54 protein-coding genes and 1 pseudogene (2 of these 55 cut by a window edge) are annotated in these 57671 nt (G+C 47.6%); 7 read left to right on the forward strand and 48 right to left on the reverse strand.

Annotated features, from left to right (window positions below; genetic code table 11):
* On the forward strand, positions 1-753 hold the 3' portion of the coding sequence (locus AC1VOR_RS19200; protein ID WP_482620211.1) for an aldehyde dehydrogenase. 639 nt of this gene lie to the left of the window's left edge; 753 of the gene's 1392 nt are visible here — the last part of the coding sequence; the start codon falls outside the window, past its left edge; the stop codon is at positions 751-753.
* A gap of 13 nt (positions 754-766) precedes the next feature.
* Here AC1VOR_RS19200 and AC1VOR_RS19205 read toward each other — a convergent pair whose 3' ends face one another.
* From AC1VOR_RS19205 to AC1VOR_RS19220, 4 genes are read right to left on the reverse strand one after another with little or no spacing between them, the layout of a single operon-like run.
* A complete protein-coding gene (locus AC1VOR_RS19205) occupies positions 767-1843 on the reverse strand; it encodes an ankyrin repeat domain-containing protein (RefSeq protein ID WP_482620212.1) in 1077 nt (358 codons plus the stop codon).
* A gap of 29 nt (positions 1844-1872) precedes the next feature.
* A complete protein-coding gene (locus AC1VOR_RS19210; protein WP_482620214.1) occupies positions 1873-2619 on the reverse strand; it encodes a hypothetical protein in 747 nt (248 codons plus the stop codon).
* Between the two features lie 17 nt (positions 2620-2636).
* Positions 2637-2873: a DUF6953 family protein gene (locus tag AC1VOR_RS19215; protein ID WP_482620216.1), complete on the reverse strand. Its 237-nt coding sequence runs from the start codon at positions 2871-2873 to the stop codon at positions 2637-2639.
* Positions 2874-2892: 19 nt separating this feature from the next.
* Positions 2893-3459: a TetR/AcrR family transcriptional regulator gene (locus AC1VOR_RS19220; RefSeq protein ID WP_482620218.1), complete on the reverse strand. Its 567-nt coding sequence runs from the start codon at positions 3457-3459 to the stop codon at positions 2893-2895.
* A gap of 165 nt (positions 3460-3624) precedes the next feature.
* Here AC1VOR_RS19220 and AC1VOR_RS19225 point away from each other — a divergent pair, with 165 nt between their 5' ends.
* Complete coding sequence (locus AC1VOR_RS19225; protein WP_482620220.1) at positions 3625-5100, forward strand: DHA2 family efflux MFS transporter permease subunit; 1476 nt, start codon at positions 3625-3627, stop codon at positions 5098-5100.
* A 9-nt stretch (positions 5101-5109) separates the two neighbouring features.
* Here the strand turns inward: AC1VOR_RS19225 and AC1VOR_RS19230 are convergent, their stop codons facing one another.
* From AC1VOR_RS19230 to AC1VOR_RS19255, 6 genes and pseudogenes are all read right to left on the reverse strand, one after another.
* Positions 5110-5658, reverse strand: coding sequence for a cupin domain-containing protein (locus AC1VOR_RS19230; RefSeq protein WP_482620221.1), 549 nt, complete (start codon positions 5656-5658; stop codon positions 5110-5112).
* A gap of 131 nt (positions 5659-5789) precedes the next feature.
* Positions 5790-6266, reverse strand: coding sequence for a transcription elongation factor GreA (gene greA / locus AC1VOR_RS19235; RefSeq protein ID WP_482620223.1), 477 nt, complete (start codon positions 6264-6266; stop codon positions 5790-5792).
* A 36-nt stretch (positions 6267-6302) separates the two neighbouring features.
* A complete protein-coding gene (locus tag AC1VOR_RS19240; protein ID WP_482620225.1) occupies positions 6303-7751 on the reverse strand; it encodes a DEAD/DEAH box helicase in 1449 nt (482 codons plus the stop codon).
* A gap of 65 nt (positions 7752-7816) precedes the next feature.
* The gene (locus AC1VOR_RS19245) at positions 7817-9556 is read right to left on the reverse strand and encodes an ABC-F family ATP-binding cassette domain-containing protein (protein WP_482620226.1); all 1740 of its coding nucleotides are present in this window, start codon (positions 9554-9556) and stop codon (positions 7817-7819) included.
* 61 nt (positions 9557-9617) lie between these two features.
* The gene (locus tag AC1VOR_RS19250; protein ID WP_482620228.1) at positions 9618-9926 is read right to left on the reverse strand and encodes a type II toxin-antitoxin system PemK/MazF family toxin; all 309 of its coding nucleotides are present in this window, start codon (positions 9924-9926) and stop codon (positions 9618-9620) included.
* A pseudogene (locus tag AC1VOR_RS19255) lies at positions 9927-10201 on the reverse strand (AbrB/MazE/SpoVT family DNA-binding domain-containing protein).
* 326 nt (positions 10202-10527) lie between these two features.
* On the opposite strand from AC1VOR_RS19255, the gene AC1VOR_RS19260 reads away from it, so the two are divergent.
* Positions 10528-10980, forward strand: coding sequence for a HEAT repeat domain-containing protein (locus AC1VOR_RS19260; protein WP_482620229.1), 453 nt, complete (start codon positions 10528-10530; stop codon positions 10978-10980).
* A 14-nt stretch (positions 10981-10994) separates the two neighbouring features.
* Here the strand turns inward: AC1VOR_RS19260 and AC1VOR_RS19265 are convergent, their stop codons facing one another.
* Genes AC1VOR_RS19265 through AC1VOR_RS19275 form a run of 3 tightly spaced genes read right to left on the reverse strand, consistent with a single transcriptional unit; the run spans position 10995 to position 13109 of the window.
* Positions 10995-11117 carry a hypothetical protein gene (locus AC1VOR_RS19265; RefSeq protein WP_482620231.1) on the reverse strand — a complete coding sequence of 41 codons (123 nt, stop codon included), beginning with the start codon at positions 11115-11117 and terminating at the stop codon, positions 10995-10997.
* 35 nt (positions 11118-11152) lie between these two features.
* Positions 11153-12709 (reverse strand): tetratricopeptide repeat protein, encoded by a 1557-nt coding sequence (locus tag AC1VOR_RS19270; RefSeq protein WP_482620233.1) that lies wholly within the window; start codon positions 12707-12709, stop codon positions 11153-11155.
* A gap of 46 nt (positions 12710-12755) precedes the next feature.
* A complete protein-coding gene (locus AC1VOR_RS19275; protein WP_482620235.1) occupies positions 12756-13109 on the reverse strand; it encodes a cupin domain-containing protein in 354 nt (117 codons plus the stop codon).
* An 82-nt stretch (positions 13110-13191) separates the two neighbouring features.
* Here AC1VOR_RS19275 and AC1VOR_RS19280 point away from each other — a divergent pair, with 82 nt between their 5' ends.
* On the forward strand, positions 13192-13527 hold the full coding sequence (locus tag AC1VOR_RS19280) for a DUF4190 domain-containing protein (RefSeq protein ID WP_482620237.1): 336 nt from the start codon (positions 13192-13194) through the stop codon (positions 13525-13527).
* Between the two features lie 77 nt (positions 13528-13604).
* Here the strand turns inward: AC1VOR_RS19280 and AC1VOR_RS19285 are convergent, their stop codons facing one another.
* From AC1VOR_RS19285 to rlmH, 8 genes are all read right to left on the reverse strand, one after another.
* Entirely contained in the window at positions 13605-14528 is a 924-nt protein-coding gene (locus AC1VOR_RS19285) for a GNAT family N-acetyltransferase (protein ID WP_482620239.1), read from the reverse strand.
* Between the two features lie 169 nt (positions 14529-14697).
* Positions 14698-15060: a nucleotide excision repair endonuclease gene (locus AC1VOR_RS19290; protein ID WP_482620241.1), complete on the reverse strand. Its 363-nt coding sequence runs from the start codon at positions 15058-15060 to the stop codon at positions 14698-14700.
* Positions 15061-15179: 119 nt separating this feature from the next.
* Positions 15180-15749 carry an SF0329 family protein gene (locus AC1VOR_RS19295; protein WP_482620242.1) on the reverse strand — a complete coding sequence of 190 codons (570 nt, stop codon included), beginning with the start codon at positions 15747-15749 and terminating at the stop codon, positions 15180-15182.
* Between the two features lie 102 nt (positions 15750-15851).
* The gene (locus tag AC1VOR_RS19300) at positions 15852-17636 is read right to left on the reverse strand and encodes a M3 family oligoendopeptidase (protein ID WP_482620244.1); all 1785 of its coding nucleotides are present in this window, start codon (positions 17634-17636) and stop codon (positions 15852-15854) included.
* Positions 17637-17833: 197 nt separating this feature from the next.
* A complete protein-coding gene (locus AC1VOR_RS19305; RefSeq protein ID WP_482620246.1) occupies positions 17834-17983 on the reverse strand; it encodes a hypothetical protein in 150 nt (49 codons plus the stop codon).
* A gap of 75 nt (positions 17984-18058) precedes the next feature.
* Positions 18059-20302, reverse strand: coding sequence for a U32 family peptidase (locus tag AC1VOR_RS19310; protein WP_482620248.1), 2244 nt, complete (start codon positions 20300-20302; stop codon positions 18059-18061).
* Positions 20303-20657: 355 nt separating this feature from the next.
* Positions 20658-23759 carry a DEAD/DEAH box helicase gene (locus AC1VOR_RS19315; protein WP_482620249.1) on the reverse strand — a complete coding sequence of 1034 codons (3102 nt, stop codon included), beginning with the start codon at positions 23757-23759 and terminating at the stop codon, positions 20658-20660.
* A 168-nt stretch (positions 23760-23927) separates the two neighbouring features.
* Positions 23928-24407 (reverse strand): 23S rRNA (pseudouridine(1915)-N(3))-methyltransferase RlmH, encoded by a 480-nt coding sequence (rlmH, locus tag AC1VOR_RS19320; protein ID WP_482620250.1) that lies wholly within the window; start codon positions 24405-24407, stop codon positions 23928-23930.
* 262 nt (positions 24408-24669) lie between these two features.
* Here rlmH and AC1VOR_RS19325 point away from each other — a divergent pair, with 262 nt between their 5' ends.
* A complete protein-coding gene (locus AC1VOR_RS19325) occupies positions 24670-25215 on the forward strand; it encodes a hypothetical protein (protein ID WP_482620251.1) in 546 nt (181 codons plus the stop codon).
* A gap of 130 nt (positions 25216-25345) precedes the next feature.
* Here AC1VOR_RS19325 and AC1VOR_RS19330 read toward each other — a convergent pair whose 3' ends face one another.
* From AC1VOR_RS19330 to AC1VOR_RS19340, 3 genes are all read right to left on the reverse strand, one after another.
* Complete coding sequence (locus AC1VOR_RS19330) at positions 25346-27091, reverse strand: Imm51 family immunity protein (RefSeq protein ID WP_482620253.1); 1746 nt, start codon at positions 27089-27091, stop codon at positions 25346-25348.
* Positions 27092-27369: 278 nt separating this feature from the next.
* Positions 27370-27783, reverse strand: coding sequence for a GNAT family N-acetyltransferase (locus AC1VOR_RS19335; protein WP_482620255.1), 414 nt, complete (start codon positions 27781-27783; stop codon positions 27370-27372).
* Positions 27784-27840: 57 nt separating this feature from the next.
* A complete protein-coding gene (locus AC1VOR_RS19340) occupies positions 27841-28200 on the reverse strand; it encodes a MerR family transcriptional regulator (RefSeq protein WP_482620256.1) in 360 nt (119 codons plus the stop codon).
* Between the two features lie 102 nt (positions 28201-28302).
* On the opposite strand from AC1VOR_RS19340, the gene AC1VOR_RS19345 reads away from it, so the two are divergent.
* Positions 28303-29013, forward strand: a complete 711-nt coding sequence (locus AC1VOR_RS19345; RefSeq protein ID WP_482620257.1) for an SDR family NAD(P)-dependent oxidoreductase — start codon at positions 28303-28305, stop codon at positions 29011-29013.
* Between the two features lie 111 nt (positions 29014-29124).
* Here the strand turns inward: AC1VOR_RS19345 and AC1VOR_RS19350 are convergent, their stop codons facing one another.
* Positions 29125-29292, reverse strand: a complete 168-nt coding sequence (locus tag AC1VOR_RS19350) for a CxxH/CxxC protein (protein ID WP_082673002.1) — start codon at positions 29290-29292, stop codon at positions 29125-29127.
* A gap of 70 nt (positions 29293-29362) precedes the next feature.
* Positions 29363-30631: a S1C family serine protease gene (locus AC1VOR_RS19355; protein ID WP_482620259.1), complete on the reverse strand. Its 1269-nt coding sequence runs from the start codon at positions 30629-30631 to the stop codon at positions 29363-29365.
* 368 nt (positions 30632-30999) lie between these two features.
* Between AC1VOR_RS19355 and AC1VOR_RS19360 the strand changes: the two genes are divergently transcribed.
* The gene (locus tag AC1VOR_RS19360; RefSeq protein ID WP_059050410.1) at positions 31000-31206 is read left to right on the forward strand and encodes a hypothetical protein; all 207 of its coding nucleotides are present in this window, start codon (positions 31000-31002) and stop codon (positions 31204-31206) included.
* A 1-nt stretch (position 31207) separates the two neighbouring features.
* On the opposite strand, the gene AC1VOR_RS19365 is transcribed toward AC1VOR_RS19360, so the two are convergent.
* The 22 genes from AC1VOR_RS19365 to AC1VOR_RS19470 form a co-directional block, all read right to left on the reverse strand.
* Complete coding sequence (locus tag AC1VOR_RS19365) at positions 31208-32014, reverse strand: MBL fold metallo-hydrolase (RefSeq protein WP_059050411.1); 807 nt, start codon at positions 32012-32014, stop codon at positions 31208-31210.
* A 9-nt stretch (positions 32015-32023) separates the two neighbouring features.
* Positions 32024-32773, reverse strand: coding sequence for a two-component system regulatory protein YycI (gene yycI, locus AC1VOR_RS19370; protein ID WP_482620261.1), 750 nt, complete (start codon positions 32771-32773; stop codon positions 32024-32026).
* A 27-nt stretch (positions 32774-32800) separates the two neighbouring features.
* A complete protein-coding gene (locus AC1VOR_RS19375) occupies positions 32801-34114 on the reverse strand; it encodes a YycH family regulatory protein (RefSeq protein ID WP_482620262.1) in 1314 nt (437 codons plus the stop codon).
* Entirely contained in the window at positions 34111-35937 is a 1827-nt protein-coding gene (walK, locus tag AC1VOR_RS19380) for a cell wall metabolism sensor histidine kinase WalK (protein WP_482620264.1), read from the reverse strand. The genes AC1VOR_RS19375 and walK overlap by 4 nt, the downstream gene beginning before the upstream one ends.
* 1 nt (position 35938) lies before the next feature.
* On the reverse strand, positions 35939-36655 hold the full coding sequence (gene yycF, locus AC1VOR_RS19385; RefSeq protein ID WP_018750404.1) for a response regulator YycF: 717 nt from the start codon (positions 36653-36655) through the stop codon (positions 35939-35941).
* Positions 36656-36818: 163 nt separating this feature from the next.
* Positions 36819-38372 (reverse strand): peptidoglycan DD-metalloendopeptidase family protein, encoded by a 1554-nt coding sequence (locus tag AC1VOR_RS19390; RefSeq protein WP_482620266.1) that lies wholly within the window; start codon positions 38370-38372, stop codon positions 36819-36821.
* Between the two features lie 209 nt (positions 38373-38581).
* Positions 38582-39238, reverse strand: coding sequence for a hypothetical protein (locus AC1VOR_RS19395; RefSeq protein ID WP_482620268.1), 657 nt, complete (start codon positions 39236-39238; stop codon positions 38582-38584).
* Between the two features lie 397 nt (positions 39239-39635).
* Positions 39636-40922 (reverse strand): adenylosuccinate synthase, encoded by a 1287-nt coding sequence (locus AC1VOR_RS19400; RefSeq protein WP_482620270.1) that lies wholly within the window; start codon positions 40920-40922, stop codon positions 39636-39638.
* 377 nt (positions 40923-41299) lie between these two features.
* Complete coding sequence (locus AC1VOR_RS19405; RefSeq protein ID WP_482620272.1) at positions 41300-43018, reverse strand: methyl-accepting chemotaxis protein; 1719 nt, start codon at positions 43016-43018, stop codon at positions 41300-41302.
* A 38-nt stretch (positions 43019-43056) separates the two neighbouring features.
* The gene (locus AC1VOR_RS19410) at positions 43057-44718 is read right to left on the reverse strand and encodes a pyridoxal phosphate-dependent decarboxylase family protein (protein ID WP_482620274.1); all 1662 of its coding nucleotides are present in this window, start codon (positions 44716-44718) and stop codon (positions 43057-43059) included.
* A 322-nt stretch (positions 44719-45040) separates the two neighbouring features.
* A complete protein-coding gene (gene dnaB, locus AC1VOR_RS19415) occupies positions 45041-46405 on the reverse strand; it encodes a replicative DNA helicase (RefSeq protein ID WP_059050420.1) in 1365 nt (454 codons plus the stop codon).
* A 1-nt stretch (position 46406) separates the two neighbouring features.
* A complete protein-coding gene (gene rplI, locus AC1VOR_RS19420; RefSeq protein ID WP_482620276.1) occupies positions 46407-46850 on the reverse strand; it encodes a 50S ribosomal protein L9 in 444 nt (147 codons plus the stop codon).
* Entirely contained in the window at positions 46847-48823 is a 1977-nt protein-coding gene (locus AC1VOR_RS19425; RefSeq protein ID WP_482620278.1) for a DHH family phosphoesterase, read from the reverse strand. The genes rplI and AC1VOR_RS19425 overlap by 4 nt, the downstream gene beginning before the upstream one ends.
* A gap of 11 nt (positions 48824-48834) precedes the next feature.
* Positions 48835-49752, reverse strand: a complete 918-nt coding sequence (locus AC1VOR_RS19430; protein ID WP_482620280.1) for a DUF2232 domain-containing protein — start codon at positions 49750-49752, stop codon at positions 48835-48837.
* Between the two features lie 6 nt (positions 49753-49758).
* The gene (locus AC1VOR_RS19435; RefSeq protein WP_059050424.1) at positions 49759-50061 is read right to left on the reverse strand and encodes a MazG-like family protein; all 303 of its coding nucleotides are present in this window, start codon (positions 50059-50061) and stop codon (positions 49759-49761) included.
* A gap of 56 nt (positions 50062-50117) precedes the next feature.
* Entirely contained in the window at positions 50118-50543 is a 426-nt protein-coding gene (locus tag AC1VOR_RS19440) for a CBS domain-containing protein (RefSeq protein ID WP_482620282.1), read from the reverse strand.
* 148 nt (positions 50544-50691) lie between these two features.
* Positions 50692-51786, reverse strand: a complete 1095-nt coding sequence (locus AC1VOR_RS19445) for an LCP family protein (protein WP_482620284.1) — start codon at positions 51784-51786, stop codon at positions 50692-50694.
* Positions 51787-51996: 210 nt separating this feature from the next.
* Positions 51997-52959: an ABC transporter ATP-binding protein gene (locus AC1VOR_RS19450; protein WP_482620286.1), complete on the reverse strand. Its 963-nt coding sequence runs from the start codon at positions 52957-52959 to the stop codon at positions 51997-51999.
* Positions 52956-53945 (reverse strand): ABC transporter ATP-binding protein, encoded by a 990-nt coding sequence (locus tag AC1VOR_RS19455; protein ID WP_482620288.1) that lies wholly within the window; start codon positions 53943-53945, stop codon positions 52956-52958. The genes AC1VOR_RS19450 and AC1VOR_RS19455 overlap by 4 nt, the downstream gene beginning before the upstream one ends.
* Before the next feature lie 29 nt (positions 53946-53974).
* A complete protein-coding gene (gene opp4C / locus AC1VOR_RS19460; protein ID WP_482620290.1) occupies positions 53975-54898 on the reverse strand; it encodes an oligopeptide ABC transporter permease in 924 nt (307 codons plus the stop codon).
* Between the two features lie 12 nt (positions 54899-54910).
* Positions 54911-55873 (reverse strand): ABC transporter permease, encoded by a 963-nt coding sequence (locus AC1VOR_RS19465; protein ID WP_482620292.1) that lies wholly within the window; start codon positions 55871-55873, stop codon positions 54911-54913.
* 81 nt (positions 55874-55954) lie between these two features.
* Positions 55955-57671, reverse strand: partial view of an ABC transporter substrate-binding protein gene (locus AC1VOR_RS19470; RefSeq protein WP_482620293.1) — the 3' portion only. Its footprint extends 44 nt past the window's final position; the window shows 1717 of its 1761 coding nt (coding positions 45-1761); its start codon lies off the right edge, out of view — the gene reads right to left on this strand; its stop codon occupies positions 55955-55957.

Genomic DNA, 57671 nt, shown 5'->3' on the forward strand with positions numbered 1-57671 from the left:
CTTGAACTGGGAGGCAAGAGCCCGGCTATTGTGGATCGAACGGCCAATCTGGAGGTTGCTGCCAAACGGATTATCTGGGGAAAGATGTTGAATGCAGGCCAGACTTGTATTGCTCCGGACTATGTATTGGCTCATGAGGAAGTTCAAGAGCCGTTGCTTGAGAAGATGAAGTTGGTCCTCGCCGATTTTTTCGGAACCGATGCCAGGTTGAGCAGCGACTATGGACGAATCGTTAATGAACGTCAGTTCGATCGGCTAGCAGGCATCTTGCAAGCGGATCAGGCCAAAGTGCGAGTTGGGGGTCACGCCCTCAAGAAGGAGCTCTACATTGAGCCAACGCTACTCGCCCCTGCCTCTTGGTCAGATGCTGCCATGCAGGATGAGCTTTTTGGACCTATTCTGCCGATTGTGAGCTATCGTAGGCTGAATGAAGCCATTGAAAAGGTGAATTTTCGGCCAAAGCCGCTTGCGCTCTATCTGTTCACAGAGGATTCCGTGGTTGAACAGGAAGTGCTCAGTCGCATCTCCTTTGGCGGGGGCTGCGTGAATGATACGATCAGCCATGTGGCCAACCCTGAGTTGCCCTTTGGTGGAGTAGGCCATGCCGGCATCGGTGCCTATCATGGCAAACACAGCTTCGAGCTGTTCTCCCACACGAAGAGTGTGCTGCGCAAAAGTACAAGGCTTGACATCCCGTTCTTGTTCCCGCCTTATGGCGACAAGGTGAAGTGGGTCCGTAAAATCATGCGATAATAGGGACTATTTCTTATAGCTCTCCCTCAAGGAACCTAATCAGGTAGGAGTCTGGCTCGGCAAGGAAGTCTATAAAGCTACACAGGTCAGCGTAAGTCTGGTGCTCCACGTCATAACAGCCCACCCGCTTGGACTTTGGATTCCAGACAAGCTGTAGGTCGGAGTAATTATCGATATCGGCCGATAGCCGTAGCAGCTTCTGCCTGCCCACTTTCATTTCAACCGTGTCGATCCAGGTCAGGAAGTCGATATAGCGAATTTCATAGTCATTTTGTGCCAACTCAAGCCGCAGCGTATCCCCGCTAAGAAAGCCGACCAGTTCCATGGGTAATTTGTATTTTTTAAGCGCAAGCTTCTTATTCTCCGCACTATGAAAGTCTGCGGGTTCCAGCGATTTTAAATACTCAGCCATCTCGATATGTTTATTGGCTACCGCAATCGTGTAAGGCCGGTCGCCGTCCTTCTCCGCTATCGTCACGTCCGCACCGCGTTCTACCAGAAATTTGACCATGTTCATATTCCCCATCCGGGCAGCTACGGTTAACGGAGTTGCTTGATAAGGATAGACCATATCCGGCCGATTATAGTCAATGTCCACGCCTTGATCGAGTAAGTACGTGAGTGTCTTCAGATCATGATCAGATACGGCCTGACGTAATACTGGACCGCCATGCTGCTTGATATCCAACCCCAGTTCCTGAATCAACGGAATATTGCCTTTGTTACCGTAGTAGGCCTGCGAATAGGCTCCCGAGCCCGTCTGGTTCGACTTGTCCAACTCGGCTCCATGCGTTACCAGGTAGCGTATGAGGTCTTCCTTACCGTACCGGACAGCTGATAAGAAGGCCGGGTTATGAGGAACGTTCAAATTGACGCCGTGCTCAACCAATAGCTTGATAACTTTCATTTGCTGTGACACGATCGCCAGATCGAGCGGACTTAGCGTAATGTGCTTGCTCAGAACGATCCCCTCTTCTATATCCCAGCCCGCTGCCAGAGCCTCTTGCAATGCTTGGATATTTCCTTGGTTAATATGCATGGCAATGTCCGGCAGCTCGGCAAACTTTCCGATATCCTTCAGAACGATCATTGTACCCCTCCACTCTTCTGTTCCCATTCTTAAGCCATGATTTTGCAGCCTTTGGATACAAGCCATTGATGCATAACGTGAAATGCCTGCTCCATATCCGGCTCGTAGAAGACAGCTACTTCTTTCTTATAGGCATAGTTAAAACGTATATAGCCTTCCAGTTGTCGATAGAACAGGAGGCAAACATAGGGAGTCTCTATGGAAAAGTCGGGCGGATAAGCTGCTTGGCACTCCCCGGCCAATTCGGGTAGCGTAAGCTGGCCTTCCCCTGTCTGCAAATGCAAAAAGACATGACTCCGTGTGCCTGTCCACGGCTCATAATAAGCGCCTTCCTCCGGACTGCGTTCGTACACCTGGCGGTAGATATCATCAAGCACTAAGGAATACGTATCGTCGTCCCACGCCTTTTCTACAGCCTGTTCCTGTTCTATCGTAATTGTCTTAACCTGATCTGCATGACGAGGCAGCCAGAGCAGTCCCGCCCTGGGATGGACGGCCAGAAAGTCACCATCTACCGTGCTACCTATCGAGATACACTCGCTAATTTGCTGCTCTTGAATGGGACTATCCTCATCAAACTCCCATAACCCATAATCGGCGAAGGGCTTCAGTACCTCCGTATCAGGCAATTGGACATTCATCCAGCCTCTGTAGGTCCCTTCACCCCATCTCCGTACAAACTCAACGTAGCCTGGCGGGTACAGAGCCAAGTCCTCACTCGTGAGCAGTTGGCTCTGGCTCTCCGACAGCGATTGTGACCGAGATACGATATACATTCATCCAGCCTCCCAGCTTAGGTCCAAGCCCAAAAGAATCCGTCGCGGTCCCAGGCAATTCGGCCGCCATGCTGCTTGCGGAAAGCCTTCTTCACCTCTTTGGACAGTGAGGCATTTCCGTTCTCATTGATGTACACAAAGGATTCGCCAAAATGTACCTTCACATATTGGATCGCATCCGCCTGATATAACGTCCCTCGAAACCTGATTTCCTTGACCATCCATTCCGCTACTTCCTCCGCGGTTACTTCCATGGGTGTTGCTCCTCTCTGCTTATAAATATCTTCGTTTATATAACAAAGTTATTTGACTGGCTATGTACTCCGCACTATATTCGCTACCATCCTTAATCCACCACATCATAATTCCCATCAGGGACGATGTCATAACATCAATAGAGACTAATTGCTTGGTCGGTTGCTTGGTCGGGTCTGGCTTCCCCGCCATTCTCCGTTTTTCAATCGTATTCTTCAATAGGTTGGATAGGTGGCTTGCAAAGCTCTTATGCTCCACTATTACCGTAAAGACCTTCCGGTGCTCTTGGAAATAACTCAATAAGGTAGCAATATGTTCCGGTTCGTTGCTCCCTCCCATGTTTAATAATGGCTCAACTTTCTTAGACAGGTCATCAAAAATTTCATGCAGCAACTGGCGCAGTAAATCGTTAATATCTTCGTAGTGCAGGTAAAACGTTGCCCGATTCAACCCCGCACGACTGGTGATTTTTTGAACCGTTAATTGGGAAATCTCCACATGATCCGCCAATAATGAAAAAACGGCTTCCTTTAGCATCTTTTTTGTACGAATCGTGCGTGGATCTACCCTTTTTTGCGTATCCATGTTTATCCCTCTACATTCTTTATTGATATTTCATCAACGAATCCACTCATTCTGTCAATTAGTCGACAGTTTTAGGAAAATTGCAAATAGGATTAACGTTTTGGGGCTGATATAATTCATTTTATCGACACCGTGTTGAAAAAGCAATGAAGAGAGGCTCCGCTAATGCAAGAAGAAACGAAGGAAGTAAACAAAGGGATTCTACTAACCATCTTAATCCTGGGTTGTTTCTTATCCATGCTTAACCAAACGCTAATGAACGTGGCCTTAAGTAGCCTAATGGATATATTTGATGTTACAGCCACTACCGTTCAGTGGCTCTCAACAGGCTATATGCTGATTAACGGGATATTGATTCCCGTTACTGCCTATTTAATGCAACGTTTCACCACACGCCAATTATTTCTAAGTTCTATGTTATTTTTGTTAGCCGGGTCTATCATCTGTGCTGCAGCTCCCAGCTTTAGCGTACTCTTAGCCGGACGAATGATTCAGGCCGTGGGTGCCGGCATTATCATACCACTCCTGATGAGTGTTGTGCTCGCCATCTTCCCTGTGGAGAAACGCGGCGGTGCGATGGGGCTGCTTGGACTGGCTGTAATATTCGCCCCTGCCATCGGGCCGACCCTCTCGGGATTTATTGTGGAATATCATTCCTGGCGCTGGTTATTTATTGGCCTCATTCCTTTTGTCGTCATTGTTATCCTGCTGGCCTTCAAGTTCTTAGTGAACGTATCCGAAACTTCCAGATCCAAGCTTGATATGCTAAGTGTTCTCTTATCAACGGTGGGCTTCGGCTTGATTCTCTATGGCTTTAGTAATGCGGGGAGTAAGGGTTGGGGGAACGCCATGGTCATTGCTACCTTGGCCGTTGGAGCTCTTGTAACAGCCTTGTTCTGTATCCGTCAGCTCAAATCGCGTGACCCTTTGCTGAACCTGTCGGTTTTTAACCATAAAATCTTTACCTTAACGTCCCTGATTAATCTGCTAATTACCATGATGATGTACGCGGATATGATTCTATTGCCTATTTATCTACAGAAGGGCCGTGGCTTCACAGCATTGGAAGCCGGACTTCTACTTCTGCCAGGTGCGCTAGTGAATGCATTCATGTCACCCATCACTGGCAAATTATATGACCGATTCGGGGCAAAGCCGATATTTATCACAGGCTTACTGTTCATTATACCCGCCATGTGGGCCGTAACCGATTTATCGTCATCCACCACCTATATGTATCTGGTGATTCGAACCATCTTCCTCCGACTAGGCTTAAGCTTTATTACTATGCCGCTCAATACGGCTGGGCTTAATGCCTTACCGAAAGAGTTGGGTACGCATGGCACCGCAGTCAGTAATACCATACGGCAAATTGCCGGGGCCATCGGGACGGCTGTCGTCATTACAATTTATACTAATCAGGCGACAAGTCATGGGGCTTCTCTGATGCAAAATAACGCCTCAACTACGACCGAGCAGCTCACAGCCCTGGCATCCATCTTAGGGGCGAGCGACGCCTACTACTTCATGATGATTTTATCCATTGCCGCGCTTGCAATCACCTTATTTATACCGATGAAGCACAAAATTTCCGTGGAGCAACCAGCCAACTCAGCCAACAAGGAAGATTCCGTATTGTAGCCTCATAGATTACATCTGCTCTCCCGTATACTTTTCCAGGGCCATATAAGCTCCCTTTTTACGGGCACGTTTGACAATGACTGCAAAGAGATAGCGCTGAATCCAGAGGGGAATGCCCACAATCAGGGTGTTCTGTAGGGTTAAGACCAAGGCAGTATGAGCTAGTGAACGAGGATTACCCTTCTCATCCGTCAGCCCATCGTCCATAAGTCCGTAATGAATACGCACCGATTGCTCGAACTTGCTCGGCGGCGTAAGCCGAACACGGAATATGACGGGCTGCTCATGTTCATTGGTGAAGGTATGAGGTGTTTTGAGGGGAGCCATGCAGCGATCCCCCCTAAGTAATACATGCTCTGCTTTATTTAAGGTTACAGTGAGCGTACCTGTAAGGACTTCGAATTCCTCTTCAAACTGGTCATGAATATGAAGCGGCGGTCCCTTTCCGAACGGAGGCAACGCCACTTCAATTAATAAGTATTTCCCCTTCGTATCCCGTGCTGTTTCTAAAAACGTAATCTGTTCACCTGTGGCTTGATTGATAACAGTTTGTTTCATCCCTATTCGCCCCTCCATGGTTATTTCATGCCATTTGCTCTCCACATCATAGTAGAATCCCGGGAAATTGAGGTCCTACTAAAGTAGTAGCCAGCAAAAAAAGAGGGACTTATCTTATAAGAGGGCTAGAACTACCAACCCTTAATTTCCAACAGCTCGTATCGAATGATGCCCATCGGTGCATCTACGTTAATATTATCGCCGACGGCTTTACCCATCAGGACTTTACCAAGCGGGCTTTCATAAGAGATCTTACCGTTCACCACATCTGCTTCAGCAGGTCCAACAACTTGATACTCCAAGGTGTCGCCGAATTCGATATCTTTTAATACAATATTGGAGCCCACGTGAACTGTGCTTGAACTCGTATGAGTCGTATCTACAATCTGGGCATTGTTCAGCATTTTCTCCAAAATGATAATGCGTGTCTCCATAAAAGCCTGGTCGTCCTTGGCTGAATGGTACTCGCTATTCTCCTTCAAATCGCCATAGCTAATCGCCAGCTTGATACGCGCAGCTAGCTCTTTGCGCTTCACATATTTGAGGTCGTCGAGTTCCGCCTGTAATTTGTCAAATCCATCCTGTGTTAATATTACTTCTTCTGCCATGCCTTTGCCCCCATTTAAATGACTTTTCTGATTTGTTTATTTCCGGTTCGCCTCGTGTACTTTCAACAGCTTGCCTTTGACGGTGGTGTCCTTCATCTTACCCAGAACGAGGTGCCCCTTGCCGTTGAGGATATCCACATAAGATGCGTTTTCCTCTATCGTGATAATCCCGATGTCATCGGCCGATACCCCATCAATCTTCGCAATTGTGCCAACGAAGTCTACCGCTCTGATCTTCTTTTTCTTTCCTCCGTTAAAATATAGCTTCAGAACTTCTTGATTCACACGAGATCTCTGGTCCTTCCGGGCTGGTGGACGTTGCTTCATCTTCGCTTCAAACACAGGAGTGTTATGTGCGATTTCTTCTTTGGATGGCTGGCTTCTTGTTGGAATCTCAAATCCTATATATTGCTCGACGCCAGCAACAAATTTCCCTTCAGTTGGTGTGGCAAAGGAGATGGCTGTCCCCGATTGTCCAGCTCTTCCCGTTCGCCCGGTTCGATGGACATAGCTCTCGTTCTCTTGCGGAAAATCGTAGTTGATCACATGGCTGATGCTCTCAATATCGATCCCTCTCGCGGCAACATCAGTCGCGATCAGATAGCGGAAATCACCTTGTTTGAACGCGTTCATGATCGCCGTACGATCATTCTGCTCCATTCCCCCATGAATTCTTCCGCAAGGGTATCCGTGCTTGTGCAACTCTTTATACACAACTTCAACCCGGATCTGTGTACGGCAAAAGATAATGCAGCTTTCGGGATTCTCAACGATTGTGACGTCGCGGAGTAATTTAAGCTTGTTCTCATCCCTCACCGAATACATCGCATGCTCGATTTGGCTTGTCGTTCTGGCCTCGGTCTGTACCTCGATGTCTAATGGATGCTTCATATATTTATGGCACAACTGCTCCACGTCCCTCGGCAACGTTGCCGAGAACAGCATCGTCATCCGCTGCTCAGGCAGTTCACGAATAATCTTCTCTACATGCTCGATAAATCCCATGTTCAGCATCTCGTCGGCCTCATCAATGACTAGAAACTTGACCTGCTCCAAGTCAATGGTCTGCTTCTCGATATGATCAATCAACCGCCCAGGTGTGCCTACAATGACGTGGTTTCTCTGCTGTAGCTGCACCTTCTGTTTGGCGAAAGGCTGCTTCCCATACACCGCAGTTGCCTTGATTCGTTTGTATCTACCAATATTCATGATGTCCTGCGTAACCTGATCAGCAAGCTCACGAGTTGGCGTCAAGATCAGGGCCTGAGGTCGGTTCTCTTCCCAGGCGATCAGCTCGCAGATGGGAATGCCATAAGCCGCCGTCTTCCCACTTCCCGTGTGTGACTTGACGGTCATATCCTTTCTCTCCAGAGCGAAGGGGATCACCTTGCGTTGAACTTCCGTAGGTTGATGAAATCCCAAGCTATCCAAAGACCGGGTAATGTCCTTGCCTAATCTGTAATCTTTAAAGCCTTGCTCGCTCATAAGTAAACCCCTTCTAATAAAGTAACAACGATCATCGTTGCACTCAGTCACATTCATTTTGCCCTTTAAAGCAGCTTGATTAGATCTTCCAACTCATCCAGCAACCCTTTTGTAAGTTCAAAGTTAGCCTCTTTCAAAGCCAATTCTATTTTCATTTCAACTGACTTTTTATGTTGTTCCATTTCTAAATAGTCTTTATTAAAATGGCTGGCATAAATCATCTTTCTGAATTTCCGCATACTCATTTTTCTAATCTTCTTATCTTCAATGATTAGCACATAATCCATACCGTTTACAACGGAATAGAAATCATGAGAAATCATCAGAATCGCACCCTTGTAGTCTTGGATGGCTTTCTCCAGTGCAATCTGGGTATAGATGTCTAAGTGGCTTGTCGGTTCATCGAGTAGCAGTACGTTGGCTTGACTGGCCGCAACCTTAGCTAATTGCAGCATATTCTTTTCTCCGCCGGATAAAGATTCGATCTTTTGATCCAGGATTTCTCCTTCAAAGCCATAGTTGACAAGATACGATCGAATCTCATCATAAGATGTAAATCCGGCATCGATAAATTCATCCAGTAGGGTATTCGAATTTTTTAGCGTTTCACCTTGGTTTTGAGATAAATAAGCTACTTTCACATCAGCATTGATGTCAACTGAATCATGATTATTGTTAAAAATTTCGCGGAGTAACGTCGTTTTTCCGGTACCGTTCGGACCGATAATGGCTACTTTATCTGTAGATTTTATTTCAAAGGTAACATCCTGTAATAGCAACTCATCAAACGCAGCACTATAATGATTTACATTTATAACCACGGTGTCTTCCACTTCATGATCTATGCCAAAGCTAATATTCGGCTGCTTGATATCAACAAACGGGGCTTTAATTTTACGCGCTTCCAATCTTTCTTGAAATTTGACTCTGGCCTTTAACGCTCGACCTCTGGCTGGATCCGAATTATAAGTTGCAATTGCTCTAAGATTGTCAATAATTGTATCGTTTCTCTCAATCTCTTCCTGCTCAGCGACTGCAAGCTCCTGCAACTCAATCTTAGTCTGAAGTAAGGAGAAATTATACTCTATATATCGCCCATCAAACTCCTGAAGTTCCCTGTTTTCAAGATGGATTATTTTGTTGAAGCAATGATTCAATAGATAGCGGTTATGCGTAACAACCAGCAGCATTCCCTTGTGGGAATTAATGAGCTTCTTAAGCGCATTTAAATTTTCAAAGTCTAAAAATACATCAGGCTCGTCCATAATCATTAAGTCTGGACTACTAAGCATTTCCTTCATCACTTGAATAAGCTTGAGTTCTCCACCACTTAGATCGGATACCCTTTGATCTTTCAGCTTCATGAGGTTTGCTAGATTTAGCTGCTTATGAATACTGCTTTCAAAATCATCGCCACCCATGGATTGGAGTGTATCTAAAGCCAGTTGATACTTTTCCAGTAGTGGGTCCAAATCCAATGAGGTTTCCATTTCCGTACAAATTGATGTTATTTCATGTTGTAGCTGAATAAATGCTTCTCCTATATATTCAAAGACGGTTGTTTCTGGAGCTTGGTCTACTTGTGGGAACTGACTGACATGCCCGATTCTACAATTGGGATCGATCTCTAATTTGCCCTCAAATAAATGTCTTTCCGGGTCCATCAGGATATCGATCAGTGTACTTTTCCCACTGCCGCTTGTTCCTATAAAGGCGCAATGCTGTCCCTCTTCGAGCGTAAATGAAATGTCCTTGTACAGTTCTTTTTGCGGAAATGAGAAGGATAGGTGATCAACTTTTATCATCGTGTTACCTTTCTTTATAGCTAATTTTTAGCTTACCGTTTCTCAGAGTAACACGGATCCACTACAAAAATGTATGTATTTTATCCAAGCACTCGTTAACTACATCGTTCGGGACATTGCCAACGATTTCAATACGTCTAGCTCGCCAATCCAGATTTTTGACCTGGTCCGTTAATATGGCTCCGCTAAATACCAATCCTTCGGGAAGGAGTACTTCATATCCCCAGCCTCGGACCGTGTGAGTGACTGGGCACACTGAAGCAAAACCCGTCGTTTCATTAAAAGCCTTTGGAGAGAGCACGATGGCCGATCTTCTGCCCGCCTGGGGATTAAAGTTTATCCATACTAGGTCGCCTCGATCCGGACTCATTTAAAGTAATTCCTTCCCTTCTACACCAAATCTATTTCATCATGCCGATTTTCCACTTTACATTGGGCCAATAATTCTTCCAACGTCGGCTTTTTCTTTTTTGGTATTACGATGAGCGAATGATCATCACTCACAATGAGGTCGACTTCCGAGCCTTGACTAACCGCAATCCTTTCTGCTATCTGACTAGGAATACGAATACCTAAACTGTTTCCCCACTTTTGTACGGTGGTCGACATGGAGAGTCCCTCCTTTTTCCGAATCTTTTCTCTCATTTTATCACACCCTGGAAACCATGTATATACTGGTATATACATGGAAGTGGGAAATCATACTACTCAAAATGGCCTAACAATGCCAATGCCTGAGATGATCAGCAGCATGGACAGCAATCGATCGACTCGCATGATGGTGTGTGACGTTGGGTAACGTCTCCTCCTCCCCTATTATGGGACTAGATAAGTACACGTTTTGTCCTCAGTTCTTTCCGCATCGTTCCTTGCTTCATAGGAGTAGTTTAGTCAGGTTCGTGATATAATAGTTTTCACATAAATAACATTCATCATTCTGCCGAGATGGCAATGATTAAGGAGATTGAACTTTGACGAACAACCCTGATGTTGGAGAAATCAGCGAACTGCCGGAAAACTTTAAGGAGCTCAAGCGAGCGGTCCATCGGACGGCAGACTGGAGAGAAAGACTGAATGCAGTGAACGAATTGGGGAACTGGGATACAGCCCCCACCATAAAGTTGCTGCAACATGTTTTGACAAATGATCAAGTGTTTCAGGTACGCGAAGCTGCCTATTTCAAGCTGAAGCAGTTGGATGAAGCTGTACAACCCCCTACCAAAAATAAGGGCGAGCTGTTTAAGGGCCTTAACAAAATTTTGCTGCGGATCAAGAAAAGCCTTCCTGAAGGTCACACATTCGAGCAGTTTAAAGAAAAGCTGCAAAAGACACGTCTGGATATTTATGATACTTACGAGGGCGACAAAGCTACTGACTTCGACTCCTGGCTACATGAAATTTGGGAGAGTTTGGCTAGAAGATAGACGCTGCTTAAGCATTAATGCAATAGCTGCGGCGGATGGTCTCTCTTCCCTCTGGAATCGAAACTTCGCAAATCGATTCTGTTTGGCGTTCGTCCGTCCAGCCATACTTCTCTAAGTACACCCTTCAACTTGCTCAAAGCCTCCTGATGTGAACCACTCGTGATTATTTCAACTAATTCAACTCAAAATGATTTAACAAGGCCAACGCCTCTTCATGATCAGGCTCAAGCTCTATTAATTTCCGTAAGTATCGGAGAGCATCTTCGTCTAAGTCTAACTCGAAACAACAAATAGCCAGACAATAAAATACCGTCGATACGACCTCATCTTGTTCTTGCTCTATCGAAATTTCCAAGAAGTGCTTGGCGTCCTCGTACATTTCCGACTCAAACAGGATTAGTCCCGCATCCAATGCCAAATCATAGCGCTGCTCCATGACGTAGTGGGAGGACCACATCAGCCGTATACCTCTTAAAATATCCTGCTTCTCTCCATCGTCTGCATCCTGCAGTAGACTAGAGATTCGCTTCGTACTTTGAATGAAAAATTCAGCATCATATCCACCCAAACGCCAAAAACTTAAAATCTCTTGTAGTCCCATGTTATCGAGATTGCGATCTATCCCCATCTTCAAGCTGAAAAACTCATCCGGACCAAAGCGTATAATACCTTGACGATAAGATAATCGGGTATTGAAATAGTCCTGTGGTTCATCCACAGCAAGAATGCAGCCCACATTTATATTTTTATAATGATGCGGGGGAAATAACGCCATGCCTCCCCTTTGCTCAAAAACATGTTGAAATGCATGGTAGTTGGCCGTTAAAGAAAAGCTTCCGTGCAGGATCAACTCTGGCGGTTCAGCAAATTTCCAGTTATCCAGCAGGTGATCCCCCTTGTCTGCCGTTATCAATATAAATCCAGCCTGAGATAACCGATTCAAACGTTCTAAACAAGTGAGTCCAGCGACAGGAAACAAAATATGCGAATCTTCCAGTTGCTCCTGATAGACTGCGATGACATCACGATATGGGAAGGTGTCTTGCTCATACTCTGGGGCCTGCCTATGCTCATAATGCAGGGAGATTTGGCTTAATAAGTCAGACGGTTTAAGAGATGCGTGGTGCTCGGGGTACTCAACAAAAACATCCACCTCATAAATTCGACCCTCGCCCACATAAAGTAACTCCTGAGGAAGGCTATCAAAAAAGTAGTTGGCAATAAGGATTAAAGGTTGCTGCAAATCCCCCTCACTAATCGTTGTGCCCGAGACAACAAGGTTCAAAGCCGTATCATGAACCGCATCAAATTGTGCAAAATCGAGTAAACCTTCGGCAATATAGGATTGAAGCGCAGGATGCTCCCTCCAGGCTAGAACATTGTTGATCACCAAATCCGTCATAATATAACGGAACGGAGGTAATGAAATCCCGGCATAATCCCTTAACTGGCACAACTCATTTAACAAATGGAAGGCAAATCGCCCCGCCCCTGCCCCCAGCTCCACAATCGTAACCGGTTCCGAACTGTGTTCCTTATTCCCCCGGTCCCGAAGAAACCCGAATATCATTTCGGCATAAGAAGCAGCAATCATCGGATTACTCGTTATATATTGAGGAACCTGGTCATTGTTCCAGGCTTTTGTTCCTTTATCTTCGTAGTACTTCCGCTGAATGTTCCATATAGGTGCTTCACTAAAGCGGTAACGCTGTTTGTTTTCATTTATCATTACTAATGTTCCTACCCTCTAAGAATTTTAAGATATTTTACCTAATCTATTCGCTAACGTTAATCCGGTCACCACTGGTGTTCGGCTGAGAGATTACCATAAATTCCACTTCATCAGGAGATTTATTCAACATTTGATGGGGAACTAATGGCGGAATCTCCACGCCTTCCTTGGCTTCCAAGATAATTACCTCTTCATCTATAATCATTGTTGCCGTGCCGGACAAGATAAAGAAAAATTGTCTTGCCTTCTGGTGGTAATGCTTCACCTCAAAGGTACCCGGTGGCATGGTCTCATGAATTACACTCAAATCATCATTTTTCACTAACCGCCAACCGTTACAGTGATCTCCCCAAATAAAATGCTCTGCACTCTCTCTAGATATTTTCGCAATTTTCATATTAGAAAATCCCCCTAGACTTACAGTAATGGACTACGAGAAGTATAATAGAAATAATGACTCATTCATAGGAGGATCTTCCTTGTCTAACAATTACCAAGAGCCACAACACGGGTTTTCTCCGCTAGACCCATCTCAAGTTCCGCCAGAGGCAAAGGTGAGCAGTAAAGCAACTACCTCTTTGATCCTAGGTATCCTATCCTTAATTACTTTGCCGTTTGGAAGTATCCTATTCCTTGGGATCGTTGCGATTGTGTTATCTTCTTTATCTTTAAAAGAAATCAAGCGAACTCGACTACAGGGTCGCGGCATGGCAATTGCAGGATTAGTATGTGGAATCGTCGCCACGACTCTTAATGTGTTCGCCTTTGTTATCTCTTTTTTGATTAGCTTTATGTACGCTTTTAATCATGCGTAGACATGACAAGACCGCTCTCCGACACTGGAAAGCGGTCTGTGCAGGTATCCAGTAGCTTAACTTAGGAGGAATTGCATTTATGAATCCTTGCAGTCGTGTCCTTGTTCCACATTCCCATAGCTATAGGAATAAAGCGGTACAATCTCCACAGGCTTCAGGGATTGATATAACGCATTAGCGGCAACGGAGAACCCCGTAATATAGGCAGTTTTCACACCTTGTTCTTTCAGTTGCATCAAGCATGCTGTAACAACAGCTTTTCCAAATCCACGCTGCTGATAATCCGGATGAGTCCCAATGGTCTCAATAACAGAGACCCCATTCTCTCTATCCACAAATCCAAAACAGAAAGCTATAGGTTTCCCTTGGTCATCAACAACCGATAAATCAAGCTCTGCACAATACGACGGCAGATCTTTTCTCCAATAGACGGCTTTCCCTGAACGGGAATCCGGGAATATTTGCTGAATTAAATCAAGCTTCCCTTCATAGTCCCCTGCTTCCGTCATGCACTTAATGGAATATCCTTCTTCTAAGGATAGGGTATATTCGGTATGCTCAAGATCGTATTTTCTTGTATTTCCAATATGGGAATCTTTTTTAAAACCAGCTTCCAATAAAGCCGGAACCTCCAAACTATGATCATAACAGTCGGTGGTTAACCTCTTATTGTCCTTACCCCAAACATTTTTGGCCCATGATACCATGTCCTTGGCTATATGGGGATAGTCCGGGTGGATAATCAAACTAAAGAAATCACCACCATATTCGGAAATGAAAAGGCCAACCACCTCATCGGCTTCATTCTTCCACAAGTTGGCATGATTCTCCATAAAGTTGGGGTCTGAGCTTTTGACGGCTTCATTCCACTTCCAAAACTCTAATCTGACAAATTCCCAGGTTTGAAGTTTACCTGTTAACGTAATCATTTTCCTTAGGAACGCATGAACCTTGTTAAAATTTTCACATGTATCGACATATTTTTCACTAATTACTCCCATGTGTATCCCCTCCATGATTCTACTCAGTATCTATTATAGGGAGGATTCAATCCATTTCATAGGTAGAGATCTGCTTAATAAAAAAAAGACCTTGCTAAAGGGCTTTGAATAAATCAATGATGAAGCTGAAAGTAAAAAAGGCCGCCAGATGGCAGCCAGTCATTGCGAGTTATGCCTGCCTGAAAAATACTTTGTCCTCGTTATACTTGGCCTTGCCTTCATTAATAATAAATGTCTCGTAAATTTCTCTGTGGACAGGATCTTCAACGATGCAAACTTCAATTTTCGTTACTTCGTCTCTATGCATTCTGATCGGGGATACAGAATCCTCAAAATGCTTTTTTATTCTCGGTCTTAGCTTTCTAGCCTTTCCAATGAACAATAATTCATCTTTATCGTTATAAAACATAAAAATCCCACCTAGCTCTCTAGTGATCAGGTGAAATTGGGTGAAGCCGTAAATATTGCTTTCCTGAGGATCAACCTGTTTCGTAATGGTAACATCGGGGGTGGGAATGATGATATTGATCATAATAGTCTACTTCCTTTTCCTGTATTAGATTAGATTGTATAAGGTGCTCGTATCCCAAGCTTACTACATGATGTCATTATAACCAACTTGTTGCGATGCCTATATTTTCATCCGACCTCCTAGAACGTGCTCAGCCTCAGCTCATAAAAATATTGTACCGCGGGATGCTTGGCCTTGATTCTCACGGCCATATTCAGCAAGCGCTTTTTACCAACCCGTCTGTCCACGAGAGCCAGGACGTTCAGCAATATATCCCTGCTCTCCAGACTCTCTTCGATGGGGCAAGCTAGGAACTGGTTGGCTACAACGGTAAAATTGGACTTGCTGAGCGCTGTCTGGGCCGCTAAAAGCTCCTTTGCACACTTGGTTTTCCTTCGGTTCTCGGCCATGATTACCAGACGCTCCTCAGGCACCTTTCCCTGAGTCTCTTTCCTTAATGCATCCAGCTCTTCTTCCTTAACGACAACCCTGATATCAGGGTCATTCTTGATCTCCAGCTCCGTCTGATACCATTTGATGGGGCTGGTGGTCTCCTTCATATTAAAAATATTTCTCTTGTCCACCGTTATATGACAAAGCCCCGCTCGATCAGGCAAATACCGATAGCTTGTCGAACGGTATTCTACTCTTTCAGTTAATGAAGGACTCAGAAACTGATCCAAATTTTGCTTTAATTTACTCCAGCTCATGTGTTCCTCCTTTTAGTCTGCAATACCTCCAGGTCAGGGCCATCCTCAAATGGATGGCCCTGTTCTTAAAGATTTGTTATTGTACGTCCCTAGTTCAGGACGTTACGCCTCGTTGGCAAAGGCTTCAATCTCCTCGGCAAGCAAAGCCATTGCCTCCCGCCAGAAGGCGGGTGAATCCAGCTCAACGCCCATAAGCCTTGCAGCTTCCGCAACAGTAGTGCTTCCGCTGGCTTCAAGAAACGCACGGTACCGCTGCACGAATTCACCGCCTTGCTTCTTGTACTGGGCGTACAAGCCTTTGGAGAACAACAAACCAAAGGAGTACGGGAAATTCAAAAACTCATTCCCCGCCATGTAATAACCGGCTTTGCTGATCCACGGGTAAGGATGAATGCTTGCCGTATCCACGCCATTACCGTAGGCCTCCACCATCGCCTCATGCATCAAGCTGTTCAGCTCCTGAACAGACAACGCTCCGAGCTGTCTCCGCTCATATAGTCGACTCTCAAACAAATAACGAGCATAGAAATCAACGATATAATAACCGGCGTCAGACAGCGCCCGTTCCAGCAATGCCAATGACGCGCCCTTCGGCGCAAGTTCAAGCAGTTCCTGCTGAATAAGACTTTCGCAAAAAATCGACGCTGTCTCTGCAAGCGGCACAGGATAATCCGTATTCACCATCGGTCGTCCAATCAGGCAACTGCTGTGGTAGGCGTGTCCAAGCTCATGCGCCAGCACGCTGACATCGATATAATGGCCATTGAAGCTAGTCATGATCCGGCTTTCGCCAATCGGGAAAATATCGACGCACATCCCGAACCCGCCTTTGTCCGCACGTGGCTCTGCATCGATCCAGCGCCCCTGAAACGCACACTCAGCAAATCTGCCTAGCTCCCCACTAAACCGCTGGAATCCGGACACGATGATATCCTTCGCTGTGGAGTAAGATATTAGAGCGTAAGCTTCGCCTTCCAGCGGGGCAAATACGTCATGAAAGGGCAAAGCCCCGGAATGCCCCAGCAACCGCGCTTTAGTCCTGTAATAGCGGTGGAAGGCCGGCAGTCCTTCACGAATCGCCGTCATCATGGCCTCTAACGTGCCTCGCTCCATCCGGGAGGCCTCCAGCACCTTGTCCAGCGGAGAGGCGTAGCCCCGCAACCCATATATCGCAATGGCTTCCCCACACACGCCGTTAATACAAGCCGCACTCAGTTCTGCCACGCTCGCGCAGGCTTCCTGCTCCAAGGCGTATGCTTTTTTGCGCACAGCCATGTCACTGTCATAAGCCAGATTTTGCAGGTCCGACAGCCCCACACTCCGGGTCTTCCCGCGAACAACTATATCTTGGCGCAAGCCAGAGATGGTCCGCATGTACAGTCTCCCCCACGCCTTGGAGCCCGTGCTCTGCATCAAGGTTATCGCTGTCTCTGCCTCTTGCCCTAGTCGATGCTTGGACTGCTGCCGTAATCTCTGCAAATAGAAAAGCTGGCTACGCACATAAGCCGACTCTTCGGCCAGAGACTCCAAGTTATCCAGCTCCGCAAGCCACTTCCCGAAAGTGTTATGGGCTTGTTCAGCCACGGCCTCCACCTGCTCCAGTTCATCCATCGCATTCATGGCATCGTTATCACTACCATTTATACTGAATCGCAGCTCCGCATAACTGAAGAGGCAAAGATAAATACTCCGATATGCATCATAACGCGTTAAATAAGTCTCCAGCGTCCGCAATGCCTCTACACGGCTGCGTCCGCCTTCCTCCAGATGCTGCGCCGTCCATTCCTTTAAATCCTGCGCAAGCGCCGCCACCCGTGTCTGGTCTTCCTGATACTTCTCCGATCCGAAGGACGGATATAAGCTCTCCAGCTCCCATGTCATCTCCATGCTCAATCGCTCCTTAGCCCTTGGGCTTATTTAGTTAGTTATCTCAGTAGCGTTCAGCATGGATCTCACATGTTTGCACGTCCTCTTCCTTCGTTAAGGTTGGTATAAACTCAGCCGGTTATGACATGGGATGGAGATAACCGGTCCGTGGCAATATTTTTATTGTCAAAATTATAGCACATGGCGCTAGATTGGAGCTATGCCGGTTTGGGGGCCCGGTTAATTGTCTTCACAGGCTCCATCAGAGTCAAATGATACTCGTTCCCGCACCCGTCTGGCTTTTCATTACGGATATGTTCCTCCAGGCATATTCTTGAAAGCTTATTTATGGCAACAGATTTGTTCATCCTAAGACTCCCTTTCGAGCCCTAGGTTTGTTCTAGCACTTGACGCTGCGGTAAGATCAAGGGGTGACAGGCTGCCTAAACAATCTCTTTATTAAAATGTCCTCTTGTGTCTGTCTCCTGATTAAAGGCAGCCTGATTCATTGAGCCATTTAATTTACCTGACGCCATATGAATGACGTTCATAACCTGCTCTTTGGATTCAACGGTGAAGTTTAATCTGAGCGCCTCGATTCCTTTGAGGCTTGGTAACTCATCCAGAAGGTTAAGCGTCTTCCCATTAAGGAGAGTCGTTGTACAATCATCATGGGAAATGATCGGGAACGTTCCGTGCTCATCCCTTAACTCATAGCTCTTTGTTTTGCAAATTCTGCATTGATCCATTTTTTTCATCGGGCAATATTTTGTAAACATCAGAGGAGTCTTACCGTATACAATCATTTCCAGTGCGGGATAGCCTTCATTGGCTTCAACATAGGCATTTATTAAATCTTCAATTTGACTCTTATTCAATTCATAAGATAAAGTGACTCGTCGCGCGCCTAATTTATGTAATTCATAGCAACTGGTGGCATTAACAACATTTAGCGAATAGTCCGTAACAAACGGATTACTCCCTCTGTAGTGATAAATTCCACCGTACCCTCCGATGAGTAGCTGCCCTTCTTTTTCCTTATAATGATTCTGATTTCTTCTAACAACGTTATTAAAATAGATTTCCTTGATTCCACAGCTCACGCAAGCATCGTATTGCTCCTTCGTCGTCACAGAGGCCGTAAGGTATGGCTTTTCAGGGGCAAAGCTTATTTTTTCTTTTGCTTCCCAAGCCTTGGCCCTTTTCTCTTGGCTGTTAAGCTTTAGGTCATATAAGCCCAGTACAATATCCCGTCTTGCTGCATTTAACAGTTTAGCTGGAATAAACGCATGGCATTCTTCAAAATCCACCTGATGAAGCTGAAATATCGTATCATTTAATCTTGAGAATTGCTTGATTACCTGGTCCTTTGTGGTTGGATTATTAATGGCTTCGCTTAGTATTTCCTCGCTCTCATAGAAATAATGAAAGCCTAAGCCCTCCGCATCTATGCGAAGCTTTGAATCTGGACGTGCATATACTCTAATATCGAGGTCAAATCGCTTAAATTCCTTTTCCAGAGATGCTTCTAATTCTTTGTTATAGAAATAATCCTTCGTTTTATATACCAGATCGCCCACAGACAGCTTTTCTTTGATTTTGATGTAGCAGACATGATCGGCTTTGTTAATTAATTCGCCCTCTTTATCGTACAGCTTTGCAACCGTTAAATTAACATCTTCATGGTTGTGACTTATTCGGATCGTATCGTTCTGATTTAAAGGACGTGTAAGTGTGATTTCGTACATGTCTTTAATCATCTTGCTGATGGTTCCAATTTCATAGCCAAAGTTATTAGGTCTTAAGATATTCGTAATATCTCTTTTATCTTCGCGGAATAAATACCCTTTAGTAAATGTTCTATTGAATGTTTTTTTCAGATCTTCTTTATCCTCTTCGGTGATTGTATGATCTAAGGCCAGGCGATATTTGGATACAACATTAGCAACATATGTAGGCACTTTCATTCGACCTTCTATTTTTAAAGAATCGATTTCCCTTAAATCCTCGATATAGTCAATGGTGTTCAAGTCCTTAGTAGACAGAATATGGTTTTTCCCAAAAGAGATATCTGATGTCTTATCCACTAGTTCATATTCCTTACGGCATGAGCCCACACATCTTCCACGATTTGCGCTCCGATAGCCCATTAATCCTGACATTAGACAGTTTCCCGAATAAGATACACATAAAGCACCGTGAACGAAAATTTCTAAAGGGATTTCAGCTATTCTTTTGATCTCTTTTACTTTTTTCATCTCAACCTCACGGGACAGAACCACTCGCTTAGCACCAAGCTCTTTAAATAATAAAGTTCCGGCCAAATCGTCTATTCCCATTTGAGTTGAACAATGTGCCTCCATATCAAGGAAGTTGTTAACGATATAATCAAAAGCAGCCAGGTCCTGGACGATAATACCATCCACACCGACATCATTTAATTGGCGTATTTGCTCCTTCATTTCCTTAACCTCATTCTCAAAAACGATGGTATTCATGGTGATATAGATTTTAATATTTCTCAGGTGTGCATACGCAACAGCCTCTTCTAACGATTCCAAATCAAAATTAGATGAATATGCACGTGCACCAAATTTTTGCATGCCTAAGTACACTGCATCACAACCATTGGATATTGCAGCCTTTAAAGCTTCCATATTTCCTGCTGGAGCTAATAATTCAGTCATTTTGTCCTCCGTATGAACCCATAAATTTGCGGGAATCTAGGGTTGCTTGTGTATGGCTCTAGGTGCTCGCTGTAACGGCAAGTTTTCCTAGACTACCTTTTTACGAAACCTATCTTACACTCTAAACTGCAAAAAACATAAGCAGAAGATCACATATATCTATGGGGTTTCTTACTTTACCTGCCCCCCATGAAAATAGAGGTCAATCCATACAAAAGACCGTCCAAAAAGCAGCGAAAGCTGCCTTCTCGACGGTCCTTTGTGTCTTAAGTCTGCAATTGATTTATGAATACAATGCTTTTGTTTTTCTACAAGCGGGGTAGGTGCTAGTAATCAATCGCCTGCCGAAGCAATTTCAGACCTTATCATTGTTATATTCATCAATAATTGAAATCGTTTTATTTGCCACTTCACTACCAAGCGAAGCATACAATTTTTTATCACCAATAACATAAAACTCTTCTTTAGCACGTGTAGCTGCAACATTCATTATGTTTGGTTCAGAGACAGCCCATCTTGCAGCTCCACTGCTATCAAAATCAGCTCCAAGAATAAAGTAGACAATTCGGGCCTCTTTTCCTTGAAAAGTATGAACAGTTCCTATATTCGTTGGTTTTTCCTTTTCTCGCTTCGTGAAGTGAATTTCTTCTAAAGCTTGTGCAAGTTTATAGGCTACATTTTTAAATGGGGTAATAACATAAATATCATCCTTTAAATTCGGGTCTTCTTGCAAACGTCTGTCAATCATTCTTTTTAGGAATTCAGCCTGTTCTTTAACAAATTTATCATTTGCTTTTCCGGTTAAGTCGTACCACTGTGATTTTCCTTGCGATTCATGTTCTGATTTACCTTGTACCATCAATCCATCATACGATATTTTATTTGAAATCGTGAACATTGGATCGTCTGAACGTCTATGTACCCAAAGGGGGATGCCAATCCATTTATCTTCATTTTTTTGAAAACCGTACTGGCTTGTGGCATCCACAATAGTTTGAGTAGACGCTTCAGCAGAGACAAATTTTTCATTGACTTGATAGTGCCTCCCAATCAAGGTCAGAACATTTGAATCTAACGTCAACACTGGTTTTATTTGTGAAGGGTCCCCAACAACCATAACCTTCTTACTTCTAACAATTGCACCAACACTAGCTTGTGGTAATGCTTGACCAGCTTCGTCTATGAATAAATTGCCTATTGAATTTTCATTTAAATTTTTGAACATTCTTCCAAAACTAGCAAAGGTCGTGCTGACAACAGGGATAGTGAAATTTAACCATTGCCATGATTCCGATATTAATTCAGGCCCATTTTCTTTTCCAATGTACTGAGACTGGTTACTCCAAATATCCCTTGCTGCTTTCAAATTCTTCCTGTTTTCATACAAAAATTTCTTTTTAACTTTTAAGGCTGAAATAAACAACGCTGATTGTAACTGACGAAATTGTGTTGTAAACCACGGATTAGACTTCTGCAGCTCATCATAAGATAGTGAAAAATCTATTTGCTTAATGTCACTTTGAGATTTGATCTTTCCTAAAAGTGAGATTTCTTGTGCTATTTGTTTGAAATTATTTTGTTCATTGGTTACCCATTCATTAAAGTCAGCTTTTGTTTCCTCAATTTGTATTTGAATATGTTCACTTTTGTTAGCCTTTTCCCTTATCCCATATTCAAGTTGCCTTCGGTCATTCAACAGCTTTGTTCTTTGTTTTAATAAATCATTTAAATGATCATTTGCATAATTTAGATTTTTGAAGTATTGCTCAGCTTGGGGTCGATTAAATATTTTGTGAACCCACAACAAGCCAGGCTTCTGTGAAGTAACTACATCATAATTTCTTTTAGCTTGAGCTTGCAGATCATTTAGGCTTTCTATTTCAATAGAAATATTTGATAAATCATCATGAAGAATTCTACTTTCTTGCTTCAATCTTTCAATTTCACGAGTCACCTCCGCCTCCTGTGTAATTAAATTGGTTCGTTTCTTTTTCTCTTCATGTCCAAAAGCAATAATTTTCTCCTTGTGAATAGTTTCTAATTTTTGAAGATACTCCATTTTCTCACTATATTCTTGCATTTCTTCTCTTTTAAGTTTTATTTCATGATACAGCCGACTAAATTCTTGATATATACCTTCACCTGTATTGGCTTGATCAAAATCTTCTAAATTTTTTTCAATTGCTTCAATGTTTAAAAGTAAATTGTTTATATTTTTTAATGCGCCGCCCTCTAACGAGAATACTCCCCAATTTTCCTCGTGTATAAGCTCCTTTTTAATCTCCTGATTATTTCCAAATCCCTCACGGGTTAATTTAGAATTAGATATATCCTTGAAATAATCGATATCATCCAATTGCTTTTGAAAATCTTCAGCAATTGTTTCTTTCTTTGGCAGTTCCTTAACAATGTTCTGGACTGCCCCATTGTTTGAGCTTGCGACAACAATATTCTTATCGGAAATAGAGGACGGTAAAACATCCATTTCATCACTTTCATAATAAACTAGACTCTTTTTCATCGTATTATCAGAAAGCTGTACAATTTCCTTTGCTTGTTGTACCACTAAATCTGCAAAAATATCTTTCAACAGGGTCGTCTTCCCTGTTCCCGGCGGACCATTGACACTACGAATTTCATTTTTGTCGTTTAAAGCTAGATTGACCGCCACCTGTTGCATGAATGAAAGTGCGAAGCTTGGATTACTCGGAAACCTTCCTAAGGGATAGTATTTAGGTTGTAACATGTTTTCAAAAATTTGGGAATTAAATTGATCAGACTCTTTATTGCTATCTAAATTTTGTCTAGATCCTGAAAAACCATCAAAATATCGATCCAAGTTTTTATTAGTAATTATCTTTGCTTTGTTCAGGTCATCGATAAAGAAAGAATGTAAATTTACATCTCCATTCTCCAAATTTTTCACAAATGCATAGCGAAAATTATCCGTGGAAACATTATACTCCAGTAAGAGATCAGAAATAGTAATATTAAAGCCCTCATCAAATCTACTGTTTAACTCTTCTTTCAATGAATTCTCCACTTTAAAAAAGTTTTCTGGTAAATTACCATGTTTACGGATATAACCACTCATTGTGAGAAACAATTTATCTGATAAAAAACTTAATTGGTTATCAAAGTATATAGCGAAGGTGAATTTGTTAGAGGTATTAACTTCTTCGTAGGTTTTATCAATTTTGTACTTCACTCTTAATATATCAACAACTTCTTGAAAATCAAAAATATCAAAGTATAACACTAAACCCGACTTTTCAAAGAGCTTATCAGATACATTTTGTTGTTTTTTTTGTTTAATTAAAAAGTCTGTAAAAAACTTATGCCAATCCTCTTCAATTGTATGTAAAACCTTCAGCGGCTTTTCTTTTTTACTAATAGAACCTTCGGATAGTTGTTCTATTGTAATCCAAGCATTTAAAATATCTTCCCTTCTATTCATGTTCTCCCCCTAGTATGATCTACACATAAATATTATAAGGCTCGCACCCCATAATCAAAAAAAGCTCTCCAAGCCTAGAAATCTTAACCAGTGTATTTAATCATTCACTTACACACAATTAAAATTTTCTAATTTAAGTTAAAAAACCATGCCGTCAGCTACCTTACCCTACTTATGATACGGTTCCCCCCGCATAATCTTCACCACCCGATACACCTGCTCCACCAACACCAGCCGCAGGAGCTGGTGCGGATAAGTAAATCGGCCAAACGAGATCTTCAGGTTGGCGCGTTGAAGCACTTCATTCGCCAGCCCTAAGCTCCCGCCGATGACAAAGGCGATCTGGCTGCGGCCATAGGTGGCTAGTTCTTCGATATGCTGGGCCAGCTTGTCCGAGGTCCAGAGTTCGCCTTCAATGGCCGTTGCCACAACGTACGTGTCGGGCTTTAGGTAGGCGAGGATTCGCTCCCCCTCCCTACGTTTCACTTGCTCTTCCTCACTAGCGCTTAACTGCTCGGGTGCTTTTTCATCCGGAACTTCTATTAACGTCAGTTTGATATAAGGGGTGAGCCTTTTCGCGTATTCCGCAATCCCCTGGGTCAAATACTTCTCTTTCAGCTTGCCTACTGCAATAATTTGTATGTTCAATGATTTGCACCACCATCATGTTCTTTATGTATTCACACCACATATACCTCCAGCATATCACAAAAGACCCTGTTTTCTACATGGAGTATAGTCCACTATAACACCTCATGTTTAGTTTTTCCGCCTGGCGGTAAATAACATATACCGTCCCTTTTTCCTGATAGTCACCCGCTCCCATATTACGCCATATCAGGATACATCACTCTGCCATAGTCTTATCTTTATCTATGAATCACACCCGAATACAACTGGAGGAAACCACATGACGAAACACAAATCAATCCTATTAATGGCCGCTTTAAGCGCCGTACTACTAGTGAGTGCCTGCGGAAACAATTCGCAAGCAGACACAACGGACCCTGGGAATCAGTCTGACTCCAATGCAACGAACCGGAGCCAAGCAGGGAATAACAACACAGACTCATCCAACAACGAACTCACAGACCCTGTCGACTCTACCCCAGAGAATAATAACCCTAGTGAGGAAATTCTCATTGACATTGATCAGACACCCAAGCCGATTGAGAACAAGGGCAGCTTTGATTTTCAAGTGAAGCAGATTCCCGAGGGCTACCGACTTCAGGAGATGCAGTGGTCATCCGAGAGTAACAACACCGTCAATACGTTTGAACAAGCTATTGAGAATGGGCAATCTGGCGAGGACGGCTTCTATGTCAGCGGTGACGGGCAGTTTATGGGCTTCTTTTATCCCGAGGAAATGAAGGGGAAGGCAGGCAAGGTCACCTTCGTATTCGTGAACGAAGAGAATCAGCAACTGACCTGGGAGCAGGAAATTACGCTCCAATAGAGGGGTTATCTACAGCCCCCATCCCTCAGCCATCACAAAAAACAGCAAGCGTCAGAAGCCACCTCGGAGAATTTCTCCCGGCCCTGACGCTTGCTGTTTCATTTTTTTATTAAGCCACGCTATTAATCTATCAATCCAACTCCGCCCGCGAGAATAAATCCCGAATCAACGCCTCATTCTCACAAGCCTGCTTGAACCCAACCGCAAAGGCCTTAAGAGCCTCCCGATCGGAGGAATAGGCGCAGAACATCGACCCTTCCGGATCGAAGCGGACGATACCCTCGAGGTCCGGCATCTGCTCGGCCAGATACACAAAGGCTAGAGACGTCCAGTCATACCCGCTGCCCTCAAAGCCCTCGTCAGCCCGCAACGCAAACAGCTCCGTCAAATACGATCCAACCGGCAAAATGACGGACATTCCCCGCTCACCCTGATCCACCAGCTTGAACGGAGCTATATCCGTATGCTCATCTTCCACCGCATCCCCTCCGGCTTCCATCTCCAGCCGAGCAATGATCTCCTTACGCGCCTCCTCCGTCAAGCTCAGTGTTCCATGATCCTTCTTGATCCAGCCTGCTTGCATTCGTTTATCCAGCCAATCCGTTATCCAGGAAGGCGCGTAGCCACTTTGGCCAAATTCCCCACCAAACGCAATCATCTTCGGATAAATATCAAGGTATTCCTCCCGCGTAAGCCGTGGATTAGCATTCGTATACAGCCAGAACTGCACATCGTACATCAGCAGCGACAACTCATCGGCGTGGAAGGAGAAGTGTCCTTTCTCCTCCACAATGCGTGTACACACCGCCCGAATCTGCGATTCAAGCTGCTCGGCATCTACCACTTCCGCCTTGTTACACAGCTCCTCCAGCAGAGGCGAGAACTGCCCCTCAGCCACTTTACGCAAATCGTTGGCTTTATCCTCAGCAGCGGTATCGTATTCCTCCTCATTCACCAAGCCGCGAATAAAGGTCTCAAAATCCGGAGCCAGGAAAGTAATCTCATACTCCGACTCCTGATCCACATGGATTACCTCGGGTTCCCCATCCTTACCACAATGGCGGTAATCTAGCATAACCACGTCATGACCTGCCGAAGGACAGTCACAGATAACGATCCCGATGTCCGGGTATCCCCAGTCCTCAATCATAAATCGGCTACCCATGTCCCCGCACAGCGACTCATCCTTACCCCGCCCAATTCCCATGATCGACGAGATCGCAATATGGTCATCTGCCCAAGAGGTAGGTATTTGCGTAGGGAAGCAGGTATTCTGAGGAATACCCCCATTACGCTGTTTCATCAAAGCGATATAGGAGGCGGGCAGCTTGTAGCCTAACTCCTCCTCCACACTGGCAATCAACGCATCACTAGGTGGGTCCATCGTATATGTACTCTCGGCATAGCTGCCGTTATCCCAAAATTCAGACAAATCCAGACCCTCGAAGAACGGCTCCGCTGGAGTCTGTTCTTTTTGCCGCAAGGCCTGTTCACGAATCATGTTATTTTGCTGCTGACGATCAAGACGGCCCTGACACCACCCGAAGAGTTCTCGCGAGTGCTCATCTCCGGGATCGAGCTCCAGTGCTTTCGCAAATGCCTGCGCGCCCTCCTCAAATCTCCCCAGAAAATAATAAGAATACCCTGACCGGTAATGCCACGCTGAATCGTCTTTCCCTTCCTCAGCAACTTGGGCAAATTGTTCCAAGGCATCCTCGTAACGTCCTACATTGTTATAAGCCCTACCCAACTGGCCGACCATTTCATAATCTCTATTCGCAACAGGGATAGCTTCCAAAGCGTCTACAATATTCTGATGCTCATCTACCTCATACCACTGTTCCAATTGCTGCCGCAACGCTTGATCCACTTTCATCTACCTCCTGAATAAAGACATTTTCTCCATCTTACCAGACCTACCCTGCATAATACATCTATGAACCAGCGCAATCCCCCTACTCCCCTGCAAATTAAGTAATTTGATCTACTCCTGTACCCACCCGTAACCCCTTGGTCCTGCCAATCAGCAACAACAAGCAGTTATTATGGCCCACCGATCAAAACGTTTAGAAGAGTTACAAAAAAAGAAACAGCAGCACTCATGGACACGATAAGTAAAGTCCTGAATGCTGCTGTTTTATGGAACAGAGTCATCTATGAATCCAAGCTCTTGGTCAGGAGTATCTCCAAGGGTTGTGTATCAAGGATTAGGCAGCCTGCATCTTTATAGCCGAGTTTTCTATAAAAATGCTGGGCCTCTTCATCAGCTTGTGTGGATGTCATGACCAAATGGAAGCCCTCTTGCTTCATTTGTTCCTCCCAAAAATCAACTACCTGCTTCCCCATGCCCTTGCCTCGAAACGGTTCGTCTATCCAAATCAAGTTCATGAACGGAATATTGTCCCAGAAATACCCGTACCTCATCCAGCCAATCACACCTGTATGCTGATCTCGCATCATGTATATTTGATTTTGTTTGATTTTTGACCGAATCAAGTCCTCAGAAATATGGTGATCCCGTTCTCGGATATACTCCACATCTGAATCATTCGCCAACGCTATATTCATGATTATCCCTCATTCCAAAAAAGCTGGTATTTGCATTGAATGTAATCGCTGAAGCGTCTAGTAATTCTCCCCGCGATAATAACGTTCTAGCTTTTCCTCCAAATGAACAAGCTGAGCCTGCTTCTCCTTGATATCATCCTGCAATTTTTGCTTCTGTTGTTCGATTAACTGGATTCTTTCGGGGAGCGTTGAAGTACCTGCCTGAACCTTGTCATAATAGTTCTTGATATGCTCCACACTCATGCCCGTCTCACGAAGACACTTTATAAATACGAGCCAGTTCAGCTCATGCTCCGTGTAAAGACGGTTATTTTGTTTGCTTCGGGCCGCCGGCTCCAGCAATCCTTTCCTTTCATAAAAACGAATGGCTCCAATGTTCAATCCAACTTCTTTAGCTACTTCCCCAATGGTTAACATTCGAACTCCTCATCCATAGCAAAATTTAGTGTTGACCTATACTAAGTGTAGCATAGTAACTTATAAATCAGAAAAACAAATAATATAGAAAGAGGGATTTAAATGACCCAAACTGCCTTTGTCACTGGTGCGAATAAAGGAATTGGACTTGAAATAGTGAAGCAACTAGGGGAAGCTGGGTGGAAAGTGATTCTTGGCTCCCGTAGCGCCGAGCGAGGTGAAGCAGCAGCGGCTAAATTGACGGCCCAAGGCCTGAACGTGGACTGGATTCAAATCGATATGACAGATGCGAAGAGTATTGAATCAGCATCAGACAAAATCACCAACACTTATCCTGACTTCGCGCTATTAATCAACAACGCCGGTATGCCAGGGGCATTCTCCAGTTCCTTTACGGAGACCCGGGAAGAGGATTTACGCAATGCCTTTGAGGTTAATTTCTTCGGTACTTTCCGTCTGAATCAGCGTTTATTTCCTATAATCAAGAAAAATGAAGGTACCATAGTGAATGTATCCACGGACATGGCTTCTCTGGACCATTTGCAAAATGCCGAATTTACCCTTAATGCTTTTGATTATAACTCCTCAAAAGCAGCCAACAACGCGATGACTCTCTCCATGGCTTATGAAGCCAGAAGTACAGGAGCTCAAGTGTTTGCCGTTACGCCAGGCTTTACCACCACAGACCTGAATGGAAACGCTCCAGGTGGCAAATCCAAGCAAGCGGCAGCGGCTATTATCGTGGGTTACGCTATCGATGGCCAACGACATAATGGTGAATTTCTGAATGAAAAAGGGATTTACCCTTGGTAAAAATAATGCCCTTAAATCAAAACGGACCGTTGACAATCATCGGTCCGCTCCTTTTACTTACTATACGCCCTGCCGAGTTCGGCTTACTTCATTCCTGCTTCAACCCGGTTCCTACACCACCAGAAACCGCGCTTCGCACTGGCATTCCTGACATTTCACGGGTGGCTCCCAGTCAATAAACTTCGTGTGCTCTAGATCAACTACATCCGGGGCCTCTTCAAATTCATCCACGAACATATCAATCGCCAGTTCTACATGATCCTTGCATACCACATACATACCTTCAAGCATCCTTTCTATTTACCCAACCAAGCTATTGCCATTCACCTATATGATAACGGACAGGCGCTTACCTCTCCTCATCCAGCCCATCGTTAATTTCTTGATCCGACGGCTTGTCGGACAGCTTCATCGTCACCTTCTGCGCTTCACCGTCCCGATAATACGTCACTTCCAGATCCTCGCCGATCTTCTTGTGTTCATACAGATAGCGCCGCAATTCCCTTGTAGATTTGATCGGCTGCTTATCAAGCTGCGTAATCACATCATTCAGCTTCAGTCCCGCATCCTTCGCTGGACCATGGGCTTCAAGCACAATGACTCCCGAGGTAACGTGGCTTGGCAGCTTCATATCGTCTCGTTGCTCTTCGCTGAGCGGAGAATACGGGTTGTTCAAATCCAGCGTATACACCCCAACATAAGGTCGCACGACCTTGCCATGCAAGAGCAGATCGTCAACCGTTCTCATAACATCATTGACCGGAATCGCGAATCCAAGCCCTTCCACACCCGTATCTGAAATCTTCATCGTATTAATCCCGATGAGCTTGCCGTTCAAATCCACCAGTGCACCGCCGCTGTTGCCTTCGTTAATGGCTGCATCGGTCTGGATGACCTCCTGCTCCCAGTCATATACGCCGTCCTGATTAATGGACACCGGAATCATGCGGTTCGTATAGCTTACAATGCCCGAGGTCAACGTCCCCCCCAGCCCCAGCGGATTGCCGACGGCAATCACCGTCTCTCCTGCCCGAAGCTTTCCGGAGTCGCCCAACTCAATCACCGAATTAATCCCATAGTCATCGACTTCCAGCACGGCGATATCGTTGATCGCATCCTCACCGCTCACCTTGGCATCCCGAGAGCTTCCGTCACTGGTCACGATCTCCAAATCATCGGAACCACTGATGACATGGGTATTCGTAATGATATACGCCTTACCCTTCTCCTTCTTGAAGATCACGCCAGAGCCAAGTGCTGCCTGCGACGGATCACTCATCGACAGCTCATTATGATTCAGAATACTGACGACAGACGGGGCCACTTTGGCCGCTGCCGCACTGATACGCTGATAAGGATCGAGACCTGCAGAAGCGTCTGTCGACGCATTATGTCTTGAGGTAGAGGAAGGAACTCCCGTAATCAGGCTGAACAACAGCACGGCAACCACCGCGCTCAAAAGGGAAGAGATCAAGGAGATTTGCAGCGTGGACAGCCCCCGTCTTGGCCTGTGCCCCGGAGCCCCGCTCAGCCAGCGTCGCCGGCCGCCGCCCTCGGACATGCGCACGCGCCGTCCAGGTACCTTGGTGGAATAAAAATCATCGTCAAACAATCCCATCTCTACACTCTCCCTCCATAACTCTACCCCAAATATCCGGCGACCATCCTTTGTAGTTCACATCCCTGAAAGCAACGGTCCCCTTCAACTGTATGTCGGTATGGCAAAGCCATATTCACGCGTTTTTCACCTAATTCTTATAACGCCATGAACTGCGTAGATGTTGCCATCTTGCCGGGAAGTTTTGCAGCTTTTTTTCCGAACATTGGAATGTTTGACTTGATTACGGACTACACTAATATTAACGCGATAGATTGATAGATTTATCTTACCATATTTCGGTGGATTCGAATCATTTTTCAAGCAGAGAAATTTCGGGAATTTCTCCCTGTACGCTAATCAAAAAAAGCCCCCTAAGGAGGTCAACCATGGATTACTATTCCACACCAATGAACGAAGTTAATTTGCTAGCCAAGCTAGCGGACATGAAGGAAGAACATTACCATCAGTGGCTAACCCTGAGCGCCATGATGGAACTGCTGGTGGAGAAGGGGATTCTGACCCGTGAGGAAATAGATAAGAAGGCGCGAGAAATCGACGGGTTCCTGACCCCTCCGCCATATCCTACGGTCTAAGCTACCGCTCGTTTAACACATCCCACGCCGTCGGACGGTCATAGTAGGTCTCGCAAAGCTTGAATTCGCTATCCTTATAGAAGCAACCCCGATCCTCCATGGCTCCGCGCACAGACATCTTGGCCAGATCGAGAATATTATGCTCGCGGCTAAGATGGGCCAGATACACCCGCTTCAACCGGCCATTCAATATCTCGCTCATCAGTTCCCCGGTAGCCTCGTTGGACAAATGCCCCAGATCGCCGAGAATCCGACGCTTGATGTTCCACGGGTAACGTCCCATGCGAAGCATCTCGATATCGTGATTAGCCTCCAGCACCAGGACATCGGCATCGCCAATGGATTCCTTGACTTTATCACTGGCATAACCCAGATCGGTGCACACGCTAAGCTTCTCCTTGCCGTCGTAGAAGTTATAGCCTACGGGTTCGGCAGCATCATGGGAGATGGCAAAGGATTCTACCCGCAAGGAGCCAAAATCCCGCACCTCTCCCGTCCCCAGCACACAGCGCTGCTCATCGGCCAGGGCTCCAACCGCCTTCTCCATCGCCATCCAGGTCTTCTCGTTCGCATACACCGGAAGCTGGTATTTCCGCGCTACCGCACCCAGACCCTTGATATGGTCGGAATGCTCATGCGTAATCAGAATGCCGTCCAATTGTTGCCCGGTCATCCCCCGCTCCTGCATCAACTCGTCGATACGCTTGGCGCTGAAGCCCGCATCGATCATTAAGGTCGTCTCCCCATTGTTCACCAGTGTCGCATTCCCTGTCGAACCACTCGACAGTACCGAAAACCGTATCCCCATGTTCTCCCATTACTCCTTCGTCTTCTCTGTGTTCGGACTAATCACGTCCCCGCTGATGCCCTGCACATAATACTCCGTGCCATTCTCCAACATGAAGCGCCAGGCGGGTGCCGCCGGCAAATGGGCATCCGAGTCAAATAGCTCCCCGTAATACCCTAGTTCTACCTCGGTCACCACTGAACCCTCCGGCAGGAAATTCTCTACCAGATTACCCAGTGCCTTGGAGGCCGACAGCACTCGCTGGGGCTTCTCCTCCTCCGGATAGGTGATTTCGATCGCCTGAAGCTGGTATGAGATCATCTTCTGATTGCTGTTGAACAGCTTCAGCTCAATCTTGAACAACGGCCATTTGCCATCAACCAATGGATGAAGCACGAACACCTCCGAGCTACTCGCCACCTCATCGTACCGATAGCTCTCGATCCCGGGTAAGCTGTCCTTCAGCGCCGCCGTCAAGTCGCGCGGGGAGAAGATCAGCTTGCTATCCACCGGGGTGGGCAACTCCGTCAGCTTGCCCTGCTGCCCGCCATTGATGAACCGATAGGCAATCTTCGGCAACTCTGGTGACTCATTTGGGATTTTGGCCAGGACGCGAATTTGTTTCTCATCCATCGCCCTTTGCGTGTTATTCTCCAGAGCCGTGATGTCCAGACTGGAGTCGGCCTGTTCGCGTAGATCATTCCATAGCTGATAGCCCAGCACCAGATTTAGCAGCAGAAAAGCATAGATCAACACATTTTTTGCCCGACCCCAATCCATAATCCGTCCCCTTTCTTCATACTCGTTCTAGGATTCAACCGAACTCACAGGTAGTACCCTGGTCGCTCCATTGCCCAGTTCAACCACCCACATCGGCTTCAGCAACAAGCCCTGATCAGTGAGCGATGGCACATACGCCGGATATAACCGGGCGATACGCGCCTCCTCCTTCAGCTTGGTAAGCTGTTCTCGCAGCGGCTGGCCACCTGGCAAGGAGACCACCTGCTTCTCCCAACCTTCGCCCGCATCATAGATCAACGACCGCTCATAGCCGGTAATCGTGCCTTGACGCACCTCCAGAGAGATGACTCCGTAATGGAATGCCGCCAAGTCCAGGATGGGAAAAGCACCCGAAGGTCCTGTGCCATAATACTGCTGGAACACCACCCGCTGCTGGTTGCCTCCGGCTCCATCATTCATCTGCTCCAAGCGGTATTTACCGTTCCATCCACCATGCTGATTAACAAAATCAACGGCCGACAGCACGTTTTTACTTGGAGAATTCTCTCCCGCCGAAGGCGCCGCCGGATCGGTATAGTTGATCCAGTTCCGGTCCTGTCTGACCTGAAGACTGCGCTTGCCGTCGGTATAAATTTCGGAGCCGTCCTTCTCGCGGATGTAACGGGTGATACTTGGGTCAAAAAACAAGCTCCGCTGCATCTGCTCCGTCGAGTATAGCCCGATACCCAGGCCCGCCTGCACCATATCCACCGCTTGCTCGGGAAGGTAGTACCCTTCCTCCAGCGTATACGGCACCCAATCCTTACCGAAGTCTACCTGTTGCTGCACATCCTGCATCGTCAAGTCAGCCTTGGTCGCCTCATACACCACATCGCCGCGCGAGCTAAAGAAGAAGACACGCACCTGATCCTCGGTTCCCGTGTTGTAGATCAGGAGCCGATTAATACTCTCCGCGTCAAATAGCGGATCGGAAGCGATCTGCATTACACGCTGTAGCAATCCAATCGGAACACCGCCGCCGAACTCCAACTCTACGCCAATATTTTGGCTGCGGATTTCCGTCCAGTTGACATTATCCACCGCATAACGCTGGAACCCGTCGAACTGGCGCCCTTTTAGCCGCGAATAAATTAAATTGTAGAACGTAGAATCGGGATAGAACAACGTGTGCTTCCCCTCGCCCATATGCACCGCAATTTGCGCCGGGAACAGCATCGTCTCCGCCTCCAGCGAGGCCCCCATATTCTCCGTACGAATGTAGTCATTCTCCGTCTTAACCACCGGGTTGCTCCCTGGGAGCTGATAGATCAGAAAATAGCTTTGTACCAGGCTGCACACGACCAGCAAAGCCAGCGCCAGCGATTTAATCTTCTCCTTCATCGCGTCTCGCCCCCTTGCTTCTGCATCGGCAACGTAAAGGTTACTCTCGTACCCTTGCCAAAGTCGGATTGCAGGGAAATGGCTCCACCATGAGCCTTCACAATTTCCCGGGCAATCGACAGGCCTAATCCAGTGCCACCCATATTGCGCGAACGAGCCTTGTCCACCCGGTAGAAGCGTTCAAATATCCGGTCCAGATCCTTCTTCGGAATGCCAATACCGTTATCCTGCACAGAAATAGCCAACTGGCGATCCTCCGTCATACGTGCCTCCAAGGCAATCGTACCGCCTTCCGGCGTGTACTTCATTGCATTGGAGATCAGGTTGTCCAGCACCTGGTCAATCTGATCCCTGTCCATGAGGACCGCCTCCACGTCACTGGCGACAAAGAGCGTGGGCTTGATATCCTTCTCCTGCATTTGAAAAGAAAACCGATCCGCCACTTCCTCCAGCATCTCCATGATATTGGCCGGCTGCTTGCGTAGTTCCGCCTCTTGCGAATCAAGACGCGACAGATGCAGCAGATCGGTCACCAGACGAATCATCCGCTCCGTCTGGTTCTGGATGACCGATACGAAGCGTGGTCCCAGCTCTGTATCTTCCATCGCACCGTCCTCGAGCGCCTCCGTGTAGCTCTTGATTGTCGTCAGCGGCGTGCGTAGCTCATGCGATACGTTCGCCACGAACTCCCGCCGCGAGGCCTCCAGCTTCTCCTGCTCGGTGACGTCCTGAAGCACGGCAATCGTCCCGATGATGCCGAATTCCCGCCGATGAATCGGCGTGAAGGTCACGCGGATCAGCAGCAATCCGCCATCAGGTGCATCGTTCTCCAGCAACGCCGAATGCATCGTGCCTTGCTCTAACACACTGCGCTCTTCCTCAGGCAAATGCAGTAGCGAAATAATGTCCGTTCCAATGGCTGGTTGATCATCTACCCGCAGAATTTCACCAGCGCGCCGATTCATTAGTATGACCCGGCCATGCTCGTCCGTCGCGATCACACCATCGCTCATATTGGTCAGAATCGAAGCCAACTTCTCCTTCTCTTCCTCATTTTGAGCCAGCGCATCGCGCAAACGGCTGGTCATATAGTTAAAGGCCTTGCTAAGCTGCCCGATCTCATCATTGCCCAGCACAGGCATCTTCTGCTGGAACTCCCCTTCCGCAACCGCTGTAGCCCGCCGGGTCAACTCCTTGATTGGCGAGGTAATCGTATGGGCTAGAATGACGCCCAGCACCGCCGTCAGGCCCAACGCCAGCAGGATACCGGAAATAAAGATATTATTAATCCGCTCCATCGTACTGTACAAATCGCTCATGGAGGCCGCTATGTAGATGGCACCGACGATTTTTCCGCCGCTGGTAACTGGCTTGGCTACCACCTTCTTGCGCACGTTGTCCTCATCGATGATATATTCCTCGTTATCGCGAATCCCTTGCAGCGCCCGACTGACCACGGTCTGCGTATTCTTCGTCCCCACATAATCCGCATGGGAGGGCTTGGAGGTCGTCAGCACCTTGCCGCTGGCGTCCAGCACCTGAATCTCCGCGCCATTGATATTGAACAAATTGTTCACCAGCACGCGCAAATTCTCCAGCGATTCCTCCGCCGAATCTCCCGTGACCCCCAGGTTCTGTGCAGCCAGGACCGAAAGTAACTCCGCCCGTTCCTGCAACTCCTTCGTGAAATTGCTGGTTAGCGAAGTCTTCATCGCGCTCACAAAATAAACCCCGATCAACTGCATCGCAATCAGGATCAGCAGCACGTACACGATAATCAGCTTGGCCTGGATCGTACGAACGAAGGAGGACAAAAAATTCATGCTAGAATACCCCCGCCTTGGAGCTACGCATCATATACCCCAAGCCGCGCCGGGTAAGAATATACTCGGGCTTGCTCGGGTCGTCCTCAATCTTCTCGCGCAAGCGACGAATCGTGACATCCACGGTGCGAACATCACCGAAATACTCAAACCCCCATACGGCCTGAAGCAAATGCTCCCGGGTCATCACCTTGCCCGCGTTCTTGACCAGGTAATGCACCAGCTCGAATTCCCGGTGCGTCAAATCCAGCGGCTCTCCATTCTTGTGAACCGTATACATATCCGTATCTATGAACAACTCGAACAGGCTGATGCCCTGTCTCGCTTCTTCCGTACCTTCTACTTCCGTCTGCTTCTGCTGACGTCGCAAATGCGCCTTCACCCGGGCCAGCAGCTCACGCGTACTAAAGGGCTTGGTCACATAATCATCGGCCCCCAGCTCAAGACCCAGCACCTTGTCGATTTCCCCATCCTTGGCTGTCAGCATGATGATCGGGGTTTGCAGCTTGGCACGCACCTCGCGGCACACATCCATCCCGTCCTTGCCGGGCAACATCAAATCTAGCAGGATCAAGTCAGGCTGCTCGGAGAAAGCCAATTCCACGGCCTCAATACCGTCAAAGGCAAGTACAACCTCGTAGCCCTCTTTTTCGAGATTAAATTTCAATATATCCGCAATAGGTTTCTCATCATCCACTACTAAAATTTTACCTTGCATGATCCAGTTCACCCCAAACTTTCAGCCATGGCTTGTTATCCCTCTATCTTACCATAATCGAAGCGGCATCAGCTAACCAAGCTATAATAGAAAAAAAGCCCGACCCAGCCATTCCGTTCCCATAGGATGCGGAGGTGCTGAGCCAAGCTTAGTCATTCCAGATCTATAGATATTTCAATGGATTTTGCACACTGCCATCCTCGTGAATCTCAAAGTGCAAGTGAGTGCCGGTAGAGCGTCCCGTATTGCCCATAACGCCAATCTTCTCGCCCTTCTCGACGACTTGCCCCTTCTCCACATTGAACTCTTTCAAATGACCATATAATGTTTCATAGCCGTTCTTGTGGTCTATAATAATTACATTACCGTATCCGGATTTGGTGCCCACATAAGACACAACACCATCATCGGCTGCCAAAATACTCTTGTTTGAAGATACCAAGTCGATTCCTTTATGAGTCCGGCCCCAACGTTGCCCGTAACTGCTGGTCATCTTGGCGCTGAGTACCGGCCAGGCAAACTGTCCGCTACCTTCGCCCAATACAACCTTGGTTCCCTTCATCACGATCTTCGGTGACGAGGGCTCGATGACTTCTTGTCCTAGCCACTCCTCGTCCACCAGCAAGCCGTTCTCCTTGGTCACCCGGTATTCCATCATCTTGAGTCCGCTTGTTCCAAGGGAGATCACCTTAATCTCGCCAGCACGCATCTCGGGGTTCGTCTGTACAACGACCTGAGGTTCCGTGATGATCTCTTCCGTAATTCGCTCAACGGAACGCACCGTAAGTGCCGGTTGTACGGCCTTCACATTCAAGACCGTCCCGATTTGCAACGTCCGTTCCTGTATACCAGGATTGGCTGCGAACAAATCCGCTTGGGACACGTCAAATCGGGCTGCGATCGACGAGATCGTATCCCCTTCATGCACCTCATATTGTACGGCCTTCTCGCCACCTTCAAGAATAAGCTGCGCCGCTTCTTCGGGGCTCATGACCCGGTCAGGACTTACCTTGACGGCTGCCTGCTTCACTTCTTCGTTAATTACCGCCGATTCCAGTTCGGCTCCGGTCGACTTGACCTTATTATTACTAGCCGCTTTGCCCCCCGTACGTTGAACCTTTGCGGCCAGCGTATTGGTGCTATCCTGCAAATAAGGAATATAATTACCCTTCACCTGCTGCAGAACCTCTTGCACCGCAGCCGGGTCCTTAACGACAGCTACAACCTCACCATCAACCTTGAGCTCCATACCCTTGGCATAACCCGTTAACTTGCTGTACAGCGTATTCATCGTCGACTCAGCATCAATATCCGCCTTATAGGCTTCTTCCGGCTTCGTAGTAATAACTTCGGTGTTAACCACCATATTCACGTCCGGATATTTCTCCTGGTATTCCCGTTCTTTCCGCTCAATGACGGCTTGCAGTTGTGATTCACTCATGATAGCGCCCATATCCTGGCCGCCCAGGAATACCCGGTAATAAGATACCGTGTTCGCCTTCACATACTGCTGACCACCCAGATACACCGTGCCAGCAATCAATACAACAGCGGCTCCGGCAATTATAACCTTACGATATTTGAAGAACGAAGCCACGTTCACCCGTTCTTTGAATTTGGACATCTGTGAACCGTTCTCGGAGCGGCCATGTTTTCCTTGTGCAGAAACATCGCTTTTACGCCATAACCGCCAACCTTTTCCCGTAAAACCTTTCATACCGATCTCCTTTTCCTACTCGACTCTATTCGACATCAAATAGTTTCAAAATTTTAACCTTTAATCGCTATTTAACTTTACCATAGGCGGACAACCGATTTCAACCACTGGTAAAAATACTAAAAACCCGCATAACCATGCGGGTTCAGCGCTGTTTTGGCCCCTTGGCGCAAACAGAGAAAAAATTTACAGTTGTGTGAATGGCTTCCCTATTCTTTTAACATCTCGATAACTTTCGCATATTCCGCCTTATCCAGATGCTTGGACAGAATTTGTTCAATGTTAATCATTTCTGTCTCCGTCAAGCCACCCTCCAGTGCATTAGTCAACTGTTGCATGTCTTCCTGCGGTAGCTTGGACATAAGGATCGCAAAGATCTCTTCCTTCTCCTGATCAGGCAAATCATCCTTCTTCGCCACCAGATCATCCGGAGTCACTATCACTTGATTATCCTGGGCCAGGGCATCTCCTCCTGCCTCCAGCTCGCCCATGACTGGCAAAGCCCCATCCGGTGCTGTTCCATTAGTCTCGTCCGTCTGCGGCTCGGTATTCTCACCTTGGTGAGGGTCATCGGTAACGGCAGTCCCGCCCGGATTGACTTCATTGTTCCCGCCGCCTGCTGCATTTCCCTGCTGGTCAGACTGGTTATCGGGGGGCGACTGCCCCCCGCCCAGGCCCAGCATGCCCTTCATCATACTTCCCAGACTGGGAGCTTGCCCGGTCACGGGTAGATTATAGCTGCCTAGCAAGGACTGAACATATGAATTGACCACATAGCCTGTCGTCGCCATAGTTAATACACTGACTGCAACCACTGTCGCACCCAATTTTAATAGCCAGCCGATCCATTTCATAAATCGCATCATGATGCCTCCTTCTGCCTTGTCACTATCACGTACTCTATCTCTCCTCAGTATGGACGGAGATGCACGATTTCAACCTTGCGACCGCAGAAGTAGCGCAGAAAAAAACCGCCCCAAGCGGGATATTGCCATCCTGCCGAAGCGGTAATCGATAGATTTTATATAACTATAATGTATTGGCTCAAAACCGAAATCAGTGCCTGCCAGGAGACTATGAAGCATTGCGGGTTCGTAGGGTTCTTCCAATCGCTGCCCCTCATGGATTTCTCTAATTCAATAAATTCTTATAAGGTTGAAATCCATTCGCAAAGGCGACCACTTCGTTTCTCCAGAATCCCTACGACCCTCCATAGCATAGATGCCTGTTGTCCAACACTGATTTCTAGATTGAGCCAATAAATTATTCGTAAATTGGCAGTACCGGGTTGGTTTGACTGCGGTTGCGGCCGACAGAGAAGATGGCAATCGGTACGCCCGTCAGTTCAGCTACCCGCTCTACGTAATAACGGGTTGTAGCTGGCAGATCCTCCAGTGTCTTGACTTCGGAGATATCCTCGCTCCAGCCTGGCATTTCTTCGTAGACGGCTTCACATTCAGCAAGCATTTTCAGACTAGCCGGGTAATTCGTAATAATTTCGCCGCGATATTTGTAGCCGGTGCAGATCTTGACCGTCTTCAAGCCGGTCAGTACATCCAGCGAGTTCAGCGACAAGCCAGTCAGACCGCTGACCCGGCGCGTATGGCGCACGACAACACTGTCGAACCAACCTACCCGGCGCGGACGTCCTGTCACTGTGCCATATTCATGGCCCGTTTCCCGAATCAGATCGCCGATTTCGTCGTTCAATTCTGTCGGGAAGGGTCCATCGCCCACGCGAGTCGTGTAGGCCTTGGCTACACCGATGATTTGGTGAATCTTCGTCGGTCCCACACCGGACCCATTACATACGCCGCCCGCAGACGGGTTGGAAGAGGTAACGAACGGATAAGTACCTTGGTCGATATCGAGCATCACCCCTTGCGCTCCCTCGAACAGTACCTTTTCATTAGCATCAATCGCCTCGTTGAGAACTACCGAAGTATCCGCCACATAAGGACGAATAAACTCGGCATATTCCAAATACTGCTTCAGCACCAGCTCTACATCCAGCGGTTCCCCGCCATAGACCTGCTCAATAAGGTGATTCTTTTCTTTCATAATGTGGCGAAGCTTCATTTCGAATTCCTCAGGGTCCATCAGGTCAGCGATCCGGATGCCGCTACGAGCAGCCTTGTCCATATACGCCGGGCCAATCCCTTTACGAGTTGTACCAATCTTATTGTCACCCTTGCGATCTTCCTCCAAGGCATCCAGTACCAGATGATAGGGCAAGATCACATGCGCACGGTCGCTGATTAGCAAATTCTTCGCGCTGAAGCCGTTCTCTTCCACATATTTGATCTCTTCAATCAAGGCAGCCGGATTAACAACCACCCCATTGCCGATGATGCAGCGTTTATCTTTATTGAAGATACCTGACGGAATCAAGGTAAGCTTGTACTTCTTGCCATCGATAAGAATGGTGTGACCGGCATTATTACCGCCTTGATAACGGGCCACCACATCTGCGCTGTCCGCCAGAAAATCCGTGATTTTACCTTTACCTTCGTCTCCCCATTGTGTTCCCACAACGACTACCGTTGACATGTACATTCCCCCGCATGGTGCGTCAGGCACCTATATTTGAGTATTTGAGCATTGCAAAAGTCAGCCTGAGGTTCGCATCCCGCAAATCCCCGGCCGATACTACTTCCCGGACTGCTAAAAGTATAATCATAGACAGCAACCACGCACTTCACAGGCACGATTTGCTGTAATGTTGCCGCTTTAACGCAGCAATACCAGTTTAACAGTCTCCTTTTTTAAAGTCAAATCCAAAAACGAACGATTTCAGCTTCATATTTTACAATTGTTCGGAATTGAAACGAATTTATTCCGATAAAAAGAGGAATCTTCATGCCCCCGTTCCTATAGAAGGCCAGGTACGAAGATCCCTCTGATTGTTCTGGCGCTACTAAGCCCTGCTACAGCTTGAAGATCGTGACAGCCTTTTGCAATTCCGTAGACAACTCGGAGAGCTGACGAATGGCCGTAGCAATCTGTTCCATAGCCGCGCTTTGTTGCTCGGATGCGGCAGCGACCTCTTCGGAGGAAGCAGCCTGTTCCTGCGTTACGCCAGAGATTTGCTGTACAGATGCGGAAATGGTCTGATAGGAGCCTTCCACCAAGAGCAGGGTTTGCAGCAATTGATCGGTCCGTGACGAGAAGTTGCTAATGCCTTGGAAGATATCCTGGAAGTTACGATGCGTCTTGGTCATCCATTCCTGGCCTTCTTCGATGGCCTGGCTACCTTCGCCAATGCTTTCAATAACAAGGCGGCTGTTCTCTTGGGTGCCAACCACGAGCTCCGTAATGGATGAGGCCGCGCCGGTGGCTTGCTCAGCCAGCTTACGAACCTCTCCGGCGACAACGGCAAAGCCGCGACCCAGTTCACCAACCCGCGCCGCTTCAATAGAAGCATTCAGCGCAAGCAGGTTCGTCTGCTGAGCGATGTCGGTAATCATACCGACCACTTCGCCAATCTCCTTGGAGCGTTCCTCCAATTGACCTGCGGAAGCTTCCGAGTGACGCATAACCTCTTCAATCTTGTTCATATGGCGCAGAGTTTCGTCGACCATATTCTGTCCATCTGCCGATTGCTTGCTGACCTGTTCAGCAATCGACTGCATCTCGTTCACATCCGACACAACACCTGTTAATTGCTCCTGAATTTCCACAACCGAAGTCGAGCTGTGAGTGATAGATTCTACCACTTCATTGATGCCCTCGCTCATGCTATTCATCGAGATCGCTACTTGCTGTGCGCTTTCACTGGATTCCTTGGTCACGTGCAGCAATTGGGAACTGGTGTCCGCCACCTCGCGGGAGGATGTAGAGATATGACTAATCAGTTGCTTCATATTCTTGCTCATCGTCTGGAAGGATTCCGCCAGGCGGCCAGTCTCATCCGTACCTGTAACTTCAACTTCTACCATTAAATCGCCCGTAGCAAAACGCTCCGTAGTATTCATAAGCTGCTTGATTGGCTTGGAAATGATGCGACCTGTGGCAAAGGACAACCCCATACCAAGCAGAAGCACAAACACGGTAATCAGCACGCTATACAACACGACCTTGGCCGTGGTGGCAGGAATAGCGGAAGCGTCCAGGTCAATCCCCAGCAGGCCAGCCGTGGTGCCGTCTCCCTTTTGCAATGGGATGAAGATCGACTTGTGGACTCCATACTCATCCTTATAGATGTCACTAATCGTTTCTTTCCCCTCGGAAATCGTGATTTTCATATCGTCAGAGAAAGGATAGTCAAGATTGAAATCTCCATCTGTATCCGACAAGGCAATGATGCGCTCCGTTCCGCCGTCGTTAGAGAGAATAAATACATTCTCCAGATTGTATTCCTGCTTCAGGCGGTCCATTGCCTGGCGGGTTGCCTGATAGACCAGGGCATCTGTGCCCGCGATGTCCAGCTTGTTGCCCTCAATACGCTCAAGCTCGGTCTCCACCACATGGATGTTACTTTGCAGGCGTAGATCAAGTTCATTCATCAACTGCCCGCTTAAGGTGGAGTTCACCACGATTAATAAACCTACAAAACAAATAATTGTAATAAGAACCATTTGCATCGTACCCAGCATAATTTTTGCCGAGATGCTGCCTAGAAATAATTTTTTTAACTTTTGCTTCACTGCAAGTTCAACTCCTGCTTGTTAGTTTGATAAGGGGGTCAGTTCACCGACGTTACGTTAAAGGTCTCGCAGACTTCGGAGACGCACTCTTTCAAATATTGGACGATTTCAGTGATATGCTCAGGCTTTGTATGGGGAGAGATGACGAAGAACTTGCTGACATACAGCGGAATCAGCTTGCCTTCAGTCGTATTGACCAGCAAATGCTTCTTCGTATCGCCGAAGAACATTTCATCCCGGCGCTCACCCAGCTTTTCGAACAAGCGTTCATTCAACCGGTTGCTGCGTTCAATCGCCTCCAGGGAGCAAGTTCCCTTGATCTCATCAGCAAATCTTGGACTCCCGGAGGGGTAGATGCGAATTAAGGTAGACATGCCCGAGTTATCCGGATTGGCGATGTCCGCCTGCGGAATCTCCGCCGTCATCTGCCGTCTGAATTCCGAGGTCACTTCCATGAACTGTGCCAGCAACCGTCTATAACCTTCCACGCCAAAAGCCAGCAGCAGACTATACATGCTAATGGAGCTAGCCATACGGGAGCATTCCAGCGTATAGCCGGTATGGTAATCTCCGTAACCGCGATGGCCCACATAAGGTGTCTCGTCCGCTTCCAAATCCATCAGGCGCAAATCATTGGCATTTTTAAGCAAGAATAGGCTAGATACATACGGAGCTTGACCCAGCTTTTGAAAGTCAAAGCATAACGAATCAGCCAGGGACAACAAGCGCATCTTGCGCTGAATGGGAGCTAGCATGTCCAGCACCTCTGGAGTCAGACCTAGCGAATTGTCTTCCAGGGAATACTCATTAAAGAACGCAAAAAACCCGCCCAACGCCGAATCTGCGTGGATATGTGGGCATGGCAGGTTGAACCGTTTCGCCGTCTCCTCAGCAACGGCACGAATCTCGCCAATATCATCAATGCCGATGGCATCCGTTGTTCCTGTGGTAGCCACAATATAGATAGGTACACCGCCAAGTAAGCCGACCTTCTCCAGATTACGTTTCAAATCAGCCACATCCATCGAGCTATCAGGCAAAGTCTTGATTTTTATCAAGTGATCACTGCCGATCCCCGTTGCCTCCATCGACTTCAAGAGACTGTAATGCGCTGCTTCTGAACAGAAGGCGTACAGATTGTTCGGAACTCCTCGCCGAAGCGCATCAGGAGCATATTTGGCAATCGCTATACGGAGCCCGGAGAACACCGCTCCTTGACCGCCCCATGTCGTGTAACCTCCACTCTTCCCGGCATCATAGCCGACAAGCTTGGACATCATCGCCGTCACTCGAACCTCGGCCTCTGCACCGGCAGGTCCATAGACATCCCACAGGTTATTTCCGTTCACGAGCATGGCCGTCAGCATACCCAGCATGCCTGGAATGGAAGCCATCGGCAAAATATTCGTAAAAAAGTATTTCGTATGGTACGGATGACCGTGCAGCAGCTTTAACAACTCTCCATTAACCTCCTGCATGGCAGCACCTTCATGAGGAATAGCGCTCTCTGCTGTCAACTGACCGTAGAAATCAGCATTACGCACCTTTTCCCCCTTGAGGTTAACGCCCTCAGGATTCTTTAATTCATCCACGCCGCTAACAAGTTGCTCGATCAATTCCATCAGCATTTTACGCTGGACCGGATTTCCATCTTCGCTCGGGAACCATTCTCTGACATCCGGCCTACCGTTCATTTCCATCTGCATTCTCTCCTATGCTCCGATTTGAGGTTCTGTTTTCATTTCAGCCGTTGAAGAAGCCTCTCTATTTACTCTATATATATCGGCAGATGTAAGCTTATTAATGACCCCCTTTCACCCTTTTCATTTCCTTACAAGGCTAAATTGTACCATTTATCCAAATACCGTACAGATTACAATAAGGAATATATTCCATTAAATGGAACACATTCATGGGTCTTATGGCCTACTAAAATAAAAAAAGACCAACGATATAATCGTTGGTCTAGCCCTTCCCGCCTAGGAAATGGCGCTTTCACAAGTTATTTAAAATTTAAATTAATTATCCGGCTGCAAAAGCATCTCCGTGCATTCTTTCATAGTTTGCAAATTTGTTGAAATTTTTCAAAAATACAAGTTCGACGGTTCCTACCGGACCGTTCCGCTGCTTGGCAATGATAATTTCGATAATATTCTTCTTCTCGGTCTCCTGATTATAATAATCATCCCGATACAAGAAGGCGACGATATCGGCATCTTGCTCGATAGAACCCGATTCCCGAAGGTCAGACATCATCGGGCGCTTGTCCTGCCGCTGCTCAACCCCCCGGCTTAACTGGGACAGTGCAATGACCGGCACCTCCAGCTCCCGGGCAATCTGCTTCAGCGTCCGGGAGATTTCGGACACCTCTTGCTGACGGTTCTCCCCGGCCTTGCCCCGACCATGAATCAGTTGCAAGTAATCGATGACAATCATGCCCAGGCCGCGTTCTTTCTTCAATCGGCGGCATTTGGCACGAATATCGGCTACGGTAACACCTGGTGTATCATCAATATAGATTTCTGCTTCCGACAGGGCAGCGATCCCCATCGTCAGCTTGGACCAATCATCATCACTCTTGAAGTCCCCGGTTCTCATTACGCTGGCATCCAGATTCGCTTCAGCGCAGATCATCCGTTGCACAAGCTGGGCCGCCGACATTTCCAGACTAAAGATCGCTACCGTCTCCTTGGCCCGCACAGCCACATTCTGGGCAATGTTCAAGGCAAAGGCGGTCTTACCTACTGAAGGACGGGCGGCTACGATAATAAGATCATTGCGTTGAAAACCTGCCGTCATCTTGTCCAAATCCACAAATCCGGACGGGATGCCTGTTGTACTCCCCCGATTCTGATGCAGTAGCTCTACCCGGTCGAATACTTCCATCAGCACATCGCGGATAGCAATGAATCCACTGCCCGAGCGACTGTTAGAGATTTCGAGGATACGCCGTTCGGCATCACTCAGCATGCCGGCTACATCTTCACCACCGGTATATCCATCACTAACGATTTGCGTCGCCGTACGAATCAAACGCCGTAGCATCGACTTCTCTTCGATGATCCGAGCGTAATAATCCACGTTGGCTGCGGTAGGCACACCATGAGCAAGCTTGGCTAAATAGCTAACCCCGCCGATGTCTTCCAGTTCGCCCCGATCCTTCAACTTGGCGGTAAGTGTCACGAGATCGATCGGCTTCCCATCCTCGCCTAATTGAACCATGGCTTCAAAGATTAATTGATGGGGCTTGTCATAGAAGTCTTCCGTGCGCACCCGCTCCATGGCGGTAATAAGCGCCTCTGACTGTAGCAGCACCGCCCCGAGCACCGCTTGCTCGGCTTCGAGATTTTGCGGGGGGATCCGGTCAAAAAACAGATCTCCGCTCATCTTATTCCTCCGTGACGTGAACCTTCAACGTCGATTTTACTTCCGGATGAAGCTTCACCGGTACTTGAGTTACGCCCAAGGTCCGGATTGGATCGCTCATCTCGATCTTCCGCTTGTCAATCTTCACGCCATGCTTCGCAAGCGCCTCAGCCACCTGCTTGCTAGTGATGGCGCCGAACAATCGACCGCCTTCGCCTGCCTTCGCTTTCAGCTCAACCGTCATCTCTTCCAGCTTCTTGCCAAGCTGAGCCGCTTCTTCCTTCTCCTGCAGCTTGCGCTTTTGCTCTGCCGCAGTTTGCTGCTCCAGTGTCTTCACATTGCCATCAGTAGCTGGACGCACCAGTCCTCTTGGCAGCAAGAAGTTTTGCGCGTAGCCCTCGGATACATTCTTAACCTCGCCTTTTTTGCCTTGTCCTTTGACATCCTGCAGAAAGATAACCTTCATTCGAATAACCCCTCTTCCTTCTCTATTTCATCCAGCACGTCCAGCAGCTTCTTCTCCGCTTCCGCCTGGGTTCCTTCCAATTGCACCGCCGCGTTGGTCAAATGTCCACCGCCGCCCAGCCGCTCCATAACTACCTGTACGTTCATACTACCCAAGGAACGGGCGCTGATGCCAATGAGACCATCGGGCCGTTCGCTGATGACGAAGGAGGCCAGCACCCCCGTCATGTTCAGCAGCGTATCCGCCACTTGGGCGATCAAGAGCTGCGGAATCTTGCGATTTTGCTCAGTTACCGCCAAGGCGATATTCCCATGAATCATGCGGGCATGCTTGATGATATCCGCCTTGGCAATATACTCTTGCAGATCTTCCTTAAGCATGCGCTGAACCAGCACCGTATCCGCTCCATTGCGGCGGAGGAACGCCGCCGCTTCGAACGTCCGGGAGCCGGTATGCAGTGCGAAGTGCTTCGTATCTACGGTAATCCCCGCGAGCAGCGTTGTCGCTTCCAGCGGACTCAGTTCAACCTTCTCGTGGATGTATTGCAGCAGTTCCGTCACCAGTTCACAAGCCGATGAAGCATACGGCTCCAGGTAGACCAGAACGGCATCGTTGACGAATTCCTCGCCCCGCCGGTGATGATCAACCACCACGACCCGGCTGGCTGCTTCGACAAGCCTTGGCTCCATCGTAATAGAAGCCTTATGCGTATCCACCAGCACCAGCAGCGTGTGCTCCGTCATCATGCCCATGGCTTGCTCCGGCGTGATGAAGCGCTTCGAGAGCGCTTCTTCCTTGCCGATGCGCTCCATCAGGCGCTCGATGCCGGGATTGCTGCCATCCAGCACGATGTGAGCCTCGACCTTGTACATGTCGGCGGCCTTGAGCACCCCGATGGAGGCACCAATCACGTCGAGGTCCGGCACGCGATGGCCCATGATGATTACGCGGTCGCTCTCCTGCATCAGATCGCGCAATGCATGCGCGATCACCCGGGCGCGGACTCGCGTCCGCTTCTCTATGGCGCCCGACTTGCCGCCATAGAAGGACAACCGCTGACCGGCCTTCACCGCGGCCTGGTCACCCCCACGGCCGAGCGCCATGTCGAGACTGGACTGCGCCAGCTCGCCCAGTTCGCTGAACCGCTCGGCACCAAAGGCGAGGCCGATGCTCAGCGTAATCGGCACCTTGAGGTCCGCGGTCATCTCGCGGACCTCATCGAGGATCACGAACCGGCTTTGCTCCAGTTCGTTCAGCGATTTCTGATTTAGAATCATCAGATATCGCTCGGAGGACAGCCGCCGCAGGTACACCCGGTATTGCTTGGCCCATTCCGTAATCGTCGTCGCTACGCGGGCGATTAGGGCTGTCCGCTGCTGATCATCCATTCCCTGCGTGGCTTCATCCAGGTTATCCAGCAGAATGATGCCCAGCGCCGCCCGTTCATCCTCATAACGGGTGCGAAGCAAGGATAACTCGGTCATATCATGAACATAAATCATCCGCTCTACCGTGTCGATGATCAGCTCATACACACGGTCGTTCACCGTGGACTCCAGCGTCACTCGCCCATCCCCGCCATCTTTCTTCTGAGGCGGTGGCAACTGCGGCAGTAAGGCATGGAGCGGCTCGCCCACAACGGATTCCTTGCCGTACATCCCGGCTATGAACTCGTTATGCCATTCCACCGAGCGCTCCTCGCTGTACAGCAGAATTCCGAACGGCAGCTTACTGACCGCTTCCCCTTCCACCCGCTTGATACGGTAATTCAGATCCGTCACATAACGCACTAATTCTTGGCGAAACTGCCGCTCCGCCCGAAACATACTGAAAGTCAACACGCCCACCAGACAGAGACAGATCAGCCCCAAAATCCAGTTCATATAAGAGACGAAGATGACAAGCAGCAATTGAAGCATGAACATCCACACGGTTTGGTAACCGTACCAGCGTTTTTGCAGTGAATTCGGCATGCCTTCTCACCCTATCGTCTTGTTCTAGTCATCGCATCACGCAGCGGAAAAGCAATATCGAGCATCCCTACAATCCACAATGGCGGAATGAACAGCAAGGCCACAATGGCCAGGATAGGAAATACAGGATTCCACTTCCGGTGGTACGCTACGAAGAAGAAGAAGCTTGCCGTCTGCACCATAAACAAGAATTGCAGCAGTGGAATCAGGTTCACCAGGATCGTACCCATGAAGCCTTCGTGAATACCCTCTCCTCCAAATAACTGCAATAACGTACAGAGCAAGTAATACCAAATCAAGGAACGCGGCAATCTCCAGTCACGTAGTGGCGCCAGCTTCGGCAAGGCATGACCCATGCTTGAGAGCGTAGGCCGCGAGATCGCATGAGCGATCGAGGCCATGAGCAGCGCACAAACGACCATCGTTGACGGAATCATGCGCACCGTCAGTGTGGAGAATTGCTCGCTAAGCTCCGGCGACCAAGCAATACTGCCAGCCAGCGGAGTATCCGCTACATTTTGGAACGGGGCCATGACAACATTCACCATGTCCTGAATCGCAATCGTCAGGTTGAAGTCGAAGAAGACCGTACTAATCAACAGGATGAGCAAGAAGTCCAGTATAATGGTTCCGGCTCCCAGCATGACTGCACGAAACGCAGGTCCCTTTCTCTTATACACAACCCCCATCGCAATGGATGGAAGGATGAAGTACACGGCTTGCAGTAAAATAATCGGTCCCACAATCAGCGAAGCTACCAGCCATACGATCGCTATATGTAGCAAGAAACCTCGGGTTGACAACGTTGTATACAACAAAATACCCGGTACGATCAGAAAAAAAGCGGTAATGACCGTAAGCGGGGTAGCCAGTGACAGCAGGAGAAGTAAATAAACGACACTCCAGGCCACCGATGTCCATAGCTTCAAATAGATTCACCTCTTACGCATATGTTCTTCCAAAGTTGAAATATCCTGATACCAGTCCTCGAGTTGGTGGCCCTCTTGCTTATGCTTCTTCAGCTTATCCAGAATGTCATCATCCAACTGCTGGTAAGAGACTCCCAGTCTCCGCCCCAGAATGTAGCTGCTAACGATCAGACTGGCTAGACTGTCCGTTACCCGCGATGTGCTGCCTTCCCACAGTGCCTTGAACAAGCGGGATACGTGATCGACTACTTCGGTTTTGAGCCATTCAATCACCTTGGCGCGTTTGGCCACATCCATTTCCCTTTGCATGACGGACAGCTTCCACCCTCCCGAAAAAAAGCTTTATTGTTCATTATAGCACAGTTTTATTGCGTACTTGCCGAATCCCGGGTCACGAATTTCTCGCAATATTCGATAATTTGACTACGCCGAACAATGCCGATAAATCGACCACGGTCATCTACGACCGGCACAAAGTTCTGCACCTTGGCCAGATTGATCAAATCCTCCATATCCGCGTCAATTCGAACCGCCTTCATGTCCATCTTCAACGGAACATCCTTGAGCAGAAATTTTGAAGCCGTCTCAAACGTAATTTTCCCGTCCGAATTCTTCATATGCCATAGCAGATCCCCCTCCGTTACCGTTCCCACATACGCTCCGTCATGATCCAGAATCGGAACTGCCGTATAACGGTGGAATTCCATCCTCTCCAAGGTCTGGCGCAAGGTGGAATCCAGGGTGACGGTGACTACATTATTTTTTGGAAGCAGAAAAAATGCAATATTCATGAGAGCAAAATCCTCCTCATCCTTCTTTCAGACTCCCCTAAATTTCTACGTTTCAAACCAGCGGATGTTCCGCCTAACGCGTGAAATCGGCAGCCGTTAAGCCAGGCTGCCGAGGGGTACATTCTATCGTATGCGTTCATTACGTTCATTATTGCCCGTTAGCGGCTACTCCGCCTTCTTCTCCGGTTACCGTTTGCTCGCTCTCGGCTTGCTCGGCGTCACGGGATTCCGGGGTAATCAGATTGGCCGGTTCCGTATCGGGATTAAGCCAATCCTCAATCATAGTCTGGGCGAATTCCAAATCCTCTTCATTGACTTTATCATAATAAATACCGTTAATGCGCGTTCCTTTGCCCGTAATCGTGAAGCCGCTGATTTGCGGAGATTGCTTTGCAAGCAGCACCTTCTTGGACAACTCAATGATTTGGGACGGCGGCAAATCCGTCTTGAAGTTAGCTCCCATCATGCTGATGAGTTCAGGAATCTTGGTCACCTGATCAAGCTTAAGCATCCGGTCCACCATCGCATGCAGGAAGACTTGATGCCGCATATTGCGATTATATCCACCATCTTCACGATATCGCACGTAGTTCAATGCTTCCTGTCCATCGTAAATCGGTTTGTTCGCCTTGATCGTGAATTTCTCATGGTCCGCTTGCTTATTCACGATATCCTTCGTAATCGGCAGTTCTATGCCACCAAGGGCATCTACGATTTCCTTCACGCCATCAAAATTAATTGCTGCATAATAGTCCACGGAGGCTCCCAGGAAATGTTCCACCGTATCCTTCGCCATCTTCTCGCCGCCGAAGGCGTACGCATGATTAATCTTGTCTTCTCTGTCTCTGCCCACGATTTCCGTGTAAGTGTCCCGTGGGATGGAGACCAGCAGTACCTTGGCATCCTCCGGCCTGACTACCGCATAGATCATTGTATCTGACCGGGCCGCCTCGCTATCACGCTGATCTACGCCAAGCAGCAGTGCGGCGAATGGCTCCAGCTTCTGCTTCTTCTCTTCCTCTTGCCGAACTGGCTTAGCCTCTTCTCCCTCAATTGGAGAATAGGACTTCTCCAAGGTCTGTTCTACCTTGCCGGATAGGAACAGATCAAAGGCCATGACGGCTAGCGGCTTACGGAACAGATATGCTGAAGTCCCCACAACGAGCAGAACTGCGACAATAATCCACCATTTCTTTACCGATCGTCCACCTGTCCTCTGGCGTTTCTGCTTACGTTCTATCATCTTAATGCGCCTCCACTTGCCATAGTTCTCCCTATTCTCGCAACCCAAAGGGTATCCTCACCCAAATAACTCTACCGCTTCGTAATATAACACACCAAGGAATTCGGGTTCAACAATAGCAAAAAGAGATCCTTGAGAAGGACCAGCCCTCTCCAAGATCTCTCTCTCATTAATCTAGACGATTGAATGGCTTAATAAGATACAATTTTTTTAAGCATAATGGCAAGCGACAAAATGATTGCTTCCTTTATTTACATACTCGGGCACCTGCTGCTTGCACAGCTCCGAAGCAATAGGGCAACGTGTATGAAATTTACAGCCGGAAGGTGGATTGGCCGGGCTGGGAATATCCCCTTGCAGCACAATTCGCTCCCTCTTCAATGTGGGATCAGGAACCGGAATGGCCGACATGAGGGCCTTCGTGTACGGATGAAGCGGATTACGGAACAATTCAGCCGTGTCCGCCATCTCGACCATCGAGCCTAAATACATCACCCCAACCCGGTTACATAGATACTCTACCACGCTCAAATCATGGGAAATAAACAAATACGTGATTTGCTTTTCCTTTTGCAGATCGCTTAAGAGATTAATAATCTGGGCCTGAATAGACACATCCAGGGCCGACACCGGTTCGTCCGCTACGATAAAGTCAGGGTTCATAATCAGAGCCCGGGCGATCCCGATCCGTTGCCGCTGCCCCCCTGAGAATTCATGGGGATAGCGGTCATAGTGATAACTGGCCAGTCCGCAAATTTCCATCGTTTCAATGACACGCCGTTTGACCTCTTCCCGATGGGTTAGTCCGTGGTCAAACAGCGCTTCCCCGATGGCTTCACCGATCTTAATCCGAGGATTTAGCGAGCTGAACGGGTCCTGGAAGACAATTTGCATCTTCGGACGCAATTTGCGCAGATCTTCCTTGGACAAATCGTATAGCTCTTGGCCCTGATAGGCCACGCGTCCTTCGGTTTTGTCATGGAGACGGAGCAGGGTACGCCCAATCGTACTCTTGCCGCAGCCCGACTCTCCTACCAAACCAAACGACTCGCCCCGGTTAATATGAAAGGACACACCATCCACGGCTTTGACATGTCCAACCGTTCGTTGAAATATTCCGCCCGTGATCGGAAAATACTTCTTCAGTCCCTCTACCTCGATAAGTGCACTCACTCGACTCCCCTCGCTTCCTCATACAACCAGCAGGCTGTCTTATGCGTACTATCGCCATGGGCGCGGAACGGAGGCTGCTGTTGCTTGCAGATCTCCATGCAAAATTCACATCTATCATGAAAATGACAATTATCTTCCAATTCAATCGGATTGGGCACTTGCCCGGGAATGGAATAAAGCCGTTCCGAGGTTTGACCAATCACAGGTTTGGCCTTGAGCAAGCCTTTCGTATAAGGGTGCTGCGGGTCCTTGAACAATTCCAGAACCGGAGCCTCCTCAATGATCTTGCCCGCATACATGACGATTACGTAATCTGCCATCTCGGCAACAACGCCAAGATCATGAGTAATAAGCATAATGGCTGTGCCCAGCTTTTGCTTGATCTCACGCATTAAGTCCAGAATTTGAGCTTGAATCGTAACATCCAGCGCTGTGGTAGGTTCATCGGCAATCAATAGCTTAGGATTGCAGCTCAGGGCAATAGCAATCATAATCCGCTGGCGCATCCCGCCGCTCAGTTCATGGGGATACGCGTAGAAAATTTGCTCCGGTCGGGGGATTCCTACCAGCTCAATTAGCTCAATAGCCCGTTTCTTCGCTTGCTTACGGTCCAGCAACAGATGCATCATTAGTGGTTCGGTAATTTGATGTCCAATGGTGAGCACCGGATTCAACGAAGACATTGGCTCCTGAAATATAATCGATATTTCCTTACCCCGAATTCGTCCCATATCCCGTTTGCTGAGCTTTAATAAGTCCTTGTCTTCGTAAATAATCTCCCCGCCGGCGATTACCCCGTGAGGGCCTTCTACCAATCGCATCAGTGACATCGCGGTCACGCTCTTGCCGCAGCCAGATTCCCCAACGACACCGATCGTTTCCCCCTCGCGTATGGAGAAGCTAACCTTGTCCACGGCCTTGACCACGCCCGCCGAGGTATGAAAATGAGTCTCCAGATTGCGGAATTGCACAAGATCTTTAGCCATATTTGCATCTCCTTCTTTGGCGTATCAGCTTATCTCTTCATCTTGGGATCAAGTGCATCACGCAGTCCGTCCCCTATGAGGTTGATAGCTACCGTCGTGACCAAAATGCATATCCCCGGTGGAATCCATAGCCAGGGCCGCTTGCGAAAATCAATCAGGTTGTTAGCATCGGCGATCAAATTGCCCCAGGAAGGCGTTGGCGGAATCACACCAAGGCCTAGATAGCTCAAGGAAGATTCATAGAGAATGGCGCTCGCTACACTTAACGTCGCAGCCACGATAATAATCGGTACCGTATTGGGTAGCAGATGCCGGAAAATTTTTCGCCGATCCTTGAGACCCAGCGCTTCTGTGGCCAGCATGAATTCCTGCTCACGCAAGGTAAGAATCTGACCACGAACCAGACGCGCCAGCGATGTCCAGCTTAACAGACCAATAATGAACATCAAATAATAAATCCGTGTAGGTGGTGGCACCTTCAAATCGGACATCACCGCCCCCAAAATAATCAGGATCGGCAGCGACGGGAGAGACATGAAGATATCAGTAATTCTCATGATGACACTATCTACCTGCTTGCGGTAGAAGCCCGCTATCGCCCCAAGCGTACCTCCGATAATGACTGTAATAGCAGTAGCTACCACCCCAACTAACAGGGAGATTCGTCCGGCAAGCATCACCCGCAGGAGAATGTCCCGGCCCAATTTATCTGTTCCCAGCCAGTGGGCGGCTGAGGGCGGCTTGTTCTTGCTCAGAAGTGAATAATCATATAACTTGTATGGCGAGAAAAATGGGCCAACAAAGCAAAGTAAAAACATGATAATCAAAATAATAAGTCCGCCCAAAGCCAACTTGTTACGGCTGAACCGCCGTATCGCTATTCGCCAGGGCGATTCCGGTGCGGTGGCCGAGGGTACGGTCTTCCGGGTCATCGTTGTGACTTCCGTGGCCATCTAATCTCCTCCCTACTTCAAGCGAATTCGCGGATCGGCTAAACCATACAGCACATCGGACACCAGATTGCCGATAAGCGTCAGAACGGCCAATAATATAGTAAATCCGAGCATAAACGGATAATCTCTCATATTAATCGCATTCAAATAAACATGCCCTATTCCCGGCCAGACAAAGATCTTCTCCGTGATGATAGCTCCCCCGAACAAGGCGGGCAATTCGAAGCCTAACAGCGTAATCGCCGGAATCATGGCATTACGCAGTGCATGCTTGAAAATAACGGTCCGTTCCTTAAGCCCTTTAGCACGTGCGGTCCGAATATAATCCTGACGGATCACCTCGAGCATACTGGTCCGGAAATAGCGAGTCAGGCTTCCCGTACTCAACATGGTCAATACGGTAATGGGAAGCGCTCCGTGCTTCAGCACGTCCATGATATATTCCCATCCCACCGCCTTGGAGCCCGCGGTCGTCATGCCTCCTACCGGAAGCCAGCCAAACGACAACGCAAAGATCCGTATAAGTAGTAGGCCGAGAAAGAAGGATGGTAACGACATACATAAAAATACGAATAGAGTAATTAGCTTATCGAGCAACGAGTACTGGAACTTGGCCGAGAATACACCAGCAAATATTGCAATAATCCAGCTAAGGACCAAGCTGGCAAAAGCGATAATAAACGAGTTCCATATGTACTGATTGACTACTTCCATCACAGGTTTCTTATGCTGAAATGAGTCCCCCATATCGCCGGTCAGCATACTTTTAGCCCAAGTGAAATAGCGCAGATATTGGGGCTGATCAAGGCCATAGATGGCTCTTAATTGCTCTGCTCTTTCATCCGTCATATTCGGGTTATTCAGGGCCGTAATGTAATCACCGGGAATCATGGCAGAAATCGCATATACAATAATGGATATGCCGATTAACGTAGGGATCATTTGCAGCAATCTTCGGATAATGTACGTTCTCATCGGATTTCCCCCTGATTAGTGGATGCGAGCATACCCGGCTTTGCAGCCGGGTATGCTCGCCCTTTTCCTGACTAGATCAATTTATTGGGCAATTTCCACTTGGTATAAGCTGAATGGGAAATCCTTGTATGGAGAGATGTCGAACCCGTCAAGCCGACCGTTCACGGCTACCATGTTCTTTCTTTGGTACATCAGAATGACAGGTACATCCTTGTTCAATTCCTGGTACATTTCCTTATAAATCGTCTTGCGTTCCTCAACGTCCAGTGTCTTCTTCCCTTTGGCCATCAGTTCATCAACCTTGGCATTTGAATATCCGTAATCATTCTGTGAGCCATTAGTGATGTATACGGTATTGTCTGGGTCAGGCGTCAGTCCCCAAGCCGCAAAGTACATTTCATAATCCCCGGTATTTGATTTATCCATAATGGCATTGAAGTCCAATGTCTCTGCCACGATCTCAATTCCCAATTCCTTATAATTCTGCGTCATAATCGGCAACAAGGCATCTACGACCGGATTGTCTGCCGTTGCCGAGAAGTTGACCTTAAATACTTCGCCATCCTTCTCGCGCAAGCCCTTGCTGTTCAGTGTCCAGCCAGCTTCATCCAACAATTGTCCGGCCTTCTCCAGATCAAACTCGTAAGTCTCAATGTTCTCTTCCGTGTAAGCCCAAGACACATTGGATTGCGGAATATTAATGACGTTGCCATAAGGGCCATAAATCCCTTCCACAATTTCCTTACGGTTCAGACCGAAGACGAGGGCTTGACGCACTTTGACATCACTGAACTTCGGCAGCTTATGATTGAAGGCAATATAGCCGTACCCATTGTTCGGGAGCAAGCTGATATTGACAAAGCCCATAGCCTTCAGTGCTTCCACATTATCCTCAGTAACGCTTATACCATCCTGCATATCCGTCTCCCCTTGCTGGAGCATCGGCATATTCGTTGTTTCCGACGTTGTTCTGAAGATGACATTCTTCACATTGGGAGTACCGCGGAAGTAACTCTCATTGGCTTCCAGAACAACCTCTTGCCCTGGGCTATAACTCACCAGCTTATATTGCCCGCTGCCTAGCGGCTGGTTATTCAATTTCTTAACACCGTCCAAATTGCCTTGTTTATAATCCTTACCATAATAATGCTCTGGTAAGATGTAGATTCCCCCCAGCTCCACCGGGGTAAGGGCCGTATATTCGGTCAAGCTAATCTCCACTGTCTGATCATCAATAACCTTCACGCCGGAGATTTCACTGGATTTGCCTTCGTTATATTCACTTGCACCAACAATATGCCAGCTCAGCGGATCTGATTGCCCGTCATAGCTTGCATCCATATAGAGTTTCAATGTAAAGTAGTAATCCTTCACCGTTAGCGGAGTTCCATCACTAAAGGTCACACCTGGTTTTAAATGATAAGTATATTTAAGTCCATCTTCAGACACATCAACCTTCTCAGCCAGACTATTCGTATATGTACCGTCTGCCTGCACTTCAATGAAAGAATCGAATAAGGTGTAATTAATGTAGTAATCATAAGCCGTCTCCATGAACAGCGGGTTAAATACGCCCTTCGGATCAGTGGTACCTGCAATGAGGGTATCTGTACGGTTTACTGCAGCAACTGGATTAAGTGACATATCCGTAGCTTCGATATACCCTTCTGTGGCCTCGGTATCCGATTCGCTTGGCGTTTCTGCCGGGTCTGTTGTGGTATTCGTATTCTCCCCGTTATTTGTCGTTGGCGGCTGTGCCGAGTTGTTGCCACCGGAGCAGGCCCCCAGCATTAAAGCG

Source organism: Paenibacillus sp. 1SOY10 (assembly GCF_056836745.1).

Excerpts from the sequence above, each read along its gene's own strand:
- AC1VOR_RS19455 (WP_482620288.1), bottom strand. The coding sequence starts at position 53,945 with ATGGCTAAAGATCTTGTGCAATTCCGCAATCTGGAGACTCATTTTCAT.
- AC1VOR_RS19340 (WP_482620256.1), bottom strand. The coding sequence starts at position 28,200 with ATGTTAACCATTGGGGAAGTAGCTAAAGAAGTTGGATTGAACATTGGA.
- AC1VOR_RS19395 (WP_482620268.1), bottom strand. The coding sequence starts at position 39,238 with ATGATGCGATTTATGAAATGGATCGGCTGGCTATTAAAATTGGGTGCG.
- dnaB (WP_059050420.1), bottom strand. The coding sequence starts at position 46,405 with ATGAGCGGAGATCTGTTTTTTGACCGGATCCCCCCGCAAAATCTCGAA.
- AC1VOR_RS19225 (WP_482620220.1), top strand. The coding sequence starts at position 3,625 with ATGCAAGAAGAAACGAAGGAAGTAAACAAAGGGATTCTACTAACCATC.
- yycF (WP_018750404.1), bottom strand. The coding sequence starts at position 36,655 with ATGCAAGGTAAAATTTTAGTAGTGGATGATGAGAAACCTATTGCGGAT.
- AC1VOR_RS19400 (WP_482620270.1), bottom strand. The coding sequence starts at position 40,922 with ATGTCAACGGTAGTCGTTGTGGGAACACAATGGGGAGACGAAGGTAAA.
- AC1VOR_RS19390 (WP_482620266.1), bottom strand. The coding sequence starts at position 38,372 with ATGAAAGGTTTTACGGGAAAAGGTTGGCGGTTATGGCGTAAAAGCGAT.
- AC1VOR_RS19355 (WP_482620259.1), bottom strand. The coding sequence starts at position 30,631 with ATGGGATTGTTTGACGATGATTTTTATTCCACCAAGGTACCTGGACGG.
- AC1VOR_RS19210 (WP_482620214.1), bottom strand. The coding sequence starts at position 2,619 with ATGTATATCGTATCTCGGTCACAATCGCTGTCGGAGAGCCAGAGCCAA.
- AC1VOR_RS19445 (WP_482620284.1), bottom strand. The coding sequence starts at position 51,786 with ATGATAGAACGTAAGCAGAAACGCCAGAGGACAGGTGGACGATCGGTA.
- AC1VOR_RS19240 (WP_482620225.1), bottom strand. The coding sequence starts at position 7,751 with ATGAGCGAGCAAGGCTTTAAAGATTACAGATTAGGCAAGGACATTACC.
- AC1VOR_RS19230 (WP_482620221.1), bottom strand. The coding sequence starts at position 5,658 with ATGAAACAAACTGTTATCAATCAAGCCACAGGTGAACAGATTACGTTT.
- AC1VOR_RS19270 (WP_482620233.1), bottom strand. The coding sequence starts at position 12,709 with ATGATAAATGAAAACAAACAGCGTTACCGCTTTAGTGAAGCACCTATA.
- AC1VOR_RS19335 (WP_482620255.1), bottom strand. The coding sequence starts at position 27,783 with ATGAATATAGCGTTGGCGAATGATTCAGATGTGGAGTATATCCGAGAA.
- AC1VOR_RS19330 (WP_482620253.1), bottom strand. The coding sequence starts at position 27,091 with ATGAAAGTGGATCAAGCGTTGCGGCAGCAATTGGAACAGTGGTATGAG.
- AC1VOR_RS19435 (WP_059050424.1), bottom strand. The coding sequence starts at position 50,061 with ATGCAAAGGGAAATGGATGTGGCCAAACGCGCCAAGGTGATTGAATGG.
- AC1VOR_RS19245 (WP_482620226.1), bottom strand. The coding sequence starts at position 9,556 with ATGATAAAAGTTGATCACCTATCCTTCTCATTTCCGCAAAAAGAACTG.
- AC1VOR_RS19295 (WP_482620242.1), bottom strand. The coding sequence starts at position 15,749 with ATGAGCTGGAGTAAATTAAAGCAAAATTTGGATCAGTTTCTGAGTCCT.
- AC1VOR_RS19345 (WP_482620257.1), top strand. The coding sequence starts at position 28,303 with ATGACCCAAACTGCCTTTGTCACTGGTGCGAATAAAGGAATTGGACTT.
- AC1VOR_RS19360 (WP_059050410.1), top strand. The coding sequence starts at position 31,000 with ATGGATTACTATTCCACACCAATGAACGAAGTTAATTTGCTAGCCAAG.
- AC1VOR_RS19350 (WP_082673002.1), bottom strand. The coding sequence starts at position 29,292 with ATGTATGTGGTATGCAAGGATCATGTAGAACTGGCGATTGATATGTTC.
- AC1VOR_RS19465 (WP_482620292.1), bottom strand. The coding sequence starts at position 55,873 with ATGAGAACGTACATTATCCGAAGATTGCTGCAAATGATCCCTACGTTA.
- AC1VOR_RS19310 (WP_482620248.1), bottom strand. The coding sequence starts at position 20,302 with ATGACTGAATTATTAGCTCCAGCAGGAAATATGGAAGCTTTAAAGGCT.
- AC1VOR_RS19275 (WP_482620235.1), bottom strand. The coding sequence starts at position 13,109 with ATGAAAATTGCGAAAATATCTAGAGAGAGTGCAGAGCATTTTATTTGG.
- yycI (WP_482620261.1), bottom strand. The coding sequence starts at position 32,773 with ATGGATTGGGGTCGGGCAAAAAATGTGTTGATCTATGCTTTTCTGCTG.
- AC1VOR_RS19300 (WP_482620244.1), bottom strand. The coding sequence starts at position 17,636 with ATGGAGATGACATGGGAGCTGGAGAGCTTATATCCGTCCTTCGGATCG.
- AC1VOR_RS19290 (WP_482620241.1), bottom strand. The coding sequence starts at position 15,060 with ATGATCAATATCATCATTCCCACCCCCGATGTTACCATTACGAAACAG.
- AC1VOR_RS19205 (WP_482620212.1), bottom strand. The coding sequence starts at position 1,843 with ATGATCGTTCTGAAGGATATCGGAAAGTTTGCCGAGCTGCCGGACATT.
- AC1VOR_RS19425 (WP_482620278.1), bottom strand. The coding sequence starts at position 48,823 with ATGCCGAATTCACTGCAAAAACGCTGGTACGGTTACCAAACCGTGTGG.
- walK (WP_482620264.1), bottom strand. The coding sequence starts at position 35,937 with ATGAATTTTTTGTCCTCCTTCGTTCGTACGATCCAGGCCAAGCTGATT.
- rplI (WP_482620276.1), bottom strand. The coding sequence starts at position 46,850 with ATGAAGGTTATCTTTCTGCAGGATGTCAAAGGACAAGGCAAAAAAGGC.
- AC1VOR_RS19220 (WP_482620218.1), bottom strand. The coding sequence starts at position 3,459 with ATGGATACGCAAAAAAGGGTAGATCCACGCACGATTCGTACAAAAAAG.
- AC1VOR_RS19215 (WP_482620216.1), bottom strand. The coding sequence starts at position 2,873 with ATGGAAGTAACCGCGGAGGAAGTAGCGGAATGGATGGTCAAGGAAATC.
- AC1VOR_RS19250 (WP_482620228.1), bottom strand. The coding sequence starts at position 9,926 with ATGAGTCCGGATCGAGGCGACCTAGTATGGATAAACTTTAATCCCCAG.
- AC1VOR_RS19315 (WP_482620249.1), bottom strand. The coding sequence starts at position 23,759 with ATGAATAGAAGGGAAGATATTTTAAATGCTTGGATTACAATAGAACAA.
- AC1VOR_RS19285 (WP_482620239.1), bottom strand. The coding sequence starts at position 14,528 with ATGGGAGTAATTAGTGAAAAATATGTCGATACATGTGAAAATTTTAAC.
- AC1VOR_RS19365 (WP_059050411.1), bottom strand. The coding sequence starts at position 32,014 with ATGGGGATACGGTTTTCGGTACTGTCGAGTGGTTCGACAGGGAATGCG.
- AC1VOR_RS19440 (WP_482620282.1), bottom strand. The coding sequence starts at position 50,543 with ATGAATATTGCATTTTTTCTGCTTCCAAAAAATAATGTAGTCACCGTC.
- AC1VOR_RS19305 (WP_482620246.1), bottom strand. The coding sequence starts at position 17,983 with ATGAACAAATCTGTTGCCATAAATAAGCTTTCAAGAATATGCCTGGAG.
- AC1VOR_RS19375 (WP_482620262.1), bottom strand. The coding sequence starts at position 34,114 with ATGAAGGAGAAGATTAAATCGCTGGCGCTGGCTTTGCTGGTCGTGTGC.
- greA (WP_482620223.1), bottom strand. The coding sequence starts at position 6,266 with ATGGCAGAAGAAGTAATATTAACACAGGATGGATTTGACAAATTACAG.
- AC1VOR_RS19325 (WP_482620251.1), top strand. The coding sequence starts at position 24,670 with ATGACGAAACACAAATCAATCCTATTAATGGCCGCTTTAAGCGCCGTA.
- AC1VOR_RS19410 (WP_482620274.1), bottom strand. The coding sequence starts at position 44,718 with ATGGAAATGAACGGTAGGCCGGATGTCAGAGAATGGTTCCCGAGCGAA.
- opp4C (WP_482620290.1), bottom strand. The coding sequence starts at position 54,898 with ATGGCCACGGAAGTCACAACGATGACCCGGAAGACCGTACCCTCGGCC.